Origin of the sequence: Brevibacillus daliensis (assembly GCF_021245735.1) — a bacterium.
Taxonomy (GTDB): Bacteria; Bacillota; Bacilli; order Brevibacillales; family Brevibacillaceae; genus Brevibacillus_B; species Brevibacillus_B daliensis.
The window spans coordinates 399,545-457,215 of sequence record NZ_JAJISB010000003.1; the positions used below are offsets into that span (position 1 = coordinate 399,545).

Below are 57,671 nucleotides of genomic sequence, written 5' to 3' on the forward strand. Positions count from 1 at the left end.
TGTCGGGGGCTGTGTTCGCGACTGGTTATTACATCGACCTGTCCACGATATTGATATTTGTACAAATGCACTTCCTGAGGATATCATGCGTATTTTTCCTGACCACATACCAACCGGATTGAAGCATGGTACGATTACGGTAAAAATGAATGGTGGATTTTTCGAAGTCACTACATTCCGAACAGATGGTATGTATGATGACCATCGAAGACCAACAGAGGTCTATTATGTGAAAAGTATCGTGGAGGATTTGGCACGACGTGATTTTACGATTAATGCCATGGCGATGACTCAGTCAAAAGAGGTAATCGACCCATTTTTTGGAGCTAATGACTTAAACGATCGTTTAATACGTGCAGTTGGTAATGCTTCTAGAAGGTTTGAAGAAGATGCCTTGCGATTGGTTCGAGGGGTAAGGTTTGCCGCGCAGCTTGGCTTTCGAATAGAAGAAGAGACACAAAAAGCTATGCAGGAGAAATCGGGCCTGCTGGCTTATATTGCTATGGAACGGATACGTGAAGAGTGTAACAAGATCATTGGTAGTAAACATCCTGAAAAAGCATTTGAAGCTAGTGAAGTTACTAATCTCTTTCAGGCTTTCCCGTTATTGGATCGGATTTTTGGACATTCATGGAACTTTCTGTGGAGACTTCAAAGCCTGCAAAATCTAGAGCAAAAATGGATGTTCTTGATGTACGGTGCTACTTTTACGGCCTCCGAAATTGAGGAATGCTGTCAGTTTCTCAAGATGTCCCGTAAGGAAAAAGAGAGTATAACGACATTAGGTAAATTAGTAGATCAGTATCAAGTAAAATGGGATCAACCTAAACAGCTTCCATGGAAACAGTTGTTAATGAATGTTGGATATGACCTTTGTCAGGATTTAGAACAGCTGATCCACGCAATTTGGTTTACAAAGCAACAGGAGATTCCTGATAAGAGTGTTACTGTTATTTATAATGAAATGTCAGTCCAAAATATCAAAGATTTAATGATCACTGGAGCTGATATCGTTTCATTACGAACCGAAAGACCCGGTAGCTGGGTACACGAAACCTTGCAACACTTGTTCCAGCAAGCCGTGCTCTATGATTTGAAAAATGAACGGAATATCCTGTTAGTAGAAGCTGAACGTTACTTGGAGCGTATCGATCAATCGAAATAAAAAAAACAATCATTACAGCTAGAAACCCAAAAGAGGGTTATTACGTACTAGGGGAGGAAGCTGATGAATATCAAGCAAGAAATACTGAGAGCATTTCGTTCGCATCCAGATGATTTTATCTCAGGGGAGTTTCTTAGCCAGAACTGCAATTGTACGCGTGCTGCGGTCTGGAAACATATAGAGGAGTTAAGACAGGATGGGTATGAATTCGAAGCGGTTCGAAAATCGGGTTATCGATTGATTTCGTCGCCCGATTACGTATCAGCAGAAGAAATTTTATCATTAATGAAGACGGAAGTGATTGGTCAAAATATCGTATCCTACGATTCTGTACCAACTACCCAAACGATTGCCCACGATGTAGCAGCTCAAGGCGCACCAGAGGGCACGATTATTATAGCGAATGAGCAGACGGGATCAAAAGGACGATTTGGCCGTGTATGGCATTCGCCGGCAAATACAGGGATTTGGATGAGTATGATTCTTCGACCCGTTATACAAATAGGCAGATCTCCGCAGATGACACTGGTAACGGCAGTAGCTATGGCTAAAACCATCCAGGAATATGATATTGATGTTAAAATCAAATGGCCAAATGATGTGTTTGTAAGCGGAAAAAAAGTTTGTGGTATTTTGACCGAATTAAACGCAGAGGCTGACGGAATCAATTACCTCGTGATAGGAATTGGAATTAATGTCAATACACAAGCGGATGACATTCCTGAGGAATTCAAAGATATAGCAACTTCACTTCGCATTGCAAAAGGTGAGCCAATCAGACGTGCAACTTTTATCCAATCTTTTTGCCTTCACTTTGAGCAAATGTATCTGGAATATATTCAGAATGGATTTGGAAGCATTAAAGAAGAATGGGAAGCGTTATCTATGTCATTAAATCGTCGAGTTACTGTTCGTACCCTGCAAAAAGTGGTAGAGGGTGAAGCGACAGGATTGAATGATGAAGGTGTTCTACTTGTCCGAGATGATGAAGGTGGAGTTCACAGAGTATATTCTGCTGATATTGAGTATAGCGAGAGTTAGAATCATCTGTTATACTTCAGCTGAAGGCCATATCCATTAGGACTGGCACTTCAAAAGAGGAATGAAACAAGTTAATAGTATCAAAAAAATCTGCTCCAAGCCTGTGAGGACCGAGACAGAAGGAACGAATCCGGTACGTATTTTATTAATGCTGGTTACTAATGCCTTCGCACGCGGTGCGAAGGTTTTTTTGCGTACATAATAACGGACCAGTACTGTTTTGGTAACAGGTAGGGGACATGGGGGATTCGAACATGCAAACCTGTAAGCCTGTAACAACATCTACTTTGAGACAAATGAAGACCAAAAAGGAACAAATTGCAATGCTTACTGCCTATGACTATCCATCTGCAAAGCTAGCGGAACAAGCAGGAGTGGATATGATTTTGGTGGGCGATTCTCTTGGTATGGTGGTCTTAGGTTATGATTCAACAGTATCCGTAACCATGGATGACATGGTTCACCATACGAAAGCGGTAACAAGAGCAGTAACAAGAGCGTTTGTTGTTGCTGATATGCCTTTTCTTACTTGTCATGGGTCGGTGGATCAAGCAATCATGCACGCTGGTAGACTCATTCAGGAAGGGAATGCAAAGGCAGTTAAAATGGAAGGTGGTCAAGAGATTGTCCCTATTGTAAAAAGATGTACACTGGCAGGAATTCCAGTCATGGGACATCTTGGGTTGACCCCTCAATCTGTTCATCAATTAGGCGGTTATAAGGTACAGGGTAAGGATATTGAATCGGCAAAACAACTGATTACAGATGCCAAAGCATTAGAAGAGGCTGGTGCATTTGCAATCGTTCTGGAATGTGTTCCACGAGAAGTGACTGCCAAGGTAACAGAAGCGTTGGAAATACCGGTTATTGGAATTGGTGCAGGCGCAGATTGTGATGGTCAGGTGTTAGTTTTTCATGACGTACTCTCCTATGCCTCCAATATTCAACCTAAATTTGCAAAAAGCTATGCAAATATTGGAGAAACAATTCAAACAGCCATTGAAAATTATGTAAATGAAGTAAAGGCTCAACATTTCCCTCGACCTGAACATACCTTTCATGCTTCTGAAGAAACAGTTACGCAGCTGTATGGAAAAGAGGGCCAAAAATGCTAACTATTCCAACTATTAAAGAGTTGCGTCACCATCTTCAAAAAGAGAAAGAGGCAGGAAAAACAATTGGTTTCGTACCGACAATGGGCTATCTCCATGACGGTCATATCAGCTTGGTGAATAAAGCAAAGGAAGAAACCGACGTAATTGTAATGAGTATTTTTGTAAATCCATTACAATTTGGACCTACTGAAGATTTAGATAAATATCCACGCGATATTGAAAGAGATAAAGAACTGGCTAGAAGTGCAGGTGTCACCTATTTGTTTACACCATCTGTACAAGAAATGTACCCGAAACCAATGCGAACCAAAGTGGTAGTAGAACAGATTACGGAAGTATTGTGTGGGTTATCACGTCCAGGTCACTTTGACGGTGTGTCTACGGTTGTAACCAAATTATTTAATATTGTTCAGCCAGACAAGGCTTTCTTTGGACAAAAGGATGCGCAACAAGTAGCAGTTATCGAGCAAATGGTTGAAGATATGCTCATGCCCGTAACGATCGTATCCTGCCCCATTTATCGTGAAGCAGATGGTCTTGCAATGAGTTCACGCAATGTATACCTTTCAGATGAAGAACGCTCGCAGGCCTTGGTTTTATCCCAAAGCTTATTTGTAGCAAAACAGATGATTGATGCAGGTGAACGTGATGCCAGTTGCATGATAAAAAAGGTACGTTCAATCATCGAAGAGGCACCCCTTGCAGTCATTGATTATGCAGAAATGAAAAAATACCCGGAGATGGCTGATGTAGATCAATTGGTATCGAACGAGAAATATGTAATCGCACTGGCAGTTAAGTTCGGGCAGACACGCTTAATCGATAATAGTTGGTTCCAGTTGTAGAATCCGGGGGCAAGTACATTTTCGTTTTGAAAATGGTTTAAATAATTCAGATGATAAACAGAGGTGTATTGCACATGTTTCGTACGATGATGACAGCCAAAATTCACCGTGCCACAGTAACGGAGGCTAACCTGAATTACGTTGGTAGTATCACAATTGATAAAGAGATCCTGGATGCGCTTGAGCTTCTTCCTAATGAGAAGGTTCATATTGTAAATAATAACAATGGAGCGAGATTGGAAACATACATTATTGAAGGTGAACCTGGAAGCGGAACTATTTGTCTGAATGGTGCAGCGGCTCGTCTGGTTCAGCCAGGTGATATTGTTATAATTATTGCCTATGCGATGATGACTGATGCGGATGCGAGAGATCATAAACCAAAAGTGGCTATCATGGATAAAGATAACCGGATTGCGCAGTTACTAACGGAAGAGGAACATGCTACAATTCTGTAAATGCTTGGTACGGAAGGCGTTGTTATTACTGATCTGTTGAATAGAGCCACTTCCCTTGTGAGACAATGAGTGTACTCACTTCCTACAAGGGGTGGCTTCTTATGTTTATAGATCAGTGGTTTATGGAGCTTCAGAAGAGATTAGAACGATTAGAACAGGAATGGCCAAAGGCAACTAAGGAAAAGAAGGAAGAATTGTACAGAGAAATTCTACAGCTTCGGTCATACAGTGATCAGATGATTGATCTATGGCTCAAGTATGAAGAGAAGCTAAATGAAGTATGCAGGTACGTTCAACATGAAAAGGCTTTTCCGAAAAAATACGAAAAAGTACTTGAGATGAATGATGATTCAATCGGTACATCCGGTATTGCACATCAGCAGGAACGTTTTAAAAGAGCAGAAGGATATTATCAATTACGTTTGTATGATCTTGCACAAAAGGAATTAGCCCCATTAGTTGAAGAGATGCCTAATTGGGAATTTGGAAGATTGTATTATGCCTACAGCTTATATTTTTGCAACCAGAAAGAATTAGCGATGAAGGAGTTTCGTTTGGTTAGCAAAACGGCAATCTCACCTCAAATCGTCTCAATAAGCTGTAATGCTCTTGGATGTATGCTAGGAGAAGAACAGAAATGGATTGAAGCAATTCCTGTCTACGAAAAAGCGATTGAAGTACGCCCAGGATACAGAGAAGCGATGTATAACCTTGCCATTGCTTTACTCGAAGAAGGGGAATATGAGGAATGTATTTATTGGTGTGAGAAGCTGTTGGACGATAAAGAAAAGGATTGGCAGACACAGGTGTTATATTTACGAGCAATCCGTCATTTTTATCAACTACAGCCAATTGAAGAGGCTAGTAAATTGCTTTCTATGTCGGAGCCGAGTAGTGATCTTGAACCAGACACACTAAGAGAACTGGCAATTTTATCCGAGGAGACAGGTCATTATCGACATGCAATCAGTTGTTACAGGTTTTTAGTTGATAAAAGACCGATGGATATAGCCTTTTGGCATGCTCTTGCGCGTAATACTTGGTTGCTCCATGGGGCAACAGCGGCAATTCCCATCATAAAAAAGGCAATTACACTTAGCCCTACAGACATCATCTGTCAATTAACCTATGCCTGGATGCAGCTTGATGTAGGAGAGCATCTTAACGCGAGAAAGGTATTCCAAAAGATTATGGAAATGGATAGGGAAGGGAATTATCCACTGGCGTTGATGGGTATGGTTTTTTCATTTGTGAGTGAAGGTGACTATCAGGAAGCAAAACGACTTGCTTTTTCGTTTACAGAACTCCAAAATGAGTATATGCAAATGATGGGACATTACCAGTTAAGCTGGGTCCATTTACGTGAAGGAAACCTGGAGCTTTCCAATTATCATTTAGGAAGTGGAAAGCGAATGGAAGCGAAATATAGCGACCATTCTACCGTAGATGGCTTGTCTTCTGGACTTAATCAGATGTCAGCAATGTTACGGAAATCAGATAACCATGAGCAAGTAAAGAAGCAAAATGCAGGATTTTTTCTCCCGTTGCCGAATAGGTAACAAGTAAAAATCCAGCAAGAGTGCGCGTGTCAATGAGGTGACGATTTTGAAGCAGTTTATCGTCGTAGACTTTGAAACCACTGGGAACCAGCCCCGACAAGGTGATTCCATTACCCAAATTGGGGCTGTAGTGGTGGAAGATGGTACGATAACCCAAAGTTACTCTACATTTGTGAAACCAGAAAAAGAAATACCATCTTTTATTACTCAACTTACAGGAATAACGAATGAGATGGTTGCAGATGCACCAACAATAGAGGAAGTGTTACCTAATCTGTTACCTCTACTGGACGGTCGAACTTTTGTAGCACATAATGCAATGTTTGATTTATCCTTTTTGCAAGAAGCCCTGCTTGGTCAGGGCTATTATCCATTTGATGGACCGGTACTAGATACCGTCGAACTAGCAAAAATGCTGTTACCGACACAAGAAGGGTATCGACTCATGGAGTTATCTTCAGATTTACAAATCACACACGATAACCCACATCAAGCGGACAGTGATGCAATGGCAACAGCAGAGTTGCTGTTACATCTTTTACGAATATTGGATGACTTGCCATTAATCACGATTCAGGGATTACAAATGACGATCACATCTTTTCGCTCCGATCTAGGTCGTTTATTGAATGAGTTAGAAGCAGAGAAGTTACTTTCTAGTTTTCCGTCACAGGAAGACGGGAGTTTAAAGCCAGCAGGAAGCGTTGAATCAGAAGATGAGAAATTTGATTTTTATCGACAGATAGCCATACGAAAACGTAGGTTATCTAAGGGGAAAAAACGAGAAAAAGAAGCGATATCATATGAGTATGAGCCATTTTTAGAGCAAATCTTGTCAGTTGATGGAGATGGCCTCGCTAAGCACCACACTTCGTATCAACGACGTGAAGCACAGGAAGCTATGATGCATGCGGTACATGAGGCATTTAGCGAAGAAAAGCATCTTCTGGTCGAAGCAGGCACTGGGACTGGAAAATCTCTAGGATATTTATTACCAGCAGTATTTTGGTCACGAATGCATAACCAGCAAGTTGTGGTAAGTACACATACCATTCATTTGCAGGAGCAATTATTTCATAAAGACATTCCGTTATTGCAAAAAACATTACCGTTCGATTTTAAAGTTGCCCAGTTAAAAGGAAGAGGCAACTATTTATGCCTTCGAAAATTCGAACAAAGCTTGGAAATGCAAGAGGGCATGTCTCATGAAATACAGATGGCAAAAGCTCAGCTCCTCGTCTGGCTGACTCAGACAGAAACAGGTGATGTAGAAGAATTAAGCTTATCACCAGGTGGACAGCAATTTTGGCATCAAGTGAAAAGTGATAGTCACTCATGTTTAAACCGCCAATGTCCGTGGTTTAGTCGTTGTTTCTATTTTCAGGCTAAACAACGAGCTCGTGAAGCTGATTTGTTAATTGTAAATCATGCTTTATTAGTAAACGATTTAGATAGAAAAGCAGGAGTAGTCCCGCCTTATGAAGTAGCGATTATCGATGAGGCACATCAACTGGATGATGTAGCAAGTCAGCACCTTGGAACACAAGTCTCAAGCGTTGATCTATTCTTTTTAATGGAACGATTGACGGTTGATCGGGAGCGTAATTCACTCTCTGCATTTTTAGAGGAGCTGTTGATCTGGAAACCACAGCTTAGAGATGAATTGGAAGAAAAACGAGAGCAATTAAGAGAAGCACATCAAGGTATGAAAGAGGCAAGTAATAATTGGTTGCAACTTTTTTATCATTGGGGTTTGAAAAGAAGTGAGGAAATCGGAGAGTCTCAGCGTGCCGTTCTTCGTTACAAACAAGGTAATTTTGTAGGGAAGAATAAAAAACTTCAGCAATCTATTGATAAGGTAATTGAATCCATATCTACTTTCGGAAAGACTATGCAAGACCTCCTACAATTGATGGCTCCCTTACAAGAACAAGAGGTGCCGTTTTCATTGGAACGGCTGCATTCAGATTTATTTGGGCTATTGGACGAGTTAAATCAATCATCTGCAGATCTATATTTTGTATTGCTTGATGAAGATGATAGCTATGTTAGCTGGTTGGAACTCGAAACGAAGACAACAAGAAAACAATTGTTCTTCTTCAAGTCTCCACTTTCTGTTGCAGAGACTTTGCATGAAAAATTATTTGCTGATAAACGAAGTGTGGTATTGACATCTGCTACCTTAACGATTAAAAATAATTTTGATTACTTCAAAGAAAGAGTGGGGTTAGCTGATATTCCAGAAGAAAGGATTACTACCTTATCCCTTCCTTCCCCGTTTGCTTATGATAAGCAGGGATTAATCTTAATTCCATCTGATTTTCCTACCGTCAGCAAAGAAACCGAGCATATTTTTACCCAGTCAGTGATTCAAGGTTGTATTGATGCTGTCAGAGCTACCCAAGGACGTACCATGATTCTGTTCACCTCCTATACCATGCTACGTGCCGTATATGATGGAATGAAGAGTTGTATGCAGAAGGACGAGTTTACCATTCTTGGACATGGTATTGACAGCAATAATAGGAGTAAGCTAGTACGACGTTTTCAAACTGGCGAAAAAACCGTTTTGCTGGGAACGAACAGCTTCTGGGAAGGGGTAGATATTCCCGGCAAAGCATTAAGCTGTTTAATCATTGTCAGACTTCCATTCCAACCACCAAATCAGCCACTTTTACAAGGTAGATCTGATAAAATGAAGGAAGAAAAGAAAAATCCATTCATGGGACTGGCATTACCGCATGCAGTTATCCGGTTTAAACAAGGAGTGGGAAGACTGATTCGCCAACAGGATGATAAAGGTGTCGTCGTGATTTTTGACAGTAGAATAGTAGAGTCCCGGTATGGACGTACTTTTATTAAGTCCTTACCTGATTACCAGGTAGAAACGGGTCCCTGGACTGATCTAAACAAAAAAATCAGCCTTTTTTTGGAAGAAAACTAGATTTTCTCACATTTCAAGTACAAAAAATACTTGCGATAGCCAAAGAGATTGATAAGATAATAATACCGAAATTGACAGCTTCCGTTTAATAGGAATGGCTTCGTTACGGAAACACAACGAAGATAGGAGTGCAAAGTATGGGGAAAGTACCTAAAATATCGGAAGCAGTTGTACGCCGTCTGCCCATTTATTTACGTTATTTAACAAATTTGCAGGATAATCAGGTGAAAACAATCTCTTCACAGCAAATGGGAAAAACAATGGATATTAATCCTGCTCAAATTCGTAAGGATCTTTCTGCATTTGGGGATTTTGGAAAAAAAGGAATCGGGTATGATGTTGAATATCTGATTGATAAAATTAGACATATATTAAAGCTAGATCAGGCTATTCATGTTGCTTTAGTTGGAGCCGGTAATTTGGGACAAGCGATCTCGAATTATAATGTGTATTTAAAGGATAACATGAAAATTATTGCTATTTTTGATGCAGATCCTAATAAGATAGGAAAAGACTTAGGTGGATTGATGATTGAATCAATTGATAAGATGGCGGAGGCTATTCAAGAGAGAAATATCCGAATGGCTATTATTACAACTCCGGCATCTGCGGCACAAGAAGTGGCAGATCGATTAATTCATGCTGGTATTGAGACCATCCTGAATTTTGCTCCAGCTACGATCCGAACTGATAAAGATGTAAAAATAGATCATGCTGACCTGACTTCTAGTCTGCAAAGCTTGGCATATTATCTTCAAGATAAAACAGCAGATTAACTTCAAGCTGTTTAAAAGATGAAGGGGGAAGAATTAGGTTGAAGAACATCATCACTAATGCAACAGTTATTACAGTAAATGAAACGAACGAAGTTATTCAAAACGGAGCTGTTGGATTTGACGGTAATATTATCACGTATGTAGGAGAGACTCCTCGTGATCTCTCCATGTACGATGTAGTAATTGATGGTACGAATAAGTACGTACTACCTGGATTAATTAATACGCATGGACATGTTGGTATGTCATTGTTACGTGGTTTTGCAGACGACCTGCCACTTCAACAATGGCTAGAAGACAAAATGTGGCCGTTAGAAGCCCAATTCGGGTCAGATCATGTGAAATGGGGAACTATCATTTCCCTGATTGAAATGATTCGCACGGGTACAACCACCTTTGTTGATATGTATGATTATATGGATCAAGTTGCCCAAGAAGTAGAGATAGCGGGGCTTCGCGGTGTACTTTGTCGTGGTGTAATTGGACTTTGTTCCGAAGAAGAGCGAGCTAGTAAACTTGCTCAGGCAACCGCTTTTGCTCGTGAATGGAATGGAAAAGCAAATGATCGGATTCGCACGATGATGGCACCACATGCGCCATATACCTGCCCACCAGAATATATTGAGCAAATCCTTGAAAAAGCAAAAGAACTGAACGTTCCGATGCACATCCATATGTCAGAGTCCAAATTCGAAGTGGAACAAAACGAACGCGATTATGGTGTTCGTCCAGTTGCCCATTTAGAAAACCTGGGTGTCTTTAATCATCCTACATTGGTTGCTCATGCTGTGCACCTAACAGATGAGGAAATTGATACGTTGGCGAAATACAATGTGAAAGTTGCTCATAATCCGATTTCCAACCTGAAACTAGGCAGCGGGGTAGCAAGAGTACCTGCTTTGTTAGAAAAGGGTGTTTGTGTTGGACTAGCTACGGATAGTTCAGCGAGCAACAATAACCTGAACTTGTTTGAAGAATTAAAGGTCACTGCGATTCTGCACAAAGGTGTCAATTATGACCCGATTGCAATACCTGCTGAAGAAGCACTTCGAATGGCTACTCGTTACGGTGCAGAAGCTGTTTTCCAGAAGGATGAGATTGGCTCATTGGAACTAGGTAAAAAAGCAGATATGATTATGCTTGATTCCGCTCAAGCACATTATCACCCTGCTCATGATCCAATTTCACACGTTGTTTATGCAGCTAACGGCTTTGATGTTACAGACACCATTGTCGATGGTAAGTTTTTGATGAGAAACCGTGAGCTATTAACAATTAACGAAGCAGAGGCAATTAAAGAAGTAAATCGTTTGTTCTCCGGCTTAAAACGATAATAATGAGAAAAGGCTCCTGTCTGTAGGGATAGACAGGAGAAGTAGTGTAGGGTGTAGGCCTGGAATAAAATGTTAGTCCATCCGTTGCATCTCTGTTTGCCGTAAATCAGTAAGTGGGGTATGGCGAACAGAGAGAGTAGCGGTATTGGGCAAGGCACGAAGCGGTGAGGCAAGACCTTCCCAGGAAGCATAGGATTCTTGCTTCAGCCATTCCAGAAAATCCGGGAGAGCTGTCCTGTCGGTTTGATTCACGCGCTCACCTCCTTGTGGTGTACTTGTAGTATGGCTCTTCATTGCTCCAGTATGATTAGTAAGTTTTCCTCGTAGTTCTAAAACCTTCTTCTATCTCATAAATTCTAGGAGATATAGGAGGGAGAATGGATTATGTATGTAAAACCTCGCTATCTTTGGCTGATAATACCTGCATTTGCTCTGTTATTCTTTTTGGGGAATTCTCTCGGCAAATCACTGGACAAGCAAGCTGTCACAATCTTTCCTTCGCAAGCCACTTTACTACCGAATGAATCAGTAAATAAGGCACGCCATGATTTGAAGAATTGGCTCTCACCAATACTTACTGATAAAAATAGTACTTCGTTTGGGGTTAAAATTCAGCAAGAATCATTCATTGGAAGCTTTAAGGAAGAGTACTTTCAACTGTCAGGGACTTTCCAAGGTAAGAAACTGTACATGAATCGAAACGAAAAGGGTTCATCACTCGTAATAGATAATGAGCCACAACCACTTTACCTGCTTCCCTATGCTTTATACACGCCATATGAGCATGCAAAATTACTTCGTGACCAACTGGATGTCTTGGTCCCTAATCGAATGATTTCGAGGGATGAAGAGGGCGTGGAAGGTTATCAGTTTACGTTACCACCTGAAAAACTGAAGGATCTGCTGGGAGTGTGGTTAGGTAACTCTTTTATCAAGGATATGAACCTAGATGAGCTGTCAGCAACCACGTCTATTCAGTATCAACTGTGGTATCATGATCAAGAGAAAAAGCTCATTCGTATGGTAGTGAAATTAAAGGTGAAGAGTAACCATGGTGTTAAAGAGGATCAATTAGTATTTAATTTTTGATTTGAAGAAGGAGAATCATTGTGTGGAAGCGCATCCTGATTATATCCGTCTGTGTAGTTGTTATCGTAGGCCTTGGGATTTATTTCCTGCTCGAAGGATTGCTTACTGAACGTAGAGCAATGGTAGCAGATTCCCAAAGCTATATTGTGCAAAAGACTACTATTACGCAGATTGATTACATTGATGAATATCGTGGAAAAGAAACATACGCAGTTGTGATCGGGAAAGATGATAAAGGTACGTCACTTATTTCCTGGTTTAATGATAAGAAAACAGTAACTGAAGAATTGCATAATGGGATTCCACATGAGGAAATTAATCAAAAAGCATTGAAAGAGTATCCAGGTGCTGTGGTTAAGCGCATTGTTCCAGGTTTGGAAGGGGAGCAGAAACTCTGGGAAGTTACACTTCTAGATAAAGATAAACGTTACAACTATGTTTATTACGACTTTACAACAGGGACTTTATTACGTGCATACACTCTAAATATACCCAAAGCGTAAAAACGACCCATTCCGTTATCGGAAGGGTTGTTTCTTTTGGTCTATGTTGAATACGGTCAAAGAATCTACTGGATATAGTTCCAACATATACATGCCGAGACTTGGTTCTAATGATGATATACTTGGAAATGCAAATGACTATGATTGATTCGGGATCAATGAAAAGGAGAGTGTTTGGCTGTGAAACTGCGTAAAGGACCAATGTTTCTCTCGTTACTAGTTGCGCTTGCTCTCCTATTTAGCGGATATTTTCTCTTCCAAAAAGTACAAATTGAGAAACCGTTGATGGAACAAGCGGAGCAGATGACATCTGCAAAACTAATCGACTTTTCTATGCAAAAGGATAAAGTCACATATAAATTCGAAGTTACAAACCCAGAACAATTTGTTATCGACTACCCTAAGCTAATTGATGCAATTAAAACCTATGCACCAGAAAAAGCTTTTGATATAATGCTTACCAATCAGGATGAATCATTGCAACCTATTTGGAACGAAGGTTTATTCGGGCTAATTGAAGCAATTGAAACGAAACAATATAGCAATATCCCTGAACTTTTGTCAGAATGGAAAGAAACATATAAATTGGACGAAGCGTTTGGCCGAATAGACGACAAGTATGTCTATATTTTTATGAAGCGGGGAGAGGACGAGTTTTATAAAGTCATTCCACGCAAACAGCCAATAAGTGAGGTGGTAAACCGTGGGTAAAGAAATTCTCTACGGTACTGTCCCAGCGGTTATCATTTTCCTGCTGTTTCTCGGGGTTAATGTAGGGCCATTCCTATTATTTGCTGCCATATTATTTACGGCTTACTTCCTGTTTATTAAACAGGGTGGTAACATGCAAATTGGTGCCGGGAAGTCCAAAAGTGGGAGTCATGCCGTTAAAAAGACAAATATTTCGTTTTCTGATATTGGTGGTCAAGAGCGTGCAAAAAAAGAATTACGTGAAGCATTAGACTTTTTGTTACACAAAGAAGCGATTGAGCAATATGGAATTCGACCATTAAAAGGGGTTCTCTTAACTGGTCCTCCAGGTACTGGGAAAACCTTGATGGCAAAAGCGGCAGCTAACTATACGAACTCTGCATTTGTTGCTGCATCTGGGGCACAATTTGTAGAGATGTATGTTGGGGTCGGAGCACAGCGTGTTCGTGAATTGTTTAAAGAAGTGAAACAATTAGCAGAAAAAAATGGACAAGACAGCGGAATTATTTTTATCGATGAGATAGATGTCATCGGTGGAAAACGTGATGGACAACAACAGCGTGAGTACGATCAGACTCTCAATCAGCTGTTGACAGAAATGGATGGTATGACAACAAGCGAAAAACCGAGAATATTGCTAGTAGCGGCAACAAACCGTAAAGATATGCTCGATTCTGCCTTGTTGCGCCCAGGTCGATTCGACCGTCATATTCAGGTGGACCTACCTGATAAACCTGCCCGTGCACAGATTTTAACTCTTCACACCGATAATAAACCACTAGGGCTGGATGTGAATCTGGATAAAGTGGCACAAGAAACGTTTGGTTTCTCTGGTGCTCAACTGGAGAGTGTCTGTAACGAGGCTGCCATCTATGCCATGCGTGATGAGTCTGAGCAAATTATGCAGCGTCATTTTTCTCTTGCCATTGATAAAGTGATGATGGGGGAAATGACTGATCGTGAAGCCTCCAAGGACGAAAAAGAACGTGTCGCCATTCACGAATTGGGGCATGCCATTGTAAGTGAACGGATGCGCCCAGGTTCCGTTTCGCAAGTTACCCTTACTCCTCGTGGACAAGCCTTAGGTTATGTCAGACAAAATCCGATGGACGACCAATACCTTTATACAAGAGAGTATATGGAAGGACAGATCATGGTATGCTTGGCTGGTGCTGTTTCCGAAGAGATTTATTATGGAGGTCGAAGCACAGGTTCGAAAAACGACTTCGAGCAAGCGTTGCATATGGCACAGGAAATCGTCCAAAGCGGTATGTCTAAACTGGGGATTATCAATATGAATTACGTAGACAAGGCGTCTGTTCATCAGGAAGTTCATGCGATTATTGAGCAGCTTTTGGAAAAAACGAGAGTGATGCTTCGTGAACATGATGCCGTTTATCGTTATAGTTTACAGGTATTGCTCGATAGCGAAGTGATTAGCGGAGATCAGTTCCGTGAAAAATTATCTGAGATGGATATGGTAGTAGCATAAGTAAATAGTAGTATCAGCGTAAAAAACTGACGGAATAAGCAACCGTCAGTTTTTTTATGTTGGAAAAGAGGAAAGTTAGACTGTAATGATTTTGACTTGTTTTAGAAAAATTATGAGGTTGAATCTATCATGCAAACATAATATAATCAAAATAAACCATAAACAACTATAAACAATCAATTATATACGTAATAACAATCAAATACAGTCATTTATAATGGAAGAAGGGCCTGAACACTATGCTAACTCCAGAGCGACATCAACTTATTTTATCTATGTTGAAAGAAAAAGAGGTGGTGACGGTTCATGAATTAGTGGAAGTTACTCAATCGTCAGAATCAACCATTCGAAGAGATTTGAGTGACTTAGAAGATCTCCGATATTTGAAGCGCGTTCATGGTGGTGCTTCTAGCTTGCATCGAAAGCTAGAGGAACCAACAATAGTTGAAAAGTTGAATAAGAATGAACAAGAAAAGATTTCCATTGCGAAATACGCAGCAACTTTGATCCAAGATAGGGACTCTGTCTATATCGACGCAGGAACAACCACCTATCATCTCATTTCGTTTATTACTGCAAAGGATATTGTTGTTGTAACAAATGGATTAAATGTTGCGCTCAATTCTAGAAAACATGGTTTCAAAACGTTCGTAATAGGTGGAGAATTGAAGGCTGATACGATGGCGATGATTGGACGAGGAGCTGCCGTAGGAATAGGACAATATAGATTCGACAAATGCTTTCTCGGTATGAATGGTGTTCATCTTGATAACGGTTATACAACTCCGGACCCGGATGAAGCGTATGTGAAACAATTAGCCATCTCTTATTCAGATGAAAAATTCATAATATGTGACTCCGAGAAGTATGGAGAGATCGCTTTTGCTAAAGTGGCAGATTTACATGAGGCAGAATGGATCACTGACTCTGGTTTAGAGGAAAACGAGCTGGAGAAAATCAACAAGATTACAAGATGTAAAGTGGTGAAATCATGATATATACAGTAAGTCTTAACCCTGCTATTGATTATCATATCTGGTTACCAAGCTTACGTCCTGGAGAAATAACCGGTGCGACAAAAGATCTGAAAATATCAGGAGGCAAAGGAATAAACGTTTCCAAGGTACTAAAAAATTTAGGGGAATCTACGACGGCATGTGGGTTTATTGGTGGCTTCACAGGTGAGTTTATCCAAAAAGAGATGAATGATCTTCACATTCCTACCTCTTTTATTGAGGTGGAGGGAGCAACCAGAATCAATGTAAAGCTGAAAGCAGAAGAGGAAACTGATATCAGCGGAGTATCGCCAATTATTAGTGAAAAGGCTTTTATGCAATTGCTAAAACAAATGAAGGGATTGACTCATACAGATCAATTAATTTTAGCAGGTAGTGTGCCGAAGGGCCTACCTGAGGATACCTACGAGATCATCATGGATGAGGTCAAAGCAAAAGGTTTAAAAGTTGCACTTGATACGAGTGGCATAGCCTTAAAACAAGGAATAAGAAAAAAGCCATTCTTAATTAAACCGAATCACCATGAATTGGGAGAGCTTTTCGAGGTAACAATCAACACACCTGAAGAAGCCATTCATTATGCGAAGCAAATAGTGGAGCAGGGTGTTACTAATGTTATTGTATCACTTGCGGGTAATGGAGCTGTCCTGGTGAATCAAGAAGCTGCTTATATTGCTACGTTCCCCAAAAGTAAGCCTGTTAACTCAATAGGTGCAGGTGACTCGGTGGTTGCAGGCTTTATGCATGCAGTAAACAAGAATTTGGAACAAATGGAAGCATTCCGCTTTGCTGTTGCTTGCGGGACGGCTACAGCGCTATCTGAAGGACTTTGTACTCCCGACTCCATTAAAGAAATTATTCCTACCATTCAAGTGTCTAACATATAAATACGGAAGAGATCTCATATTCGCATCTTAGATATGCTTCGAATAGATACGGTTATTATGTAACGTGTGGCAACTACGTTGATGAGCTAGTGAATCAATTAGATACAGCAGGTTGCTTGAATAATAAAGAAGGTATGATAGAAGCGATTTTAGCACGTAAATCGCTTTCCAAATGAAACAGGCTGCCAAGCAAATGCTTAGTAGCCTGTTTTTTGTGTATATAAGTGAAATTATTGTAGCCCGCATCAACGAGATGAATATGATGAGAAGAGTGGCAGGTATGTTTCTAGAAGGGAGGCGAACGAATGAAAAAACAGAATCGCAAAAAAAAGTACAAAACAAAAAAGGAAATCCTTCGCCAACTTGATAAGATTGATGCAGCATTACTTCATGCTGAGCGTGAAGATCAATCAGAGTCGCATCTGCAAGAATTTTTTTCATTAGGTCTGCTCACAGAGTATGAAAATGTTACCTCTGGTATAAGTGAAAAAAAAAGAAGGACAAACGCGAAGGACAACTTACTAGAGAATTTATAGCTTCATGTATACTTTCTTTATAAAAAGGCGACATAACTCGGATAAATGTCGCTCTTTTCTTTTTACAAGGGTGGATATGAGCGAGGATCTCTCTTCATTAGATGGTAACCAGCATGCAGGAATCATCGATACCACTTCTTCAATCAAAAGTGACGGGATTGTAGAAATTAGCTCCGTTGCCTCTAGGAAAGCCTTCTGATTAGGAACGAGAGAGGCAAGCATCTCATGTGTGGAGCTCTTCATAATTTTAATCGGCAAGCGTCCGAGAGTAGCGGAAGTCCAGTTGGGGGAACCTAGGATTTCAGCTTGATCAATAATCCAGTAGGAAGGTGATTCCATATGTTCCTGAAGTAAGATATTCTTTTTCGTGCGATCCATATTGTACATCCAATAATCAAACATGATTAATCGTGGAATTGATTCAGAATTGAGTAATGTCGGCGGAAAAGGAGTATTCATAAGGTTACGGGTATGTGGAATATATCGTGAAGCGAATTGGTAGGGCATATATGGATGTGTGTGTAGGTTTTCGTTTTGCAGATAGAAGCTTTCGGGTAAGCTTATAATCCTGGAAGGGGGGACTGGTAATTCTAAAAACCTTGCAAAACAATAGCCGACCCATTCATTTGCAACAGTTTTTTCAAATCCTGGTTTATTTGTTTTTATAACATAATAGTCCCCGTCTTCTAAGGTGACAAGATGTGCCTCTGATTTACCTTCCAGTTGTTTATGATACACCAAGGAACTCATTCACTTTTCGCCCTCCTGTCTACAATGTCCCGTAGCAGATTGACGTACTCATTGGCACATAGCGAAATATCAAAATGGGTTGCAACTTGGTTCACGCATGCATCTGACATCACGTCGCGGCTCTCACCAGCATCAATGACTCGATACAATTGCTTAATAGCTCCTCGTACGTGTTCCTCTCGATATAATCGTCCGGTAATGCCATGTAAGATAATCTCAGGAATTGAAGCGATAGCAGGGGCAACAACAGGAACCCCACAAGCCATTGATTCAATAAAGGTGTTTCCAAATGATTCTCCTCGTGTGGTTGCCAGTGTACATCCGCCAGATTCCTTGATTTTTGCATATACCATTGGCATTTCTTGATACGGAATCACAGGAAACCACTGGATGATGGAAGTCAGGTTTTTTTCATGCCAGTAGGTAGCAAATTGCTCCTTCTGCACACTTTTATTACCACCAATAATCCAAAACTGAATGTCATCCCTCTCTTGTTGCACTAATTTTGCGATTTTACAAAGCATGAGCCAGTTTTTTCTTTTATCAAGTCGTCCGATCCAACCCACGATTTTTTTGTTCTCCGAATTGACTGGTGGAATCCAGTGTTCTTGTAAGGTAAGGGAGAGGGGGCGGAAAAAATGACGATTTACCCCATTATATATCACTTTGCATGGTACTCCCTTGAACAGAATGGAGACGACACGCCGTTGGTATTCTGAAGGGACAATCAGTAGCTCAGGTTTGTAATTTACGATAGGAGCGAGTTGGGGAGCCAGTTTTACTATTTCAGGTGTTCTTGCTTCTACAATAACTGGTCCTTGATAATCAGCCTCTTTTAACCAGTAATACGCATCCTGGGTATCAACAATGATAATGGCATCATAGTTGTTAGAACGAATGATTTTGCAGATCTCCTTACTATCTTTCGTCAAAAAGACGGTAGCGACGTCTTTCATCATGTGCATACCACCATGATCGGTAGTATATAAAAAATGGGTCTCGATTCCATTCTGTTTAAAGTATATGGCCCGGTTACGCCAACCGGCATTTACCCCACCAACGGTTAACAAGCGCCAGATCACTAATACCTTCATCGCATCATTCACCTACCGGAATAACATAGCTTTGCGAATGTCATTGTAGGTATTTCGGGATCTGGACTGAGATACACGTTTTTTTCTATATCTAGGACTTTGATTTGAGGTAGTTGAACGGCTGCTATATTGGCGTTGATTGTTGTATGAACGCTTAGTGGGGGGGGATGATTGTCGTTTTTTGTTATCCTGAACTCTGGAACGAGAAGAAGTGCGTTTATAATTCTTGGTATGTCTAGATCGCTCAGAATAACGATGAGATGAGGTATAATCATAACTTTCTACGTAGGTGAGCATCTGTTGTTTTTCTTTCTCCTCTTTATATACTTTACGTACTAATCCCTCTAATTTCTTGTGATATTCCCGATAGTTATTCATAGATAAAAGGGGGATCGTAGCTTCGCTAGCAAGTCGATCTCCATGAACGATTGGATTTTCTGATACTTTTCCAATTATATCTCGGGCCAACTGATCCATATCTATATAGTGAACCCATTCCTTAAATAACTCAGGAGCCATTTCCTGAACGTGTGTAAGAAATATTTTTTTATACTTGTTACCCAGACTGGTGAGCAATTTGCGAGGATAGGGGTATGTGCGGTCTCTCCAAACCGTTCGACCCACATCAATTACCTTAAGGTCACCAGAAGGCAACAGATAGATCTGGCGCTTGTGATGATCGATGCGTTCATAGCCAATCTCCTTGAATGTAATCAGCATCTGAATGAGTTTATACGATAATTCTTTTGTGAGAGGTTGTGCTTGTAAGTATTCACGAAGATCAATGCCTCTCACCCTTTCCATAACGAGATAATTACGGCCATAATCATATAGACGTGGTAGCAGATTTGTCTTCTGTCCTAGCTTCATGGCATAACGTTCACGTTCACAATCATCCGGATCACCATATACTTTTACGCATGTATGTTCATCTAGCAAAAAGACAGCTCCTTGTCTGCCTTTTCCTAACATGGGGAGCGGAGAGTAATTCTTTACTTCAACGTCTTGATTTTCGATCGGGAATACCCTGATCTGGGAAATAAGTTTCTTAATTTGACTTCGATCCATATGTCTACCTCCTAACGCGGACTGGTTGGATCTTCTTCCATACAATAATTAATGCACATAAATCAACTTCCGTTCATAAATTGGTCTGTTGCGTAACCTAATGTAGTTTTATCAGCTTTTTTTATACTCGAAAGACGTATAATCTATACAAGTTATCTCTCGTATGTTAGGCTATTGATTATTAATGGAATAATAGCCTACATAAAATTAAAGGTCGTGTCAGGAGGTCCTGGTTTCCCATGAAACTTGCAAAAAGAGTTACTGTTCTATCTCCATCTTCTACCTTAGCTATTACAGCGAAAGCGAATGAAATGAAGCGGCAAGGGATTGACGTTGTTAGTTTTGGAGCAGGTGAACCCGATTTTAATACTCCGCTACATATTATTGAAGCAGCGGAAAAGGCAATGCGCGAAGGAAAAACGAAATACACAGCAACAGCAGGGATTCCTGAGTTGCTCCAGGCCATTTGCGATAAGTATGAGAAGGAATACGGTGTAACTTACAATACCAAGCAAGCAATTGTAACGAACGGTGGAAAACATGCGTTGTACAATCTTTTTATGGCACTCTTAGATCCAGGTGATGAGGTAATCGTCCCTATCCCTTATTGGGTTAGTTATCCGGAAATGGTAAAGGTAGCAGATGGTGTACCTGTATACATCGAAGGAAAAGAAGATAATCAGTTTAAAATTACTGCTGAACAAGTAAAAGAAGCCATAACACCTCGGACACGTGCCTTAATTATTAATTCACCGAGCAACCCTACTGGAAGTATTTATTCTAGGAAAGAACTGGAAGAAATCGTCGATGTATGCCTCAGTAACAATGTCCTGATGGTATCTGACGAGATCTATGAGAAGCTGATTTATGATGGCCATGAGCATGTTACTGTTGCTTCCCTCAGTAAAGAAGCATATGAAAACACGATCATTGTAAATGGTATGTCCAAGCCTTATTCGATGACTGGATGGAGAATGGGTTATGCGCTCGGAAATGAAAAATTGATCCGTGCCATGGTAGACTTGTCCAGCCACAGTACGTCGAATCCAACTTCATTCTCTCAATATGGTGCACTGGCAGCATTGACAGGCCCACAAGAACCATTGGAAATGATGAAGACCGAGTTCGTTAAGCGTCGTGATCGTGTGGTAGAATTGCTAAACGATATTGAAGGTATTACCTGCTTGAAACCAGAGGGAGCTTTTTATGTATTCCCGAACGTTAAACAAGCAATAGAAAAGCAAGGATATGCAAATGTGGATGAATGGAGTAAAGCATTATTAGAGCAGCAGAAAGTAGCTTTAATTCCAGGAAGCGGTTTTGGTGCTTCAGAAAACATCCGCATCTCTTATGCGACTTCTATGGAGCAATTGGAAAAAGGAATTGCTCGTATTAAACAATTTGTTGAAGGAACGAACTAATAAGCTATAGGTAAAGCAGCCCTCTTTATGTGCTTAAAACCGTTACGGTGATGGCAATAAAGAGAGTCTGCTTTTTTATTTCTCAGCATGTCCTTTACATAATGGCAAAGCAGAAAATAAACAAGCGTTGAAATTACCAGAATGGCAATAGTATAATTGTAGAGGTTATCTGTGACAGATAAATGGAGGTAGTATTATATGTCATTAATTACAATTGGGCAAGTCGGACAGCATGTTGGACAAGAAGTTAAGATCGGCTGCTGGTTGTTTAACAAACGTAGCAGCGGGAAAATCCAATTCCTACAATTAAGAGATGGTTCTGGTTTTATTCAAGGTGTAGTTGTTAAAGCTGAAGTAAGTGAAGAGACCTGGAACCAAGCTAAAGAGCTAACACAGGAAAGTTCCTTGTACATAACAGGGATTGTACGCGCAGATGATCGTGCTCCAAGTGGCTATGAATTAACAGTTACAGGAGTAGAAACAATCCAAATTGCACAAGATTATCCAATTTCTCTAAAAGAGCACGGTGTAGAATTCCTGATGGACCATCGGCACCTTTGGTTGCGTTCTCCTCGTCAGCGTGCTGTTATGGCAGTTCGCTCTGAGATTATCCGTGCGGTTTATGAGTTTTTCCAAGAAAATGGCTTCTACAAAGTAGATCCGCCAATTCTAACACCAACTTCTGCGGAAGGAACAACGAATCTGTTCCACACCAAGTATTTTGATGAAGACGCGTATCTATCTCAAAGTGGCCAGCTTTACATGGAAGCGACTGCAATGGCAATGGGACGCGTATTCTCGTTTGGACCAACGTTCCGTGCAGAGAAGTCTAAAACTCGTCGTCACTTGATCGAGTTCTGGATGATTGAGCCTGAGATGGCTTTCGTCGATCATGAAGAAAACCTTCGTATTCAAGAAAAATTCGTTAGCCATATTGTTCAATCCGTTCTAAAAAATTGCAAATTAGAATTGAAAACACTAGAACGTGATACGGGCAAATTGGACCAGGTTGTAGGAGAGTTCCCTCGCATTACTTATGATGATGCGATTAAACTTCTACAGGAAAAAGGTAGTGAAATCAAGTGGGGTGACGATTTTGGTGCTCCAGATGAAACGATGATTGCTGAGCATTACAACAAGCCGGTCTTCATTACTCATTATCCTACTGAGATTAAGGCCTTCTATATGAAGCCAGATCCAAATCGCTCTGATGTTGTTCTGTGTGCCGATCTGATTGCACCTGAAGGTTATGGTGAAATTATCGGTGGTAGTCAACGTATCGATGATCCTGAGCTGTTGGAACAACGTTTTAAGGATCATCAACTATCTGAGGAAACTTATAAATGGTATCTGGATTTGCGCCATTACGGTACAGTTCCTCACTCAGGTTTTGGTCTTGGTTTGGAAAGAACAGTTGCTTGGATTTGTGGTTTAGAACACGTACGCGAAACAATTCCGTTCCCACGTTTGTTAAACCGCCTGTATCCGTAAGCAGTCGAATAATGAAGTAGCATTACTTTTTTTGTAGAATCCCCTCATAGCATACAGTGAATAAGAGTTCAAAGAATCTTGAACCTTCACTGTATATTGAAGGGGATTTCTTGATTTTTTGACGTATAAATATTCATAATGGTTCTTGCTTTTATGCATGAAAAACAATGCTTAAGATGAACCCTGATACAAAATGACTTCGTGAATGTTGAGAATTGTAACAAAAAATTGACGAATTTGAAAACCCTTACAAATTGTTAGTAGAAATGATTGATAAGCATAATACTTTGTGATACGATTCACATGCAAAGATACATAACATAAAAATGCGCAGGGGGATTATCAAAAATGAAAAAAATGATGTCAATTTTGATGGTTTCAATTTTATCTATGTCAATGTTAGCAGCGTGTGGAGCAAAACCTGAAGAAGCGAAGCCAGCTGAAACGAAGCCAGCTGAAACCACAACTGGGAGCACAACTACTGAGGTTGCAGCAGGAGGGATTGCTAAAATCGGATTAGGTACTATCACAAGCATTGGAAAATCCAAAGATGCAGAAGGCGACAAAGGTCCATTAGGTCAAGTTGATACAATTATTATTGCGGCTGCATTTGATAAAGATGGTAAGGTAATTAAAGTAGATATTGATAATGCTCAAACAAAAGTGGAGTTCGATAAAAATCTTCAACTTGCTACAGATGTAAACGGCGAGTTCAAAACAAAACAAGAACTTGGCGATGAGTATGGAATGAAGAAAGCATCTACAATAGGTAAAGAGTGGTATGAGCAAGCAAACGCTCTAGGTCAGTGGATGCAAGGTAAAACGATCGATGAGATCAAAGCAATGAAAACAACAAAACGTGATGATGCTCATCAAGCAGTACCAGACGAAGCTGACCTTACTTCTTCTGTAACGATCACAGTTGAAAGCTATATCGCAGCTGTTGAGAAAGCATACAACAATGCAATTGAGGTTCAAACTGCGGGCGGTGAAAAGCTTGGCGTAGGTCAATCCATCTCCGTTAAAAAATCTAAAGGTATGGAAGGCGACAAAACTCCAACCGCTCAAGTAGACACTACAATCGTTGTTGGAGCGTTTAATAAAGACGGAAAAGTTGTAGCGAGCATCATCGATACTGCTCAAACAAAAGTTGACTTCGATAAAGAAGGTAAAGTAACAACCGACAAAAATGCAGAGATCAAAACAAAAAATGAACTTGGCTCCGAATATGGAATGATAAAAGCATCCTCCATAGGAAAAGAATGGAATGAACAAGCTAAAGCATTAGCCGACTGGATGGTTGGTAAAAATGTAGGCGAAATTAAAGGTATGAAAACAGTAGATGCAGAAGGACATCCTGGTATCCCAGCTGAAACAGATCTTACTTCTACTGTAACGATTTCTGCACAAGGATTCATTAGCGGTATGGACGAAGCATTCACCAAAGCAAAATAAATTCAGCATAACAAGCTTTAGTATAAACCTTAAACTCCCCCATGCAGAAATGGGGGAGTTTTGTCTAACTAGGAGTAATATTTGACGGACTCCCCAAAACTTGCAAGGAATGAGGAGAATGCATGCTCAAAAGATATAAAGGAAGCCTAACGTTTCTAATAATCATAATGCTGCTTGCGGGCTGCACTATGAAAGAGAGATCAGTAGACTACAGTGAGTATCAAAAGTATAATGATTCTTTTTTTGAGAGCTTCGATACAGTGACACAAGTGGTTGCATATACGAAGAGTGAAGAAGAGTTCAAGAAGTACTTTAATCAGATTAAGGCTCGTTTTCAGGAGCTTCATCGCTTGTATGATATCTTTAACAACTATGAAGGCGTAAACAATATCAAGACGATTAATGATCAAGCTGGAATCAGACCAGTGAAAGTCGATCAGGAGATTATTGATCTCCTTCAATTTTCTAATAAATGGTATGTAGAAGCAGGAGAAGAGACCAATATCGCTATGGGAAGTGTGCTAGAGATATGGCAGACATATCGTGATGAGGCGTTGTCCAATCCGGCAGTGGCAAAGCTACCCCCAATGGAAGAGCTTAAGGCAGCAGCTCAGCATATGGACATGGACAAGGTAATAATAGACACAGCGAACTCTACCGTATTTTTAGAAGATCCCGAAATGAGCCTCAATGTGGGTTCCGTGGCGAAGGGATTCGCTACGGAATTGGTTGCAAACGAGATGAAAGAAGCGGGGTTGGAATCAGCCATTATAAGTGCAGGAGGTAATGTCCGTACGATTGGTTATCCTTATGATAGCGTTAGAAATCGTTGGGGAATTGGTATTCAGAATCCAGATCGTCTTGTTGTGACTGATGAAGAAAACTTGTTAGATACAGCTTTTATCCAGGAGGCTTCTGTTGTAAGCAGTGGTGATTATCAACGCTATTACGAGGTAGATAATAAGCGAATTCATCATCTCATTGATCCAAAGACTTTGATGCCGGGAGACTATTATCGGGCAGTAACTATCGTGACAGCAGATTCTGGACTGGCAGATTTCTTGTCTACAGTTGTTTTTCTCACTCCATATGAAGAAAGCAGAGCTTTCGTGGATCGATTAGAGGGTGTGGAAGCATTGTGGGTAATGCAGGATGGAACTGTAAAGGCAACACAAGGCATGGAAACTATCTTGAAGAGTAAAGGAGCTTCCGGTAAATAGAATGGCTTACCCTTCTACATATACATGAGAAACCTATGTTATTACTAGGATTTTGTGTAGGGCGTCTTATACCAATCGCAATTAGAAAAATTTTTTCCTAGGTGAAAAAGAGGCAGATTGGTATAATAGGAGAGAGGTGAGAGAACGACATGGATCGACAAATTAGACAAATATTAAAAGAAGGCTCTACTTCCGTCTCCAATCTTCTGTTAAAAAATTATAAAAGGATGTCACTGACGGATGAAGAGATGATGTTTATCATCCACCTCTTGTCATTTCAGCAGGAAGGGAATCGTTTCCCTACACTATCTGAACTGGAAGACCGCTGTTCAATGTCCAGTTTGCATCTGATAAAGCTTTTGCAGAAGCTAGTTAATGATCAGTGGATAACAATCGATGAGAACATTGACCATATATCCGGTTTTCGCTCCGAGAGTTACAATCTTTCCATGCTATACGATCGATTATTCGATTCTCTGAAGAAAGATTTTCTGATTCAAAAAGAAGCAGTTACCAATAGTAGTCAAGATGAAGCTTCTACTACATCCTCTACCACTAGTGTAGATGCGGTACAAAATGATTTTATGTATTTTTCTTATCAAGAAGAGACCAAACAGAATGCTAGTATGTACACATATTTTGAACAAACTTTTGGACGTCCACTTTCTCCGATTGAAGTGGAGACGATGCAGATTTGGTCAGAAGAAGATGGTTACACGGATGATTTGATTATGGCAGCCTTGCGTGAGGCTGAATCAGTTGGGAAATTATACATTCGTTATATAGATCGGATCTTGTTGGAGTGGCAACGAAACCAGGTGACTAATGTGGAACAAGCCAAAGCATACAGTCAGCGTTTCCGCAGACAGTATGCTGTAAAAGAGAGCAGTCGATAATTCAAACAAAAAAGCTAGCTTTTGTTCTTTGGACAAAAAGTTAGCTTTTTCTTTTTCATCAGAGGTAACATGCACAATTACGCCTATCATGCTCATACGATGTAATGTCGAGTAAAGGAGGTATGCATAAATGGAGAAAAAGAGCATAGCAGAAGTCGGATTTCAACCAACACCCATTTTTTCAGCGATGTTTGGTGTGAAAGAGGGAACGGGTCAAAGTGATTATCTCATCATTCCAGAGCATCTTATGATTGAGTCAATGATAGATCCTGAGAAATTTCAAATGGATAAGGAAGTAATACTTTCAGAGTGGCGAATTGTCATGGATCGAATAAAGAATTGGGATAGCGAGCGCAATTCACTTCTTGAGAAAATAGCTCATTCAGTTGAGATCATTACGAATCTGGAGCAATACCAGCAGGAAATACTTACACAGCTTAAAGAAGCCCAACTAAAAAACGAAGAACTGGAGCAAAAATTCGACCGAGTAGTCTCCCACATTGATAAAGAGTGCGATTTTTTGCATCGCGTCGTCATCAGCATTAAAAAAGAGTGGGAAGCAAAACGCTGATGAGGATTGCCATCATCAGTCCAGGCCCATTTTCTGTGCCTCCTATCAGAGGAAGCTCTGTGGAACATGATATTGAAGAGGTAAGTAAACAGCTAGCCAAAAAACATAAGGTAATCATTTTTACCCGCATCTGTAAAGAATATTCCCGTTCCGAGAAAAAGGGACGGGTATCTTATATTCGTCTCAAATATCAAGGTCAAAATGATTATATAAAAAAAGTTTGTCTTCTATTGCCCAAACAAAAACCAGACCTGATTTTGATCGAAAATCGCCCTTCCTTTTTCGCACCAGTTAAAAAGTCTGTAAAAAATACCCCGATTGTCGTAAATATGCACTCTCATGTATTCGCTTCATCACGGAATATTTCGAAGAAACACATGCAGAGGGTCGTTCGTCAATCGGCTGGATTTATAACAAACAGTAGCTTTTTACGTCGTCATTATGTGAAAAAACATCAAATACCCGAAAAAAAAGTGCATGCTATCCACTTAGGTGTAGATGCAAGTGATTATGAACGAACTGACAAAATGAAAGAGCGTGTCCATGCAGTGAAGATGGAGTGGGGCATTAAAGCAGACGATCGTATCATGATGTATGCTGGTAGACTTATGAAAGAAAAAGGCGTACACCTATTAATTAAGGCTTTTTTACAAATCCTCCAAAATGATACAACAGCAAAGCTGCTTATTTTAGGGGGAAGAGGGTATGGAACAGGTGCGAAAAAGAGTAGTCCTTATATCCGTAAACTGAAAAAACTGGCTAAACCTGCAGGTGACAGAATTCAATTTATGGGCTTCATTCCTTCTCCCGAGATGCCTGTCTGGTATCAACTAGCGGATGTCATTGCGACACCATCTTTGTGGAACGAGCCTTTTTGTCGAGTCAATCTTGAAGGGATGGCTGCAGGTAAACCAGTTCTTACTACAACACGTGGGGGAATAGGAGAGGTTGTCCAGCATGAAAATGGCGGATATGTCATTCCACCAAAATCCTGGATAAAACGAGTGCCTCTTGTTTGGGAAGAGTTATTTCGTAATCCTGAAACGTATAGGTCTATGTCCGATAAAGCGTGGGAAAGAGCAAAAGAATTATCATGGAAAAAAACCGGTCAGCAGTATGAAAAGGTATTTGAAGAGGCAATCGGAAAGAAAGGAAGCGCCTAGATTTTCAATAAGCAGGTATTCACCCAGTCCTTTACCTATAAATCACATACCTTATTATTATCACGAACTCAGGGGTGAAAGATAATGAAGGGGTTAGTACTTTGCGCTGGTAGAGGTACACGACTTTATCCGTTTTCCTTTTCACAACCCAAATCTCTCCTGCCAGTTGCAAACATGCCCGTCCTTTCTTCCTGTATTACAAAGTTGACTGATATAGGAATCAAGGAAATAGGGATTGTCATCAATCCTGGACAGTCGCAAATACGAGAGCAAATTGGAGACGGGAGTATATTTGGAGCGTCCATTACCTACGTAACACAGCAACAGCCTTTAGGAATCGCTCATGCCATTCAGTTATCGGAGTCATTTATCGATGGGGATTCATTTGCCCTCTTTCTTGGGGATAACCTCCTCCAGGATTCGCTACAAGAACTCCATCGTGCTTTTTTGGCATCTAATTCCACCGCCGCAATATTACTACATGAAGTAAATAATCCACAAGATTACGGGATAGCTGAAATTCAGGGAACTAAAATCATTTCGTTGGAAGAGAAACCGTTATATTCGAAAAGTAATTTGGCGGTTATGGGTGCTTATTTTTTTACCTCAGCCATCTTTGAGGCAATCACGAATCTAAAACCCTCTAAGCGAGGCGAGTATGAGATTACAGATGCCATACAGCTTTTGATTAAGTCTGGGCAAAACGTAAATTATGTACTCTCGGAGTTGGCCACCTCAGATGTAGGTACTGCCGAACGTTGGTTAGAAGCAAACAGATGGATGTTGAAGGAGAAGGCAGGTAAAGAAATTATTAGTGGGGAGGACTGTATCATTACGGACTGCGAATTGATCCCTCCTGTTATTATCGGGAATAATTGTCGTTTGTCTGGTAGTTCAATCGGACCGTTTGTCTCTATCCATGATGGTGTCACAATCAGTAATTGTTTACGGATTGAAAATAGTATTCTTTTACAGGATTCACGTGTCGAGGATATTTCTTTGGAAATAACGAACAGTATTTTTGGGCGTTCCTCTATTTTGTCAGGCCCAACAGGGAATAAAGTTGCCGTATTCGTATTAAGTGATAAATCAACGGTCCAGTTTCCTCAGGGGAAGCGAGCGGAATCATGATTCAGTCTGAACTACTTCCACTTATCACAGTGGTTATACCAACTTATAATCGTGCGCATATGATTACAAAGGCAATAAAAAGCGTAGTGAAACAGACCTGTAAAGAATGGCGCATTCTTATTTTAGATGATGCTTCAACAGACCACACAAATGAGATCATTCAGCCTTTTCTCCAGGATTCAAACATACAGTATATCCAGTTGGAGGAGAATCGAGGCATCTCACATGTCATGAACGTAGCATTATCCCATGTGAAGACATCATATATGCTTCAACTTGACTCAGATGATTGGTTATCTTCTAAGACACTCCACCATCTATACAGACAAATTAAGCAGGATGTTCATAAATCGGAAGAACGAAGACCAGCGTTATATTATGGGAACATGAAGTTGTGCAAGCTCAGAAACAATACCGTACAAAAAAGTCGAATGGTTTTGCATCGTCAGTTTACAGATAAATATGATTTTTTACGGATGACCGGGTATATGATCGCTCCACGTTGCTATCGTGTAGCAGCTTTAAAGGAGGTGGGGGGATGGGATATATCGGATCAGTATAAGGGGCGAATCATGGAAGACAGGCGCATGATCCTCCGTCTAATTGAGAGATATCCCATTACTCACATCCCTAAGCACCTTTATCATCGAACAAAACATAAAGCTCAATTAACGGACCCCACCTCCATAAAAAGTAGAAACGATTTACGTCGATCAACATACAAGTATTATCTAAAAAGGTGGGGCAATGAGTATAAAGCTGTGTTCGGTAAAAAAGGAAAATTCATCGTCATAAAACAGTTAATCGAACAAAAACAAAAACGAAAGAGAGGGCGACCATAATGTCTCAGAAAGCGCTTGTAATAGGATGCGCAGGCTTTATTGGTTCGCATCTGTCAGAAAAATTACTATTGGAGCATGTCAGAAATCATGAATAAGAAGCCGATCCTTTCATTTATGGAGAAACAGCCCGGTGATGTAATGCGAACTTGTGCAGATATTTCGTTAGCTCGTTCAAGATTAGGTTATCAGCCCAAGGTGAGTCTTACAGATGGGTTACTTATACAAATGAATGATCTTCACGCTCTTTATAGAAGGGATGGGCAGCATGTATCCTATCCTTCTTTATAGACGAATCTATCTGCCGCGTAGTGAAACCTTTATCTACGCGCAACTGATCAAACATGAACAAATAAAACCATTCGTTCTAACACGTAATAAGCCTATAAATACAGATCTGTTTCCATATGAACATCTACTTGTAAGGAAGAAATGGACCAATCTACCACGTATCATACAAAAAAGGAAAATGAAATTACTTCATGCAAGGTTTGGTCCTGCGGGCTTGGAATTATTGCCGATAGCAAAAAAAACTGGACTTCCATTACTAACTTCTTTTCACGGTTCTGATGTTTCAAAACGTCCTAAAGTTAATCATATGTATCGAAAAAAATTAAAAAAACTGTTCAAGGAAGGTACTGCATTTACGGTTGTAAGCTCGCACATGCGACGAAAATTGATGAAGCTTGGCTGTCCACGAAATAAAATAACCATCATTCGTTCAGGTGTAGATGTAACCAGATTTCCTTTCACATCCATTCCACAGGTTGATGAAGGGAAATTTCGGCTTTTAAGCGTAGGTCGTTTAGTCGAAAAAAAAGGAATGCAGACCATTATTAAAGCTTTTGTTAGAGTAGTTAAACAGTTCCCCACTGCCACTTTAACCATAATCGGGGAAGGGGAACAGCTAAATAAGTTAGAACAGCTTATTGCCCGTTATCATGTAGCGGAACACATACGGCTAGTAGGAGCAAAAAGTCAGGAAGAAGTAGCGGCGGAACTACGGGCAAGCCATATCTTTGTCAATGCCAGCCAAACAGCAAAGAATGGGGATCAAGAGGGGATACCAAATGTACTTATGGAAGCGCTGGCAATAGGAAGGCCCGTTATTGCGACCAGACATGCAGGTACACCAGAGTTAATCAAGCATGGACAAAACGGGTTATTGGTACCTGAAAAATCGGTTTCCGAGCTTACCAAACAGATCATGAGGATGTTGAGTGAACAAGATAAGTGGAACACATTCGCCCTCAATGGTCGAAAAATTGTTGAAGCAAGGCATAATATTACCATTCAACGGAAGCGACTAGAACTTCTGTATTTACAGTTAATTGAGAAGAATTCCTCAAAGGAGGTGAAAGTGTGAAAGTAGCAGTAATTGGTACTGGATATGTTGGACTTACAACTGCGGTAGCTCTTGCCTTGAGTGATCATCTAGTAGTGGGAATTGATCTAAATGAAGAGAAGATTGAGGCGCTTCATCAAGGAAAGACTCCCATCTATGAGCCTGGTCTAGATGAGGCACTTATCCATGTTCAATCAAAAAAAATGATTACCTTTACGACTGATTTTGATAAAGCGGTTCAAGCAAGTGAGATTATTTTTATTTGTGTAGGAACACCATCTGATATAGAAGGAAAAGCAGATCTGGGGCAGCTTTATCAAGTGATTAGACAGCTACGAAGAGCATTACAGGAAAATAAGACAAGACGCGTGATCGTTGTGAAAAGTACAGTGCCCCCAGGAACATGCGATCAAGTAGCAAAGCAGCTAGCGGATATGTCACATCTTACAGTCGCATCTAACCCGGAATTTTTACGAGAGGGCAAAGCCCTTCTTGATTCCATGTCTCCCTCCCGAATTGTGCTGGGGACTGAATCGGAAGAGGCTTTTACGCGTTTAGTAGAACTATATGAAAAGATTCCTGCAATTCGGTTAAAAACTACACCCATACAGGCTGAATTGATAAAGTATGCCTCCAATGCCTTTTTGTCTATGCGAATCTCGTTTATGAATGAACTGGCGAGGTTGTGTGACAAGATAGGTGCTGATATAACAGCGGTTGCGGTGGGAATGGGCCTTGACTCGAGGATAGGTCCAGAGTTTTTGCAGGCAGGATTGGGATACGGAGGCTCTTGTTTCCCAAAAGATACGCTAGCCTTGCTTGCCGTTGCTAGGGAAAATAATCAGCCAATGGATATTTTATATCAGGTGACGCAAGTTAATGAGACACAACCTCTCTGGTTTTTACACAAGATCGAGCAACAATTGAATGGTTGTAAAGATAAGACGATAGCCATATTAGGATTAGCATTTAAGCCAGAAACAGATGATATAAGAGAAGCCCCCTCAATCAAGATCATCCAGCAGCTACTTGATCGTGGCGCGAAGGTAAAAGCGTACGATACCATTGCAATGACTAATATGAAAGTAATCTTTTCAGAAGATCAAATCACATATGAATCAGATGCCTACGAAGCTGTAAAGCAAGCAGATGCGCTCATTTTATGTACGGAGTGGGATGAGTTTAAGCAGTTAGATTTTGAACGTGTGTATCGGTATATGAAGAACCCGCTTGTTTGTGATGGCAGAAATGCATTACCGAGGGAACGGTTACATGCTATCGGGTTCAAGTATCTAGCGATTGGACTTACATCCTAAAAAATCGTTTCAAACTTTGAATGACACTTAAAAACTCGCTTTTTTAAGAGGCGGGATTTTTGGTGTGTCAATATATTTGCTCAAAGAAGTGAATAGAATCTGCGAATGTGTATTTTTTGTTTGATAGGAGTGATAGGTAGTGATTTGTGTTGTACTTTGTCGGTAACAGGCAATTGTCACCGCTACCGATGTGGTGTACGATGGATAACATAACCAGTATGGTACAAGGGCAAAATAAGAATGAAACGGGAACGCTTCAGATCTTCAACAACTGGTTGGAGAAAACCGTAAAAAGTACAAAATACATTAATAAGGAGTGTAGCCTGTGAACAAGACAAAAACACTGCCGACAAGAAGTGAAATTCCTGAGGAGTTTAAATGGCAATTAGAGGATATCTACCCAACTAACGAAGCTTGGGAAGAGGATGTAAAGCTAGCCAAATCCTTGATCGGAAAAATGCAGTCAAAAAAAGGAACGTTGTCTGGATCTGGAAAACAATTGTTGGAAGTTCTTCAGCTTTCTGAAGATATGATGATGAAAATTGAGAGAATATATGTCTACGCTCACATGAGACGTGATGAAGACAATGCAAACTCTACATATCAGGCACTTTCTGATCGATCAGAGACCCTTAACGTTCAGGCTTCTAGCGCGATGTCATTCGTTCAGCCGGAACTACTGGAAATCCCTTCTGATCGCTTGGAAGAACTCATGGGTGAAGAGCCAGGGCTGGAACACTATCGTAAACATATTGAGGAGATTGTTCGATATAAGCCATATACGCTTTCCACGGAAGAAGAGGCATTGCTGGCTGAAATGCGTGAAATTGCAGGAGCTCCATCCAATATCTTCACCATGCTAAACAATGCAGATATTAAATTTCCAATGATCAAAGACGAGAACGGTGAAGAAGTAGAGCTGACCAAGGGTCGTTATGTGATGTTTATGGAAAGTCCAAACCGTGAAGTCCGTGAAGCAGCCTTCCGTGCTCTCTACGATACCTATAAAAAGCATAAAAACACGATCGCTGCTACCCTCATTTCCAGCGTAAAACGTGATGTGCTGTATGCACGAGTACGCAAATATCCGTCTGCTCTACAAGCGTCCCTGTTTAGTGATAATGTAGATCAGTCTGTCTATGATAATCTGATTTCTACGATCCATAAGTTCTTACCAGAAATGCACAGATACCTCGATATTCGTAAAAGAATGCTGGGACTGGATGAATTACACATGTATGATTTATATGTGCCACTGGTTAAAGAAGTAAAAATGGAGATTCCTTACGAAGAGGCAGTTAAAACCGTGGAGGAATCCTTACAACCACTTGGTGATGATTATGCAAAAATCTTGAATCAAGGCTTTACCTCTCGATGGGTAGATGTGTATGAGAATCAGGGAAAAACGAGTGGAGCTTATTCTTGGGGAACACATTCCGCACATCCGTTTGTTCTGATGAACTATCAAAACACATTAGATCATATGTTTACTCTGGCTCATGAGATGGGGCATGCGCTTCACAGCTACTATTCTCATAAGCATCAGCCATACGTATACGCTCAGTATCAGATTTTTGTCGCAGAGGTAGCATCTACACTGAATGAATCACTATTAACAAACCATCTACTTGAAAAAACTACAGAAAAAGAAAAACGCATGTACCTGATCAATCATTATTTAGATCAGTTCCGTGGCACTATTATCCGTCAAACCATGTTTGCTGAGTTCGAAAAAATGATTCACGCAAAAGTGGAAGAAGGAGAAGCACTAACGGTAGATTCTTTATCTGCCATGTACCGCGAGCTTAATATGAAATATCATGGTGAGCACATGGTGATGGATGAAGAAGTAGATTTTGAATGGATGCGTATCCCTCATTTCTATACCAACTTCTATGTATACAAATACGCAACAGGTTTCTCTGCAGCTATTTCGCTTTCTAGACAGATTTTGGAAGAGGGACAACCGGCTGTAGATCGTTATCTTGAATTCTTAAAAAGTGGCGGTTCTGATTATCCAATTGAATTGCTTAAAAAAGCTGGTGTTGATATGGGCAAACCTGCACCAATTGAAGAAGCATTAACAGTCTTTAAGCAGTTGCTAGACGAACTGGAAGAGTTGGCTTTCTCATAAAATGATGAGTTAGATTGTCGATAAAAAGTAGATCTCTTACAGCAAAAAATCGCCTTAATAAGGCTTTTTTTTGCTGTGTAAAGTAAAATCTATGGAAAAGAATAATAGGTGGACACTGGAATTTCTGATACAATGAGTGTAAGCAAAAAGGGCCAAATAGAGAAAGAGAGTTGCTTCTTTTTGTCTCTAGAGAGTGTAACAGGAGGATTGAACCATGGCTGAACAAGGAACAATAAAAATCACTCATGTGAATGTTGTCACAGAAGAAACGATTCTTCACGACAGCACAGTCATAATTAAAGATGGAAAGATTGCTTATATCGGAGAAGATAACCATCAACAGACTGATACTGTTTATGATGGGAAGGGCAACACATTAGTGCCTGGATTTATTGATCTTCATGTACATGGTGGAGCAGGGTTTGATTTTATGGATAGCAATCAAGAAGCAGTGGACGAGATTTGTAGTTTTCATGCATCTCACGGAACTACGGGAATCCTTGCTACCACAATGACAGCACCTGTTGATCACACCGTTGACATTCTTACATTTTACTCACAGCTTACTGAGAACAAGGGCGCCAAGATAATTGGTGTACATATGGAAGGTCCATTTATAAATCAGAAGCTTAAGGGTGCCCAAAACGGAGATTTTATCGAATCCCCAACCCTCGTTAACATGAAACGTGTGTTTGACATGGCACGTCCGGGTCTCGTTAAACTAATGACATTAGCGCCTGAATTGGTGACGGAAGATGAAGTATTTGAGTTGTTACGTGAACAAAAAGTAGTCGCTTCCATTGGACACTCGGAAGTCGGACATGATGGAGCATGCTCTTGCTTGAAAAAAGGTGTTAATCATGCAACTCACTTAGGAAATGCAATGAAAGGCTTACATCATCGTGACGTTGGTGTGATTGGGCTCGCTATGCAAAATCCTGAGCTGACCTTTGATTTTATTTGTGATGGAATTCATTTGTCACCTAATTTTGTACGCATTCTAGCCAAAACATGCGAATTACGCCAGATGATGCTGATTACGGATGCAATGCGTGCTGCCGGTCTTGCTGACGGTTTATATGATTTGGGTGGACAAGACGTTACAGTAATTGGGGATGAAGCACGACTCTCTGATGGAACGTTGGCTGGAAGTGTACTTACCTTAGATAAAGCATTAGCTAACTTTATGAAATTCACAGATCTCCCATTAGAAAAAGCAATCTATCTCTTAACGATGAACCAGGCGAAAAAATTAGGTATTGAGGAGAGCAAAGGAAGCATTACACAAGGAAAAGATGCTGATCTCGTTCTTTTATCAGATACCTTTGAAGTATTATCGACCTGGGTTGATGGAAAAAACGTTTATGAGAAGGTGGCGAACTAGAAATGGAAGTTAAAGTATTTGATGATTACCATTCGTTAAGCCGATATGCGGCAAATCTTTTCCTACAACAAGTGAGACAGAAGCCAGAGAGTGTGCTCGGACTGGCAACCGGAGGAACGCCAGAGGGATTTTACAGACAACTTGTACAAATGAGCAACGAAGAATCAATTTCGTATAAAGCGATACGTACGTTTAATCTGGATGAATATTATCCGATTAATCATAATCATCCCCAAAGCTATTGGACATTCATGAAAAATCATCTGTTTTCACATGTGAGTATCAACGAGAATAACATTTTTATTCCAAATGGAGAAACCTCTGATGTGGAGAGAGAATGTGAAAGATATGAACAATTGTTGAAGGAGAAAGGCGGAATTGATCTTCAAATACTAGGTATTGGTGAAAATGGTCATATTGGATTTAATGAACCAGGTGCTTCCTTCGCTTCTCGTACACGGGTCGTGGAGTTAACTCCCAATACCATTCAGGCGAATTCTCGCTTCTTCACTAGTGCTCAAGATGTTCCACGCCATGCTATTACGATGGGGATTGCAAGTATCCTTGAAAGTAAAAAAATCATCGTGCTAGCATCAGGGAAAAAGAAAGCCAAGGTCGTTTCTGAAGCAATAAATGGGAAAGTAACTGAGGAGGTACCAGCATCAGTCTTACAACACCATCCTAATGTACTTTTCTTAGTAGATCAGGAAGCTGCCGTAAATCTATAGTAATGATGGGAAAAGGACTACCTTCGGGTGGTCCTTTTTTGTCTTGTCAGATAAATTCTTAATTTTTATTCAGAAATTATTAAACATCCCTTAATTGAATGATGCCTTACAGGGTGCGATAATTACTCTCGGACAGAACGAAATTGTTAGAAATAATACCAAATAATTATTTGGATAGAGGGTAGGGATTTCATTTTGAGGAAACCAAGTTATGTAATCTTCTGTGTCGCATTATTACTGGTAGGGGGATGTGCTAGTCCAGCAACGGAGACTGATACATCGGCACCTGTTGAGCAGGCATCCAAATGGGTGGAAGCGTATAAAGTTGCTTCTGAGACGAAGCCTATCCAGTTTGCCTATGCTGGAGTGGTAGAACCAACACGTGAAATAGAACTGTCTTTCGGAAGTCCAGGCGAAATTGCTCAGCTCGCTCTCAAAAAAGGGGATAAAGTGAAGAAGGGACAGCTTTTGGCATCACTTGATGGAAAAGCACAGCAGATTGCTGTTCAGGTAGCTGCTGAACAGGCCAACATGGCTGCCATCATGAAAAATGAAGCAGGAAAAGGTTCCAGCGCTGAAGCAATTGGTCAGCAGAACCTACGACTAACAAGTGAACAGCAAAATCTGGCTGAAGCTAAAAAGGCATTGGCACAAGGGGAGGCTCTATTCCAAGGGGGAGCCATTTCCAAAAGTGAACGAGATAATTTTGCTGTACGGGTTCAGCAGATTGAAAATTCGGTCAAACAACAACAACTCGCTCTACAGGAACTTCAAAAAGGTCCAAGTGCCAATCAAGTGGCTCAAGCACAATCTTCTCTTGCACAAGCACAAGGACAGGTTTCGCAAGCAAGAGAAAGCATCCAGCTAGGGAAGATAGTGGCTCCTTTTGATGGAACCGTGGTAGAAATTTACGAAGAAACGGGAAAACTGGTTCAACCGGGACAGCAGATTATGAAGGTAGTTGATTTAAGTAATGTTACGGTAGCGTTATCGATAGATCAAAGTGAGATAGGAATGTTTTCAGTAGGTAAGAATCTATCAGTTCAATCTGGAACAGGAGAAAGTGTAACAGGGACCATCACTTTCATTTCCCCAGTAGTAGATCAGAAGACAGGCAAGTTCCGTGTTGAAGTTACTGTTCCAAACAAGGAAGGATTCTGGCGAGGTGGTATGATGGCAACGATTGAACTACCAGTAGCTGTTAATGGAGTTATGATTCCACTAGAGTGCGTGGGTATGTCCAATGAATCCCATTATGTTATGAAGGTTGTAAATGGAAAGGTAGAAAAAGCGAAGGTCCAGACAGGAAAAGTTATGAACGGTCACATCGAGATTCTCTCTGGAATAACCAACGGAGACCTCCTCGTTAATAGTGGAATTACATCACTAATGGATGGTGAACGGGTTTCAGTGAAAGGAGAATCGTAATGGGCAAGCTATTAGAATTTTTCTTTAAAAGAAAATTGATCGTCTATCTACTTACCGCAATGATCATAATTGGCGGAGTTGCTTCATTAATGCAACTACAGGTATATCTTGTTCCGAAATCAAACCTTCCATGGATTATGGCAAATATCTCTGGTGGATCACTTCCCCCTGAAGAAATGGAAAAAAAGGTAACAAATAAGATAGAGCAAGAGTTAGAAGGATTGGACATAATTGACTCATTTACGTCAAGTACTTCGAGTGGATCAACCTCTATTACTGTAATCGCAAAAGAAGGAAAAGGCGAGGAAGCGAAACAAAAAGTAGAGAGTATCGTGAATCAAAAGCGGAGTGAATTCCCTAAAGCTGTAGAAAATGTTTTGATTTATCAAGCAAATCTTGGGGATGACCTACTTATGGAGTTAGCCCTTACTGGCTCTGATCCAGAAGGGTTGTACCAGCTTGCCAAGAATTCAATTAAACCCCGTCTGGAGAAAATGAAAGGCGTGAAGGAGGTTACTGTATCAGAAAGTAGCTTTCAAGACAAAATTGTCATTCAATTTGATAAGAAAAGTTTGCAGGCATATGAACTTAGTCCAAATCAATTGCTGGTCCAATTACAAAATCGAAATACTACACAATCGATTGGGACAATGAAAAATGCTGGTACCAAAACGGTTATCGAGATTGATCAATCTCTAAAACATGTTGCCGAATATGACAACATGCTCATTCAAACACCAAAAGGCGTAGTTCCCCTATCTCAACTGGCAACCATTCAAGATAGAAGAGGACTTGCGAGTACAGAGAATGTCTCAATTACTAAGGGAGAGACCTTTATTGGGATCAGTATAAAACGTTCTCCAACAAGTGAGATTATTCCTACTCAACAGCTTGTGGAGGAAGAAATCAATAAGATTAATACGGAAGCGGGTGGATTGTATAAAATACATACAGCGTTTGAATCCGCATCCTTTATCGAACACTCTATTACGAATCTCAGTAGAGAGGTAATCATCGGTGGATCATTAGCCATACTTGTTCTATACGTATTTCTTCGCAATTGGCGTGTCACTACAGTCATTGCGACCACACTACCTCTCTCTATTTTGTTAACATTTATAGCTCTCTTGTTATTTGGCTACAATCTTGATATGGTCACATTAATCGGCTTGAGTCTCTCAGTAGGGCTCATTGTTGACGCAGCAATCGTTGTATTAGAGAGCATTTATCATCAAAAGGAGAATGGAAAGGAACTACGTGAAGCAATCATACAGGGAACGAAGGAGGTCTTAGCCCCAGTACTTGCTTCTCAGCTAACGATGGTTATCGTTTTCTTACCGATGCTGATAGCTAATTTTGATGAAGTTATCACACCTATTTTTTCTGCAATTGCCTTTATCGTCACAGCCGCCATTCTATCTTCAACTTTAGTTGCCTTCTTCTTTGTGCCGATATTCGCTGAGAGTATGTTAAAAAGAGATAAAGGGATCCCGGTGTCCGTAGAAGCTAAAAGGGGAGTACTAATAAGAACCTTTGATCGTTTACTTTCATTTTGCATGCGACGTCGTCTTCTTACGCTCATCTGCTCGTTTTTACTGTTTGTCAGCGTCTTTATATTAGGTCCTTTCGTGAAAACGAACCTTTCTATTGATGTGACGGAAAACTTCATTTTCGGTGAAATCATTCTACCTGAAGGAACCTCCATTGAAGAAGCAAAAAAAGTAGTTGCAGATACTGAAAAACGACTTGGAACGTTTAAGGAAATAACAAATGTTTATGTGTCGGGAGATTTGCAGCAACTTCAATTGCAAGTAAGTATAGTACCTCAGGCAGAACGAGAATTGGATAAGGAACAAATGAGTATCAAAATTCAGGAACAGGTACAGCAGATAAAGGGAATCGAACGCTTCTCCTATGGGAATAGGAGCAGTGGCGGAGTAACGAAAGTCTCGGTAGATATTCGAGGGGAAGATTTAGAGATCGCTAAACAATTAAGTACCCAAGTCGCTTCATTCTTAACGAATGTGGAAGGAATATCGAACGTCAGAGATGATTTTAGCATAGGTGATGAGAAACTTACTTTGTTACCACGAAAAGATGCGATGGAGCGTTTGGGGATAACAGACCAAGCATTATCCCAAGAGCTGTCAGGATATCTTAATGAACAGAAGGTTGCCGAGATCACTACATCAGGAGAAGAAGCAGATGTTTTTGCTGGCTTTCCCAAAGAAGAGATGAAGCACCCTGAACAACTAAAACATGTAATGATTCAGTCTGAAAGTGGAGGAAAAGTGCCACTAACAGAGATAGCTGACTGGCAATTTGGGAAAACTCCGCAACAATTGGTACATCAGGATGGAGAAAGGGTTATTACCGTTTCAGCAGACTTATTAGGTTCTGACCCAGGAAAGGCTGCGACCCAGCTACAAGCAGAAATTAATAAGATGAGTATTCCAACCGGGTTTGAAGTAGATTTATCGGGGAGTCTGAAACAGCAGGAAGAGACAATGAGTAAAGCGCTACTGGTGTTCGCTGGTGCTATTTTGTTCATTTACTTCATCATGATTCTACAATTCGGTCGGTTATCGCATCCTTTTATCATCTTACTAACCTTACCGATGGCAGCTGTAGGGGTTGTAGTAGGTTTAGTTCTCACACAACGTGCCATGACAGCTATGTCTATTATTGGTGTAATCATGTTAATTGGAATCGTGGTATCCAACGCCATTCTGTTAATTGACCGAATTAATCTACTTCGCTCACGAGGAATGGAGCTTTCTGAGGCTATCATAAAAGGAACACACGAACGCGTAAGGCCTGTTATCATGACCAAAATTACAGCTATTCTGGGGATGCTTCCGATGGCGATAGGTGGAAGCTTTGAAGCACCTCTCGCTACAGTAGTTATCTCAGGATTAATTTTTCATACGATCGTCACACTGGTGCTTGTGCCTGTTCTATATTCATATTTTGAAGGAATTAGAACGTGGTTCGATTTACGAAAAAAGCGTAGAAAGGAAAAAAAGAAGTTCGCGTATAACGAAACCATACCTCCAACTGATTAAAGTGTTTTCACCAGGAAAAAGGAAGGATAGCAGTTGTTGCTATCCTTTTTTTGTATGATAAGATTAATGAAAGATGCATTTATCTGTCAATTCGGAAATTCATTATCTTGATTATTTAAGGGGGGAATCAGTTGAATCAGGCATTATACCATTCGGGTCCAAAAGGTTTAGTAGGATTACATTATGGTGAACGTCCAAAAAAAGCACCTGAAAGCGGAGAAGTACGTGTTCGTCTCAAAGCTTCTGGTGTGAATCGCCGTGATTTATTGATGATTAACTGGAGAAATGAAGAAAATACTCCTCTTACCATTGGGTGTGATGGAGCGGGCATTATTGATGAGATCGGTGAGGGTGTAACAAACTGGAATGTTGGTGATGAGGTCATCATCTATACTGGACTAAACTGGCAAAGCATAAGCGATGCGCCACCTGAAGACTTTGCTTTATTAGGTTCCGACTCAGATGGAACACATGCAACTTTTATCACGTTACCTGCAACAAGCATTGCCAAAAAACCGGAATATCTCACCTGGGAAGAAGCAGGAGTAATATCGGTTGCAGCTCTTACTGCATACCGTGCGTTATTTACAAAAGGAGATGCAACTTCAGCTAACACCATTCTCATTCCTGGTATTGGAAGCGGAGTAGCTACCTATTTACTTCAGTTTGCAAAAGCAACTGGTTGCCGAACGATCGTTACCTCCCGAAGCAGTGAAAAACGCAAACGTGCACTAGAGCTAGGTGCAGACCTTGCGATAGATACTGCTGAGGAATGGAATGAAGCACTTCAGGGAGAGAAAGTGGATATCGTAATTGATAGTATTGGTCCGGCAACCTTCCAAAAATCTTTATATCAATTAAAAAAGGGCGGTAAACTTATTACCTTTGGTGCAACAACCGGTGATGATGTAGAGTTTAATCTGCGTGCATTTTTCTATAGTCAATGCCGAATCATCGGTACGACATTAGGTAGCTATGAGGAATTTCTTGAAATGCTATCGTTTATGAAAAAACATCAGATTCATCCTGTCATTGATCAGATTTATCCATTAGAAAAAGGAAAGGAAGCTTTGGAAAGATTATCTGCTTCCGAACAATTTGGTAAGATCGTGTTGTCTAGATCATAGCAACATTTGTTATTTGTGCGCTTTTTTTAGGGAAAAATGGAATCAATCCAAAGCAAAATGACAAAATAGATTCTAACTCTCCTCGTACGAGCGTATGCATGTACTAAACGGCCGGAAAGGGAGAGAAAAGATGAATGTAATGGTTATCAGTTTGCGCAAACTGATTTATGGTTTTGCTGTTCTTATGGGGCTTGTTCTAGCAGTAGTTTTGGTGGTTTGGCAGGACCCTCTCCATGTGGCTACCTTGTTCCAGTTTGATAAACAAAGTCTGGAAACAACAGCTAAAGCAGGTGCTGATCCATTCACTTCTGTAAAACCTGAACTGGCTATGGATGTTAAGGTAGAGAAGGGTCAAGTTGATGTTACATTAATTACGAATAACTTTACCTTTGTTCCTGAGCAAAAAACGCAATCAGAGGACACATCCATTGAGAACAAGCACGGAACGGGGCATGCTCATTTGTATTTAAATGGGGAGCTTCTTCAAAAAATCTATAGCCCCTCATTTTCAATGAAAAACCTGCCAATCGGGGAGCATGAACTAAAAGTAGAGTTGGTCTACCCGAATCACTCTTCGTACCAGATTCAAGCGGTGAAAATCTTGCAGATCAAGTAAGGAAGCTTGAGGAAGCTCTCATGATAAGTGAGGGCTTTTTCTTTTTACGTTAAAGGCAGGAAATCATCTACGTAAAGGGAAGTTATATAAAGAAATTCGAATAATCAGCTATTGTTTAGAAATTCAGTGTAGGAGAGAGATAAAGATGAAATATGACAGTGTCTTTCACCATTTTATCGAACAAGCAGAAACACCATTTACGGGATGGGATTTTTCATATGTACATGGTACTGGACGAATTGGAACAGAGGCTTTGCCTTGGTCGTATGCCAGTAAAGCTATTCCTTTATTGGCGCAGGCAGATAGCATGCTCGACATGGGGACAGGCGGTGGTGAATTTATCTCAAAAATGGTCCCATTACCCCCACTCGCATGTGCGACAGAGGCTTACGAGCCCAATGTTCCCATTGCCAAAGATAAATTAGACCCTCTTGGAATAAAAGTGTTTGCCATACAAAATGACAGTGAGCTTCCGTTTACTGAAAAGCAATTTTCTTTAATTCTAAATCGGCATGAATCATTTGATGCAAACGAAGTGAGACGAATTCTGAAAGATGGGGGAATCTTTTTTACCCAGCAGGTAGGTGGACAGGATTGCCAGGAGTTAAATAGAATGCTTGGAATCACCTCAGACGAGTATTCTGAATGGAATGTAACCAATGCAGTGAAGCAACTGGAAGAGGCTGGTCTATCCATCCAAGAAAAAGGTGCGTTTACTCCTTACCAACGCTTCTATGATATTGGTGCATTAATCTATTATGTAAAAACAATTCCTTGGCAATTTCCTGCGTTTACGTGCGAACAATATTTAGATGAATTATATTTACTTCATTTGCAGATTCAGGAAAAGGGCTATATAGAGGTGAAATCGGATCGTTTTTATGTACGAGCTGTTGCACCGTTGGTTTCCGTATAAGAGAAATTTCTATTGAAATCTACTAGTTGAAGTCTATACATGATGATAAAGTAAGAAAAGCAAAAAGCAGGCTTGCTTAAGGCCTGCTTTTTCCTTAATTTATCTGATGTTCTTCGTGTATTATTTAGTAGCTCTTGCAGCCTCATAAGCAGCAATTTTATCTTCTTGTTGCAAAGTAATACCGATATCGTCCAATCCGTTCAAAAGGCAATAACGGCGATATTCATCTACTTCGAAGGAATAGGAGAGACCTTGGTTATCCTCTACAACTTGGCGTTCTAAATCTACAGTAAGTTGGTAACCAGGCGTAGATTCAGTACGTTTGAACAATTCATCAACTTGTTCTTCCGATAAGCGAATAGGCAAGATGCCATTTTTAAAGCAGTTATTATAAAAGATATCAGCAAAAGATGGAGCAATGATGCAACGGAAGCCAAAATCAAGCAGCGCCCACGGAGCATGCTCACGGGAAGAACCACAGCCAAAGTTATTACGTGCGAGCAAAATACTTGCGTCTTCGTATTGTGGCTGGTGAAGAATGAAAGAGTCAATTTTATCTCCCTCAATCGTAAAGCGCCATTCATAAAAGAGGAACTGACCAAATCCAGTGCGTTCAATACGCTTTAAAAACTGTTTAGGGATAATTGCATCTGTATCGATATTGGCACGATCCAAAGGAGCGGCCACACCTGTAAGTGTAACGAACGGTTCCATGGTGGATACCTCCTGTTTTATAGTTGGAAAAAGTTAAGTCTACATATCATTACATACTAACTGGTTCTTTTAACCATTCACGCACATCAACGAATTTGCCAGCTACCGCAGCTGCAACAGCCATTTCAGGGCTTACAAGGTGAGTACGTCCATCACGACCTTGACGACCTTCGAAGTTACGGTTGGAAGTAGAGGCACAACGCTCACCAGGTGAAAGAATATCAGGGTTCATAGCAAGACACATAGAGCAGCCTGATTCGCGCCATTCAAAACCAGCTTCTGTAAAGATATGATGCAAGCCTTCTGCCTCTGCACGTTCTTTAACGGCTTGGGAACCAGGTACGACCATTGCATGAACAATAGGGGAGACTTTTCTACCTTTTGCTACTGCTGCAGCTTTACGTAAGTCTTCAATACGACCGTTGGTACAGGAACCGATAAACACACGATCGATCGTAATGTCAGTCATTGGCGTTCCTGCAGTAAGACCCATATAAGCTAGAGCGTTACGAACTGAAGTTTGATCTGTAGCATTTGCATAGGAATCAGGATTTGGAACAAGGCTGTTGATACCCGTACCCATTCCTGGGCTCGTACCCCATGTTACTTGTGGTTCAATTTCAGTTGCTTCGATTTCAACATATGTGTCATATGTAGCGCCTTCATCGCTTTGAAGCTCTTTCCATGTTGCTACTGCTTGATCAAATGCTTCTCCTTGAGGCACGTGACGACGACCTTGCAGATAGGTAAAAGTAGTTTCATCAGGAGCGATTAGTCCAGCGCGGGCACCTGCTTCAATGGACATGTTGCAAACAGTCATGCGCTCTTCCATGGAAAGATTGCGAATTGCTTCACCTGTGTATTCAAGAACGTAGCCGGTAGCAAAATCAGTACCGAATTTTGCGATAATAGCTAGAATTAAGTCTTTTGCTGATACTCCGAGTGGAAGGGGACCATTTACGCGTACTTCCATCGTCTTTGGTTTAGATTGTTGCAGACATTGTGTAGCCAGAACATGTTCTACTTCACTTGTACCAATACCAAAGGCAAGAGCACCAAATGCACCGTGAGTAGATGTATGGCTGTCACCGCAAACAATCGTTTTACCTGGATGAGTAAGACCTAGTTCAGGACCAATAACGTGAACGATACCTTGATCAGGGCTGTTCAGGTCAGCAAGTGGTACGTCGAAGTCTTTACAGTTTGTTGTTAGTGTCTCCATTTGCGTGCGTGAGATTGGATCTGTGATGTTGAATCGATCTGCTGTTGGAACATTATGATCCATTGTTGCAAAAGTCAAATCTGGGCGACGAACTTTTCTGCCTGCAAGACGCAGTCCTTCAAAGGCTTGTGGAGATGTTACTTCATGGACCAGATGTAAATCGATATACAATAGGCTTGGCTTGCCTGCTTCTTCATAAATGACGTGGTGATCCCAAATTTTTTCAAATAGTGTGCGAGGCTTCATGTTACGCCCTCCTTTTCTCAAGTACGCTGCTCTTACTTCTATTTGTATCATGGCAATTAAAATAGTTCAAAGATATAATGATTATAGAAATAATAGAAAAATCCTATAGGGTAAGGGATGACAGAAGATGGAATTACGACAGGTTCGCTATGTATTAATGGTAGCTCAAGAAAAAAGCTTCTCTCGCGCGGCAGAAAAGCTTCACCTAGCGCAGCCTTCACTCAGTCAGCAAATCGGAAAACTGGAAAAGGAATGGGGGATTGCCCTATTTCATCGATTACCACAACGCATTGAATTAACAGACGCAGGAGAAAGGTTTGTTCATCTAGCTACTTCTCTCATTAATCAGGCTGATGCTTTGGAAAGAGAAATGCTTCAATTTGCGGGAGGGGAAGCAGGCAGGGTCATTGTTGGTAGCCTTCCCATAACAGGAGCATATGTCATACCCCAAGTCATTTCTGAATTTACCAAGCGCTTTCCAAAGGTAGAAGTGGTACTAATTGAAGAAACATCGAGCAAGCTGGAACAAATGCTCGTCCATGGAAAGCTGGATCTTAGTCTACTAACCATGCCAATACAGCATCCATCACTACAAGTAACCCCTGTAGTACAAGAAGAAATCTATCTTTCATTACCGCCAGATCATGCTCTGAGCAAAGAACAAGTGATTAATCTTTCCGCCCTTGAACATGAACCTTTCATCTTATTAAAGGAAGGACAAGGGTTTCGTACCATTGCACTAGGTCTTTGCGAACAAGCTGGCTTTACACCCCGGGTAGTATTTGAAAGTACCAACATTCAAACCATCCAATCCATGGTTGCCTCAGGGATGGGTGTCTCTTTTGCGCCTCATATGATTACGACGACGAGCTGGACTGGATTAAGGCCCGCATACGTACATATGTCAACTAAACCGACTCGTACTCTGGTTGTCGCAGCGCATAAAGATAAGCATCTGTCAGCTCCCATGCGTGCATTACGACATGAATTGGAAAAGGTGGGGGCACTATACTCCAAGGATCTGATTTAGAGACAGAAGATAGTGGTTGTGATACACTAACTACAAACATATGGTAAGAATAGAAGGGAAGATCAATAGATGAGAGATATTAAAACAGAAGCAGAATTCAATGAGGTAATTCAATCCTCTAAACCAGTTGTTGTTAAGTTTTATACAACTTGGTGTCCAGATTGCTTCCGCATCGACCCATTCATGCCAGAATTGGAAGAGGCGTATAAAGAGAAACTGGATATGGTACAAATTAATCGTGACGATCTTCCAGAACTGTCCGAGCAACTGGAAATCATGGGAATCCCAAGTTTTGTTGCGTTTAAAAACAATAAAGAATTAGTCAGATTCGTAAGTAAGCTGGCGAAGAGTAGAGAAGAGATTGAACAATTCCTAGATCGGGCTGTGCAAGTAGGAGAAGCGCTATAATCTTTTGATTCATGGAAAAGTAAAAGGGGGAGACAGCGTGTCTAATCAGCTTTGCCTAGCTCATAGAGGGTGGTCGGGAAAAGCGCCTGAAAATACGCTTTCCGCTATTAATTTAGCTCTCAATCATCCTGAAGTTGATGGAGTAGAGTTTGATGTGCAGTTAACGAAAGATCATATTCCTGTCGTCATCCATGATTACACGCTGGAACGAACCACAAACGGGAGAGGTCTGGTACGGGATCATACCTTTGCTGAGTTAAGAGCTCTTGATGCAGGCAGCTGGTATCATGACAGCTTTCTCGGAGAAAAAATTCCATCGCTAGAAGAGGTTCTGATTGCTAATCAGAATCACAAACAGCTAAATATAGAATTAAAACAAATGAATAGTTCCCCAGATCGTGTTCTGGAGGAAAAAGTTCTTCGGCTCGTTGAACAGTACGACATGGAAGAACATGTCGTTGTTACTTCGTTCCAGCATCAGATGATCTATCACGTAAAACGCATGGCGCCTCAGATCAAGGCGGGGCCATTAATATACGGGATGCCAATGATGCTTAAAGAACAAGCAGAACACCTGGGGGCCGATTTATTATCCCTTTGCTATCCTTATTTAACTCCGGAGCTTGTCAAACATATCGGAGAATGGGGATACTCCATTATTGCATGGACAGTAGATGAGCCAGATCATATGAGGATGCTTGCTCATCTTGGACCTTCAGTACAAATCTGTACCAATCATCCTGATCGTTGGTTAGAAGTGAAAGGAAGTACAATATGATTCAAATGAAAAAAAAAGGAGAGTGGCTTACTTGCACAGTTGGTGAGCAAGAAGCTGCTCTTTCTTTTGGAGATTTACTGAGAAAAAAGTGGGCGATGCCCAAGAAAACAGTACATTTGCTTTTTCAACATAAAGAAATACTGGTAGACGGTCTCCCTGTTACCCAGGTTCAAAAACCTAAGGTTGGTCAAACAGTAGCCATGCGATTATGTCCACCTGAAGAATGGGGAGTAGAGCCAATCTATGCAAAGCTTGAGGTCATGTATGAGGATGATCATGTACTGGTGGTGAACAAGCCTGCTGGCATACTATTACATCCTACGGAAACAGAGAATAAGAACAGTCAAATACAGACACTAGATCACTTTGTGGCTGCTCACTTTGCCTCGCAACAATTATACTCTCGCATCCGACACGTTCATCGATTAGACCGAGATACCTCAGGGCTTGTTTTATATGCAAAACATGCGTTCGCCGCCGCACGATTAGCAAATGAATTGGAGAAACGTGAAATATCGCGTACGTATCTTGCTTATGTGGAAGGGCTCATCCCAGAGGAAAAGGGGAAAATTGATGCCCCGATTGGTAAGGATCGGCACCATGCCAGTCGTAGGAGAGTTGCCCCACATGGAGATAAGGCTGTAACCTATTTCGAAGTTGTAACTCGTTTTAAAGAGGCAACTAAAATCCGTTGTCGATTGGATACGGGCAGAACTCATCAAATACGTGTCCATCTTTCTCATCTGGGTTATCCGTTGATTGGAGATCAATTATATGGAGCAAGAAAGCTTTCATTGTTACCGGACAGACAAGCACTCCATGCTACATCACTAACATTTGTACATCCTTTTAGTGGAGAACGTATCCAGGTAAATGCTCCGTTACCAGAAGAGTTGTCTGCACTGGAAAAGCGCTTGTACAACAAATAAAGAAAGACATAAATAACATATAGATTGCTGTTGGGAGAAAAGAAGGAGAAGCAGATCATACATGAAAGCGGAAAAATTTTTTACACACCCGTTAGGAATTGTGGTGGCAGCTACTGCTACCACTTTTTTATGGGGTAGTTCCTTACCTTTTATTAAAAAAAGCTATGAAGAATTATCAATTGGACCTCAAGATTTCTTTGCACAAATTCTGTTTGCGGGCTATCGGTTTGTACTAGCTGCACTTGGCATATTACTTGTGATGCTACTTGTTCGTAAGAGTATTTCATATCAGGAAGGATCATGGAAACGACTAGTTAAGGTTGGTGCTTTTCAAACCTTCTTCCAGTATCTGTTCTTTTATATTGGACTTAGCACGAGCTCTGGTATACAGGGCTCGATTATTGCAGGGACAACCTCATTCTTTCAAATTATATTAGCGCATCTTATGTTTAAGAATGATGGTATTAGCACGAGAAAGATCGTTGGGTTAAGCATAGGTTTCCTAGGTGTGGTCCTGGTAAACATGCCAAATGGTCAGGTAACGCTTAATTTTGGCCTAAGTGAAATACTATTACTTGCTGCCATGTTTTGTGGTGGGCTGGGAAACATCCTATCGAAACAGGAATCAGCTTATTTGGATATCTTATATTTGACTGCCTATCAAATGTTGATCGGTGGTATTGGATTAGTGGCAATTGGTGTGAGCCAGGTTGGATTTACTCCTTTCCAATTTGATGTAAGCAGTTCATTGATGCTGATCTATCTTGCCTTCATTTCAGGTGCAGGATTTGTCATGTGGAACAATATCATGAAGTACAACAAGGTGGGGAATGTCTCTATGTATCTCTTCCTGATACCGGTATTTGGGGTGCTATTATCAGCAATTATCTTGAATGAGTCGCTTCATCTTGTAATCTTTGGAGCATTAGCTTTAGTTACAGCGGGGATTGTTATTGTAAACCGAGAAAAGCCAGTAGCGTCACAATCTATCGAGATTAAAACCGAATAATATAGATAAAACATCGAATAAATCAGCGTGCATTCACCCAGTATCTCATCTGTTCATATGGTACAGAAAAGAGAGGAGGCGGTGTGATGCACGCTGATTTTGCATTTATCCACGGTGTTTATGTATTTTTTATTCTTGCTATCATTTTGCTAATGATATTTCGCAAAGACACCAGCCTGATTAGCATACTGGGTGTAGGAATACTTGGATTAATTGCCACGGGATCTGTTGTATCTGCTGTAGGTGGCATATTCGGGAGCTTCATGTATGCAATAACAGAGCTGTTGCCGACTATATTAATCATTTGCATTATTGTAGCGATGAGTCAGGTTCTTCAAACATCAGGTGTGAATGAAACCATGATGAAGCCCATGACTTATTTGTTAAAGAGCCCAAGCCTTGCATTCTGGATTATAGGAATAACGATGATGCTTATTTCGTGGTTTTTCTGGCCATCACCTGCCGTTGCCCTAATTGGCGCTGTCTTACTTCCAGTCGCCATTAAAGCGGGCCTTTCAGCTATTGGGGTGGCAATAGCCATGAACCTATTCGGTCATGGGATTGCCTTATCGAGTGATTTCATTATCCAAGGTGCTCCAACGCTAACTGCTGGGGCTGCTGGAATACCCGTTACAGATGTCATTTCTGCTAGTGTACCCCTTGTTATTGTTATGGGTGTGGTTACAACTGTACTAGCCTATTATTTCCTGCGAAGAGATATGAAGGCAGGCAAAATAATCGAGGAACCATTACTTGATATGAATGAAACGAAGGTAGAGAAGAGTAGGTATTTAATGTCAACACAATGGCGTTTCATTTATGCAGTCATGATCCCCATATTATTCTCACTGGATGTCGTCGCCATGTGGATGTTCGATCTGAAAGGTGGAGACGCAACAGCAATAGTAGGGGGAACAGCTTTACTGATTCTTCTAATGGTAACGATTACAACACATACGAAACAAGGTTTAGAGAAAACAACAGAGTATTTAATTCAAGGATTTCAATTTGGGTTTAGAGTGTTTGGTCCTGTAATCCCAATTGCAGCGTTCTTTTACATGGGGGATTCGGGATTTTTAAAAGTATTTGGAGAAGTTCTCCCAGTTGGTTCCCAAGGAATCGTGAATGATCTCGGCTATGTGCTCGCCCATAATATCCCAATAACGGAAGGCGTAGCAGCAATAACAGTAGCGATCGTGGGGGTAATAACCGGTTTAGATGGCTCCGGTTTTTCGGGAATAACATTAGCAGGTTCAGTTGCCCAACTATTTGCGGTTAGCCTACAAGATGGAATAGCAACGTTAACAGCATTAGGTCAAATCGCAGCAATTTGGGTAGGGGGAGGAACACTGGTCCCATGGGCATTAATACCGGCAGCTGCTATTTGTGGAGTAAGTCCTTTTGAGCTAGCAAGACGAAATCTTATTCCCGTTACGATAGGATTACTTGTTACCACAGTCGTGGCGATATTTTTACTATAAGAGAAGGAAGAAGCCCAGAAGACGCCCATCATGCAGCGTTATCTGGGCTTTTTGTTTATATCAGAATGAATAAATGACTGATACACCTGTTCAAAACCAGTAAACCATTCAATTACGTTATCTGTTGTTATCTTGCCACTGAGGTGAGCCTCCGTTCAGAATTACAAAATAACAATCAATTAGTTTACATAATATTATTATAGTCTCCTTTATCATACACAATTTCCACATTTACTCCATACGTCTCCTTTATATGATTAGTAAGATAATTATCAGAAAGGCGGGAGAGAACAATGAAAGATCTAAGACAAGCTCGCTTAGAGTTGTGTGAAATGCTGAATAAATGTGAGACTTGCGAACTTCCTCTTCAGCATCGCCGTCCAGGACAAAAAAAGCGAAACACTAAATATTGTGCTACTAAATGTAATCACTACATTGCTCTACAAGAAATGCAAGCTGAAGTAGAGGCACTGCAATTACAAAGAAGAGGATTATTGGGAATTAACCGTTCGGGCAGTAACGAACAAGGTAATGAAGAGCAGGAATGGACAAGATATTCCTCCTAAATTGCTCATTGGTCGTGATATCTCCAATTCTTAAGAGATTGCGACGTTCCTAATCCATAAGTGAATGAAAGATTTTATCGACAAAACTACCGAAAAACGTAATATAATGTTTCAACAATAGTTGAAAAGATTAATAATCAATTAATAGAAAATTTGGCTTTGCCAAACCTTTGGCGCAGGCAAAGCCTGGTTGCACTTATGCAGATGAGAAATTTGATAAATTCTTATCTATCAACGAAAAGCCTTAGGTTCCCCCCTTAAGGATATTTCTGTAAAAGCTGGGAAGGAGATATATGTTCTGTCTACAATCTGAACATGTACCTCCTTTCTACTACATAATAGAAGTGCCTAACAAGTACACTTCTGTAATTAATTCACATCCTAACATTTGTCGATAATGTCTATTTTTGTAGAAAATGTGCAAATGATTTTTCTTGTGCAAAGGCTCTATTCACTTTATTCTAGAAATAGGAAAAATATCCAATCTCGCAACAGAAGCAAAAGGAGGTATTCATGGTGTCATTGGAATTACGTACGATGGTAGAGGAATTACAAGAAGATAAAGAGCGGTATACAGGTTATCTAGTCAAGAGTGAAAAATCATTGGATAAACTCATTCGAATAAATGAATTAGAACATAGTGAATCTATCATTAAATTGATTCATGATACCAAACAAGAAATGGAAGCGTTACAAAAATTAGTTACCTACATTGAATTTAAAATAAAGCTGCTGCAAGTTAAAGAGTATGCTTCTTAATTGGGGCACGAATACTCTAACGAGGAAAAGCCACAAGTACCATTCCGGTAGCTGTGGCTTTTTAGATTTATGGTTTTCTTAATGAGAGTTACAAACTGTTTATACATGTAACCTTCTGCTACAATAGGGGAAACTGATTTTCTCATATTGATTATATGGAGGTATTTGCTCATGTCATTGAATCAGGAGCAAAAAGAACAACATCAAGAACCTCAACCGAAGCTGAATAAAGAAGCAAAAATGGTTATTGGCAGTTTTGTAGGAATTGTCCTAATTGGCATCATTTTTATTGGATGGTTTATGTTCTTTAGGTAGATAGAAATTGAGGAACAGAAAGGTAGGAATCTATCTTGAAAGAGAAGCACATTCAACCAGGAGATATCGTTTTGATTTTACACCGCACTGGGGAATACATAAGTGAAGTAATGGATATAAATCCTTCTAAAGTATTGGTGAAGACACTGGCAGTCGTTACTCATCCTGTTCAAGGAGATTTACATAATCGATTCAAGGTGGATGTGGAATTATTTCATGAAAGAAAGGCGCTTGCTTATCAAGAGAAGGTGAATGTCCCTCCAGCTGTGGTACGCCAATTTGAAGGGGAAGTTCCAACTTATAACGATTCTCTAAAAAGCGCCTTGGAAAAGGAAATAAATAAATTGATTGAGAGAAATGACACCTATGGTAAGCGGGCACTACAAAATCTCGAAGCATTGCAAGCAGAGTATTTTCGTTCCTGACAAAACGGTAGTCATGACCGTTTTGTTGGACCGCAATCGGTCACATCCAATTTTATGAAAAACGTCTCGACGTTTTTCATAGAAAAAACCTCCTCATCATAAAAGGAAGAAAATAGGGGAAACCTAGAAAAGATCGTTTTTCTTCTACTTTTTTGATTCAGGAGGGTAAGATATGGCTGCTAGTCTAGGCGCACATGAAATTCTAGGATTACATGAGGTATTAACTTGCATGATAAACGATTGCAACACTCTGCAATTGTATAAAGGACATTGTAAAGACCCACAACTAACGCAAATGCTTGATAACCAACTCCAATTTGGAATTCAATCTTATAATTCTCTGGTCTCCATCTTGCAACAAACTGGTAAACAGCAAGCTATTCCGTATCGGACTGTTAAGTCAACCGCATCCACACAACCTACATATGGCTTGAGCCAGCCAGAGCCGATGACGATTTCCATGTTAGTAAATGAATTAGATGATCGAGATATTTCATCAGCTATGCTTGGGCTACATAAAGCAGGTGCACATGGAAAAATGATGGCTGCGCTAGAATGTGCCGACCCAATCTTACGACGAGCTTTACAGCAGGCTTCAATAAATAGCTCAGAACAAGCTTATGAGGTCTGGTACTATATGAATCAGCGAGGGTATTATCAGGTTCCAACTATGAAAGAAGTAACCACACAAACCATGATTCACACCTACCAGCCAGTAACAACCCCTCCTTCCACAGGAGGAACGGTGATGGGTAATGGAAATCAAATCGTGTCCCAAAATGGGGTTTCAACTGGTACGACAGTACATTCGAATCAAGCAGTTGGTTCCATAATGTCACCAAATGAAATTCCTACTCAATCAACTGGATATTATCCAGGGACGACAACAGCTGGATCACAAGGTGGTTTTCCTTCTTCTTTGGGAGGTACTCTACCAACACAAAATGCTTCTAGCATTTTTAGTAATCATGATACCCAGACAACCGGGCATCTCCCACATCAAGAGTAAGAGTTGAATTCTATAAATACTACCAGACCAAAAGTGTAGAGTGATATGAAACAGTTACATGCTTTTGCGTCTGGTAGATATATAATCGTAGTTCTTTTACGTAAAGGAGAGTATTACATCATGTCGGAACCAATGACCAACATGGTTGGATTTGTCTTGGTAGCTATCTTGCTATTTGGGATGATGATTTTTTATATCAAAAAGTGGAAATAGTTCACCTGTAGGCATTCGCCTGCATATTCTGAAAAATATGGAATATGCAGGTTTTTTTACTGCATAAAACTGGATAAACATCGAGATGCTACAATATGCAGGAGGGTGACGAGTAATGTCAAATCAAGTGCGTAATGTTTTTGGAGCAGTATATACGGCGAGAGGATACGTCAGTTTTTATGATTCGTTATTACAAAACGTAGAACAACTCTATTTGATAAAAAGTCCAATCGGTTCCATTTCATCTACGGTTCTGACTATTCTTCGTGATGAATTACGTAGCCAGGAAAAGGTATTGCAGGTAGTTCATTCACCTTGGAACTATACAGAGTGTGATGCGCTCATTTTACCTGAAGAGAAAGTGGCTATCATGGATGCCAGAATTTATGAGGCGGCGGTAAAACCAATAGATAACCTTGTTCCGATAATTGTGGACGTGTTACCTGAAGAGTCTAGTGAGCAACAAGCTGCTGTTTTGCGAGAAGTTGATGAGGAACTGGAAAAAGCATACGCATGCTACGGAAAAGCCTTGGTAATCCATGATGATTGGGAACGTATTTACATTAGCAATATGGATTTTAATAAGGCTAATCAGGTTGCTGAACATATTTGTGAGACAATATTTGCAAGCAATCTACAAAAAGAGGCAAAGGTGATGGAGTGTTACTTTGGTGCTGCTACTCCAGATGGTAACGTAGACCATATATTGAGTCTGACAGAAGATGTAAAGCGTTATTATATCAAAGGTAGACCTGGATCGGGTAAATCGACCATGCTAAAAAAGATTGCACAAAGTGCTCAGCAGAATGGATATGATACAGAAATCTATCATTGTGCTCTTGATCCAAATAGTCTGGATATGGTTCTGGTACGGGAGACTGGCGTAGCATTTTTTGACAGTACCGCACCTCATGAATATGATCCTGTTCGTCCTTCAGATGAAATCATTGATATGTACGAAATAGCCATTCAAACAGGAACAGATGAAAAGTATGCTGAGCAACTGGAAACAATCATAGAAAAGTATACCGTTGAGGTTAAACAGGCTAGAGGACATCTGGTGCGGGCAAAAGAATTGAGAAATACAATTGTACGAAAAGAATTGACTACATTGGAACAGAGTATCGTCATTCATGGTACCAGAGAGTTACTACAAAAAATCACAGGTTAACTTAGTAAAAAAGTAACTTCGTGCAACATCAGAGTTGAAAGAACATGGTTTTTAGGTAGAAACCTAGTTAGAGAAAGCAGATTGTTTAAAGAACTGTGTAAGAATTAAACGGAATAGCAAAACATGCGTATCCCTGAAATTGAGGGGTACGCATGTTTTCTTATCATTTGCGATTATGATTTGCATTCAGCAGAATTTAGGTTACGGCATGATTATCAGATTCGTCGTTACAGGGCGTTCTTTCCCGCTAGAAGGTTGGTTCATGACCTTTCCGTTGTAGTAAAAGGCACTGGAACCACCACCATCCAGATTATAGGCATCGCGTACCTTGAATTCTAACAATTTTCGTTGAGCCTCTTCTAATGTAACGCCATTACTCCAATCTTTGTTACGTCCATCAATAACAATGAATAATAAATCTCCGTTTTCAAAATTACCGATTAACGTACGAGGTTCTCTTTTATTAGCCCAAGCACTAGGGATTGGTTTCTTTTTCCCGCCTTCTAGTAGAACGGGTAGGAAACTAGCGCCTTGCATGATGCCTTTCTTTTTAACATCAGCAGCAGAAGTAACTCGTCCACGCGTTAAATGACCATTTTTGTCAAATCCAACAAAACTCAGGTTTGGATTATCGGAAAATGTTTTTACTTGACCGTCAACAACCGTTACACCAAGAGGGGAGAGCTTTCCTTTCCCGGTGTTAAACCCACCCGCGTTAATCGCGAGAATGGCTCCTTTTCTTCTGGCTGACTGACTGGTTGTCTCTC

Annotated in this window: 57 protein-coding genes (2 of these 57 running past the window's edge); 50 read left to right on the top strand and 7 right to left on the bottom strand. The window is 40.5% G+C overall.

Annotated elements, in window-relative coordinates:
• The 10 genes from LM917_RS05015 to LM917_RS05060 form a co-directional block, all read left to right on the top strand.
• Positions 1–1,165: the 3' portion of a CCA tRNA nucleotidyltransferase gene (locus tag LM917_RS05015; protein ID WP_232696378.1), read on the top strand. The gene continues 62 nt to the left of window position 1, outside the view; 1,165 of the gene's 1,227 nt are visible here — the last part of the coding sequence; its start codon lies off the left edge, out of view; it ends in the stop codon at positions 1,163–1,165.
• A gap of 63 nt (positions 1,166–1,228) precedes the next feature.
• Positions 1,229–2,206, top strand: coding sequence for a biotin--[acetyl-CoA-carboxylase] ligase (locus tag LM917_RS05020; protein ID WP_232696379.1), 978 nt, complete (start codon positions 1,229–1,231; stop codon positions 2,204–2,206).
• A 61-nt stretch (positions 2,207–2,267) separates the two neighbouring features.
• A complete protein-coding gene (locus tag LM917_RS05025; protein ID WP_232696380.1) occupies positions 2,268–2,408 on the top strand; it encodes a hypothetical protein in 141 nt (46 codons plus the stop codon).
• Positions 2,409–2,460: 52 nt separating this feature from the next.
• Complete coding sequence (gene panB, locus LM917_RS05030) at positions 2,461–3,321, top strand: 3-methyl-2-oxobutanoate hydroxymethyltransferase (RefSeq protein WP_232696381.1); 861 nt, start codon at positions 2,461–2,463, stop codon at positions 3,319–3,321.
• Positions 3,315–4,166 (top strand): pantoate--beta-alanine ligase, encoded by an 852-nt coding sequence (panC, locus tag LM917_RS05035; RefSeq protein ID WP_232696382.1) that lies wholly within the window; start codon positions 3,315–3,317, stop codon positions 4,164–4,166. Before panB ends, panC begins: the two co-directional genes overlap by 7 nt.
• 74 nt (positions 4,167–4,240) lie before the next feature.
• On the top strand, positions 4,241–4,624 hold the full coding sequence (gene panD, locus LM917_RS05040; protein WP_232696383.1) for an aspartate 1-decarboxylase: 384 nt from the start codon (positions 4,241–4,243) through the stop codon (positions 4,622–4,624).
• Positions 4,625–4,725: 101 nt separating this feature from the next.
• The gene (locus tag LM917_RS05045) at positions 4,726–6,183 is read left to right on the top strand and encodes a tetratricopeptide repeat protein (RefSeq protein WP_232696384.1); all 1,458 of its coding nucleotides are present in this window, start codon (positions 4,726–4,728) and stop codon (positions 6,181–6,183) included.
• Positions 6,184–6,229: 46 nt separating this feature from the next.
• Positions 6,230–9,127, top strand: a complete 2,898-nt coding sequence (gene dinG, locus LM917_RS05050) for an ATP-dependent DNA helicase DinG (protein ID WP_232696385.1) — start codon at positions 6,230–6,232, stop codon at positions 9,125–9,127.
• 137 nt (positions 9,128–9,264) lie between these two features.
• On the top strand, positions 9,265–9,903 hold the full coding sequence (locus LM917_RS05055) for a redox-sensing transcriptional repressor Rex (protein ID WP_232696386.1): 639 nt from the start codon (positions 9,265–9,267) through the stop codon (positions 9,901–9,903).
• Between the two features lie 38 nt (positions 9,904–9,941).
• The gene (locus LM917_RS05060; protein WP_232696387.1) at positions 9,942–11,237 is read left to right on the top strand and encodes an amidohydrolase; all 1,296 of its coding nucleotides are present in this window, start codon (positions 9,942–9,944) and stop codon (positions 11,235–11,237) included.
• 72 nt (positions 11,238–11,309) lie between these two features.
• Here LM917_RS05060 and LM917_RS05065 read toward each other — a convergent pair whose 3' ends face one another.
• Positions 11,310–11,489, bottom strand: coding sequence for a hypothetical protein (locus LM917_RS05065; RefSeq protein WP_232696388.1), 180 nt, complete (start codon positions 11,487–11,489; stop codon positions 11,310–11,312).
• A gap of 132 nt (positions 11,490–11,621) precedes the next feature.
• Between LM917_RS05065 and LM917_RS05070 the strand changes: the two genes are divergently transcribed.
• The 7 genes from LM917_RS05070 to LM917_RS05100 all read left to right on the top strand — a co-directional run bounded on the left by LM917_RS05070 (position 11,622) and on the right by LM917_RS05100 (position 17,471).
• Entirely contained in the window at positions 11,622–12,326 is a 705-nt protein-coding gene (locus LM917_RS05070; RefSeq protein WP_232696389.1) for a hypothetical protein, read from the top strand.
• Positions 12,327–12,346: 20 nt separating this feature from the next.
• Positions 12,347–12,829, top strand: a complete 483-nt coding sequence (locus LM917_RS05075) for a cell wall elongation regulator TseB-like domain-containing protein (protein ID WP_232696390.1) — start codon at positions 12,347–12,349, stop codon at positions 12,827–12,829.
• A 180-nt stretch (positions 12,830–13,009) separates the two neighbouring features.
• A complete protein-coding gene (locus LM917_RS05080) occupies positions 13,010–13,540 on the top strand; it encodes a hypothetical protein (RefSeq protein ID WP_232696391.1) in 531 nt (176 codons plus the stop codon).
• Positions 13,533–15,032 carry an AAA family ATPase gene (locus LM917_RS05085; protein ID WP_232696392.1) on the top strand — a complete coding sequence of 500 codons (1,500 nt, stop codon included), beginning with the start codon at positions 13,533–13,535 and terminating at the stop codon, positions 15,030–15,032. Before LM917_RS05080 ends, LM917_RS05085 begins: the two co-directional genes overlap by 8 nt.
• A gap of 239 nt (positions 15,033–15,271) precedes the next feature.
• Positions 15,272–16,027, top strand: coding sequence for a DeoR/GlpR family DNA-binding transcription regulator (locus LM917_RS05090; RefSeq protein WP_232696393.1), 756 nt, complete (start codon positions 15,272–15,274; stop codon positions 16,025–16,027).
• Entirely contained in the window at positions 16,024–16,935 is a 912-nt protein-coding gene (gene pfkB / locus LM917_RS05095; RefSeq protein WP_232696394.1) for a 1-phosphofructokinase, read from the top strand. The genes LM917_RS05090 and pfkB overlap by 4 nt, the downstream gene beginning before the upstream one ends.
• A 305-nt stretch (positions 16,936–17,240) precedes the next feature.
• Positions 17,241–17,471, top strand: coding sequence for a hypothetical protein (locus LM917_RS05100; RefSeq protein ID WP_232696395.1), 231 nt, complete (start codon positions 17,241–17,243; stop codon positions 17,469–17,471).
• Here the strand turns inward: LM917_RS05100 and LM917_RS05105 are convergent.
• Genes LM917_RS05105 through LM917_RS05115 form a run of 3 tightly spaced genes read right to left on the bottom strand, consistent with a single transcriptional unit; the run spans position 17,466 to position 20,383 of the window.
• Positions 17,466–18,221: a HipA family kinase gene (locus tag LM917_RS05105; RefSeq protein ID WP_232696396.1), complete on the bottom strand. Its 756-nt coding sequence runs from the start codon at positions 18,219–18,221 to the stop codon at positions 17,466–17,468. The genes LM917_RS05100 and LM917_RS05105 overlap by 6 nt on opposite strands.
• Complete coding sequence (locus LM917_RS05110; RefSeq protein ID WP_232696397.1) at positions 18,218–19,315, bottom strand: glycosyltransferase family 4 protein; 1,098 nt, start codon at positions 19,313–19,315, stop codon at positions 18,218–18,220. The genes LM917_RS05105 and LM917_RS05110 overlap by 4 nt, the downstream gene beginning before the upstream one ends.
• Before the next feature lie 12 nt (positions 19,316–19,327).
• Positions 19,328–20,383, bottom strand: a complete 1,056-nt coding sequence (locus LM917_RS05115) for a hypothetical protein (protein ID WP_232696398.1) — start codon at positions 20,381–20,383, stop codon at positions 19,328–19,330.
• A gap of 239 nt (positions 20,384–20,622) precedes the next feature.
• Between LM917_RS05115 and LM917_RS05120 the strand changes: the two genes are divergently transcribed.
• The 20 genes from LM917_RS05120 (at position 20,623) to LM917_RS05215 (ending at position 44,629) form a co-directional block, all read left to right on the top strand.
• Positions 20,623–21,804 carry a pyridoxal phosphate-dependent aminotransferase gene (locus LM917_RS05120; RefSeq protein ID WP_232696399.1) on the top strand — a complete coding sequence of 394 codons (1,182 nt, stop codon included), beginning with the start codon at positions 20,623–20,625 and terminating at the stop codon, positions 21,802–21,804.
• 198 nt (positions 21,805–22,002) lie between these two features.
• Positions 22,003–23,295 carry an asparagine--tRNA ligase gene (gene asnS / locus LM917_RS05125; RefSeq protein WP_232696400.1) on the top strand — a complete coding sequence of 431 codons (1,293 nt, stop codon included), beginning with the start codon at positions 22,003–22,005 and terminating at the stop codon, positions 23,293–23,295.
• Positions 23,296–23,643: 348 nt separating this feature from the next.
• On the top strand, positions 23,644–24,750 hold the full coding sequence (locus LM917_RS05130; protein ID WP_232696401.1) for a hypothetical protein: 1,107 nt from the start codon (positions 23,644–23,646) through the stop codon (positions 24,748–24,750).
• Between the two features lie 188 nt (positions 24,751–24,938).
• Positions 24,939–25,970 carry an FAD:protein FMN transferase gene (locus tag LM917_RS05135; RefSeq protein ID WP_232696402.1) on the top strand — a complete coding sequence of 344 codons (1,032 nt, stop codon included), beginning with the start codon at positions 24,939–24,941 and terminating at the stop codon, positions 25,968–25,970.
• Between the two features lie 149 nt (positions 25,971–26,119).
• Entirely contained in the window at positions 26,120–26,866 is a 747-nt protein-coding gene (locus LM917_RS05140; protein WP_232696403.1) for a DnaD domain-containing protein, read from the top strand.
• 130 nt (positions 26,867–26,996) lie between these two features.
• Positions 26,997–27,437, top strand: coding sequence for a hypothetical protein (locus LM917_RS05145; RefSeq protein ID WP_232696404.1), 441 nt, complete (start codon positions 26,997–26,999; stop codon positions 27,435–27,437).
• Positions 27,437–28,600, top strand: a complete 1,164-nt coding sequence (locus tag LM917_RS05150) for a glycosyltransferase family 4 protein (RefSeq protein WP_232696405.1) — start codon at positions 27,437–27,439, stop codon at positions 28,598–28,600. Before LM917_RS05145 ends, LM917_RS05150 begins: the two co-directional genes overlap by 1 nt.
• A gap of 84 nt (positions 28,601–28,684) precedes the next feature.
• Complete coding sequence (locus LM917_RS05155) at positions 28,685–29,731, top strand: sugar phosphate nucleotidyltransferase (RefSeq protein WP_232696406.1); 1,047 nt, start codon at positions 28,685–28,687, stop codon at positions 29,729–29,731.
• A complete protein-coding gene (locus LM917_RS05160; protein WP_232696407.1) occupies positions 29,728–30,573 on the top strand; it encodes a glycosyltransferase family 2 protein in 846 nt (281 codons plus the stop codon). The genes LM917_RS05155 and LM917_RS05160 overlap by 4 nt, the downstream gene beginning before the upstream one ends.
• An 87-nt stretch (positions 30,574–30,660) precedes the next feature.
• Entirely contained in the window at positions 30,661–30,861 is a 201-nt protein-coding gene (locus LM917_RS05165; protein ID WP_232696408.1) for a hypothetical protein, read from the top strand.
• Positions 30,839–31,936: a glycosyltransferase gene (locus LM917_RS05170; protein WP_232696409.1), complete on the top strand. Its 1,098-nt coding sequence runs from the start codon at positions 30,839–30,841 to the stop codon at positions 31,934–31,936. Before LM917_RS05165 ends, LM917_RS05170 begins: the two co-directional genes overlap by 23 nt.
• Positions 31,933–33,231, top strand: coding sequence for a UDP-glucose dehydrogenase family protein (locus LM917_RS05175; protein WP_232696410.1), 1,299 nt, complete (start codon positions 31,933–31,935; stop codon positions 33,229–33,231). The genes LM917_RS05170 and LM917_RS05175 overlap by 4 nt, the downstream gene beginning before the upstream one ends.
• A 325-nt stretch (positions 33,232–33,556) precedes the next feature.
• The gene (pepF, locus tag LM917_RS05180) at positions 33,557–35,365 is read left to right on the top strand and encodes an oligoendopeptidase F (protein ID WP_232696411.1); all 1,809 of its coding nucleotides are present in this window, start codon (positions 33,557–33,559) and stop codon (positions 35,363–35,365) included.
• Positions 35,366–35,579: 214 nt separating this feature from the next.
• Positions 35,580–36,749, top strand: a complete 1,170-nt coding sequence (nagA, locus tag LM917_RS05185) for an N-acetylglucosamine-6-phosphate deacetylase (RefSeq protein ID WP_232696412.1) — start codon at positions 35,580–35,582, stop codon at positions 36,747–36,749.
• A 2-nt stretch (positions 36,750–36,751) separates the two neighbouring features.
• Positions 36,752–37,477 (top strand): glucosamine-6-phosphate deaminase, encoded by a 726-nt coding sequence (nagB, locus tag LM917_RS05190; protein ID WP_232696413.1) that lies wholly within the window; start codon positions 36,752–36,754, stop codon positions 37,475–37,477.
• A 195-nt stretch (positions 37,478–37,672) separates the two neighbouring features.
• Complete coding sequence (locus LM917_RS05195) at positions 37,673–38,905, top strand: efflux RND transporter periplasmic adaptor subunit (protein WP_232696414.1); 1,233 nt, start codon at positions 37,673–37,675, stop codon at positions 38,903–38,905.
• Positions 38,905–41,970 carry an efflux RND transporter permease subunit gene (locus tag LM917_RS05200; RefSeq protein WP_232696415.1) on the top strand — a complete coding sequence of 1,022 codons (3,066 nt, stop codon included), beginning with the start codon at positions 38,905–38,907 and terminating at the stop codon, positions 41,968–41,970. The genes LM917_RS05195 and LM917_RS05200 overlap by 1 nt, the downstream gene beginning before the upstream one ends.
• A 131-nt stretch (positions 41,971–42,101) precedes the next feature.
• Positions 42,102–43,097, top strand: a complete 996-nt coding sequence (locus LM917_RS05205) for a zinc-binding dehydrogenase (protein ID WP_232696416.1) — start codon at positions 42,102–42,104, stop codon at positions 43,095–43,097.
• Between the two features lie 130 nt (positions 43,098–43,227).
• A complete protein-coding gene (locus LM917_RS05210; protein WP_232696417.1) occupies positions 43,228–43,713 on the top strand; it encodes a hypothetical protein in 486 nt (161 codons plus the stop codon).
• A gap of 145 nt (positions 43,714–43,858) precedes the next feature.
• Positions 43,859–44,629: a class I SAM-dependent methyltransferase gene (locus LM917_RS05215; protein WP_232696418.1), complete on the top strand. Its 771-nt coding sequence runs from the start codon at positions 43,859–43,861 to the stop codon at positions 44,627–44,629.
• Positions 44,630–44,749: 120 nt separating this feature from the next.
• Here LM917_RS05215 and leuD read toward each other — a convergent pair whose 3' ends face one another.
• Together leuD and leuC are read right to left on the bottom strand one after the other, a co-directional pair.
• On the bottom strand, positions 44,750–45,343 hold the full coding sequence (gene leuD / locus LM917_RS05220; protein WP_232696419.1) for a 3-isopropylmalate dehydratase small subunit: 594 nt from the start codon (positions 45,341–45,343) through the stop codon (positions 44,750–44,752).
• A 49-nt stretch (positions 45,344–45,392) separates the two neighbouring features.
• Positions 45,393–46,811, bottom strand: coding sequence for a 3-isopropylmalate dehydratase large subunit (gene leuC, locus LM917_RS05225; RefSeq protein WP_232696420.1), 1,419 nt, complete (start codon positions 46,809–46,811; stop codon positions 45,393–45,395).
• 127 nt (positions 46,812–46,938) lie between these two features.
• On the opposite strand from leuC, the gene LM917_RS05230 reads away from it, so the two are divergent.
• From LM917_RS05230 to LM917_RS05290, 13 genes are all read left to right on the top strand, one after another.
• Positions 46,939–47,841: a LysR family transcriptional regulator gene (locus LM917_RS05230; protein ID WP_232696421.1), complete on the top strand. Its 903-nt coding sequence runs from the start codon at positions 46,939–46,941 to the stop codon at positions 47,839–47,841.
• Positions 47,842–47,910: 69 nt separating this feature from the next.
• Positions 47,911–48,249 (top strand): thioredoxin family protein, encoded by a 339-nt coding sequence (locus tag LM917_RS05235; protein ID WP_232696422.1) that lies wholly within the window; start codon positions 47,911–47,913, stop codon positions 48,247–48,249.
• Positions 48,250–48,286: 37 nt separating this feature from the next.
• Positions 48,287–49,027 carry a glycerophosphodiester phosphodiesterase gene (locus LM917_RS05240; protein ID WP_232696423.1) on the top strand — a complete coding sequence of 247 codons (741 nt, stop codon included), beginning with the start codon at positions 48,287–48,289 and terminating at the stop codon, positions 49,025–49,027.
• Positions 49,024–49,956, top strand: a complete 933-nt coding sequence (locus LM917_RS05245) for an RluA family pseudouridine synthase (RefSeq protein ID WP_232696424.1) — start codon at positions 49,024–49,026, stop codon at positions 49,954–49,956. Before LM917_RS05240 ends, LM917_RS05245 begins: the two co-directional genes overlap by 4 nt.
• 61 nt (positions 49,957–50,017) lie before the next feature.
• Entirely contained in the window at positions 50,018–50,965 is a 948-nt protein-coding gene (locus tag LM917_RS05250; RefSeq protein WP_232696425.1) for a DMT family transporter, read from the top strand.
• Between the two features lie 86 nt (positions 50,966–51,051).
• Positions 51,052–52,446 carry a hypothetical protein gene (locus LM917_RS05255; RefSeq protein WP_232696426.1) on the top strand — a complete coding sequence of 465 codons (1,395 nt, stop codon included), beginning with the start codon at positions 51,052–51,054 and terminating at the stop codon, positions 52,444–52,446.
• Positions 52,447–52,739: 293 nt separating this feature from the next.
• Positions 52,740–53,012 carry a hypothetical protein gene (locus tag LM917_RS05260; protein WP_232696427.1) on the top strand — a complete coding sequence of 91 codons (273 nt, stop codon included), beginning with the start codon at positions 52,740–52,742 and terminating at the stop codon, positions 53,010–53,012.
• Between the two features lie 513 nt (positions 53,013–53,525).
• The gene (locus LM917_RS05265; RefSeq protein WP_232696428.1) at positions 53,526–53,771 is read left to right on the top strand and encodes a hypothetical protein; all 246 of its coding nucleotides are present in this window, start codon (positions 53,526–53,528) and stop codon (positions 53,769–53,771) included.
• Between the two features lie 171 nt (positions 53,772–53,942).
• A complete protein-coding gene (locus LM917_RS05270) occupies positions 53,943–54,086 on the top strand; it encodes a hypothetical protein (RefSeq protein ID WP_232696429.1) in 144 nt (47 codons plus the stop codon).
• Between the two features lie 35 nt (positions 54,087–54,121).
• Positions 54,122–54,511: a kinase-associated lipoprotein KapB gene (kapB, locus tag LM917_RS05275; RefSeq protein ID WP_232696430.1), complete on the top strand. Its 390-nt coding sequence runs from the start codon at positions 54,122–54,124 to the stop codon at positions 54,509–54,511.
• Between the two features lie 172 nt (positions 54,512–54,683).
• On the top strand, positions 54,684–55,520 hold the full coding sequence (locus LM917_RS05280; RefSeq protein ID WP_232696431.1) for a spore coat protein: 837 nt from the start codon (positions 54,684–54,686) through the stop codon (positions 55,518–55,520).
• A gap of 45 nt (positions 55,521–55,565) precedes the next feature.
• Positions 55,566–55,733, top strand: a complete 168-nt coding sequence (locus tag LM917_RS05285; protein WP_232696432.1) for a hypothetical protein — start codon at positions 55,566–55,568, stop codon at positions 55,731–55,733.
• 115 nt (positions 55,734–55,848) lie between these two features.
• Complete coding sequence (locus tag LM917_RS05290; RefSeq protein WP_232696433.1) at positions 55,849–56,904, top strand: hypothetical protein; 1,056 nt, start codon at positions 55,849–55,851, stop codon at positions 56,902–56,904.
• Between the two features lie 201 nt (positions 56,905–57,105).
• Here the strand turns inward: LM917_RS05290 and LM917_RS05295 are convergent, their stop codons facing one another.
• Positions 57,106–57,671: the 3' portion of a phosphodiester glycosidase family protein gene (locus tag LM917_RS05295; RefSeq protein ID WP_232696434.1), read on the bottom strand. It continues 478 nt past the right edge of the window; the window shows 566 of its 1,044 coding nt (coding positions 479–1,044); the start codon falls outside the window, past its right edge; it ends in the stop codon at positions 57,106–57,108.

Excerpts from the sequence above, each read along its gene's own strand:
- LM917_RS05020 (WP_232696379.1), top strand. The coding sequence starts at position 1,229 with ATGAATATCAAGCAAGAAATACTGAGAGCATTTCGTTCGCATCCAGAT.
- LM917_RS05025 (WP_232696380.1), top strand. The coding sequence starts at position 2,268 with ATGAAACAAGTTAATAGTATCAAAAAAATCTGCTCCAAGCCTGTGAGG.
- panB (WP_232696381.1), top strand. The coding sequence starts at position 2,461 with ATGCAAACCTGTAAGCCTGTAACAACATCTACTTTGAGACAAATGAAG.
- panC (WP_232696382.1), top strand. The coding sequence starts at position 3,315 with ATGCTAACTATTCCAACTATTAAAGAGTTGCGTCACCATCTTCAAAAA.
- panD (WP_232696383.1), top strand. The coding sequence starts at position 4,241 with ATGTTTCGTACGATGATGACAGCCAAAATTCACCGTGCCACAGTAACG.
- LM917_RS05045 (WP_232696384.1), top strand. The coding sequence starts at position 4,726 with ATGTTTATAGATCAGTGGTTTATGGAGCTTCAGAAGAGATTAGAACGA.
- LM917_RS05055 (WP_232696386.1), top strand. The coding sequence starts at position 9,265 with ATGGGGAAAGTACCTAAAATATCGGAAGCAGTTGTACGCCGTCTGCCC.
- LM917_RS05070 (WP_232696389.1), top strand. The coding sequence starts at position 11,622 with ATGTATGTAAAACCTCGCTATCTTTGGCTGATAATACCTGCATTTGCT.
- LM917_RS05090 (WP_232696393.1), top strand. The coding sequence starts at position 15,272 with ATGCTAACTCCAGAGCGACATCAACTTATTTTATCTATGTTGAAAGAA.
- pfkB (WP_232696394.1), top strand. The coding sequence starts at position 16,024 with ATGATATATACAGTAAGTCTTAACCCTGCTATTGATTATCATATCTGG.
- LM917_RS05100 (WP_232696395.1), top strand. The coding sequence starts at position 17,241 with ATGAAAAAACAGAATCGCAAAAAAAAGTACAAAACAAAAAAGGAAATC.
- LM917_RS05105 (WP_232696396.1), bottom strand. The coding sequence starts at position 18,221 with ATGAGTTCCTTGGTGTATCATAAACAACTGGAAGGTAAATCAGAGGCA.
- LM917_RS05110 (WP_232696397.1), bottom strand. The coding sequence starts at position 19,315 with ATGAAGGTATTAGTGATCTGGCGCTTGTTAACCGTTGGTGGGGTAAAT.
- LM917_RS05115 (WP_232696398.1), bottom strand. The coding sequence starts at position 20,383 with ATGGATCGAAGTCAAATTAAGAAACTTATTTCCCAGATCAGGGTATTC.
- LM917_RS05120 (WP_232696399.1), top strand. The coding sequence starts at position 20,623 with ATGAAACTTGCAAAAAGAGTTACTGTTCTATCTCCATCTTCTACCTTA.
- asnS (WP_232696400.1), top strand. The coding sequence starts at position 22,003 with ATGTCATTAATTACAATTGGGCAAGTCGGACAGCATGTTGGACAAGAA.
- LM917_RS05130 (WP_232696401.1), top strand. The coding sequence starts at position 23,644 with ATGAAAAAAATGATGTCAATTTTGATGGTTTCAATTTTATCTATGTCA.
- LM917_RS05135 (WP_232696402.1), top strand. The coding sequence starts at position 24,939 with ATGAAAGAGAGATCAGTAGACTACAGTGAGTATCAAAAGTATAATGAT.
- LM917_RS05140 (WP_232696403.1), top strand. The coding sequence starts at position 26,120 with ATGGATCGACAAATTAGACAAATATTAAAAGAAGGCTCTACTTCCGTC.
- LM917_RS05145 (WP_232696404.1), top strand. The coding sequence starts at position 26,997 with ATGGAGAAAAAGAGCATAGCAGAAGTCGGATTTCAACCAACACCCATT.
- LM917_RS05150 (WP_232696405.1), top strand. The coding sequence starts at position 27,437 with ATGAGGATTGCCATCATCAGTCCAGGCCCATTTTCTGTGCCTCCTATC.
- LM917_RS05155 (WP_232696406.1), top strand. The coding sequence starts at position 28,685 with ATGAAGGGGTTAGTACTTTGCGCTGGTAGAGGTACACGACTTTATCCG.
- LM917_RS05160 (WP_232696407.1), top strand. The coding sequence starts at position 29,728 with ATGATTCAGTCTGAACTACTTCCACTTATCACAGTGGTTATACCAACT.
- LM917_RS05165 (WP_232696408.1), top strand. The coding sequence starts at position 30,661 with ATGAATAAGAAGCCGATCCTTTCATTTATGGAGAAACAGCCCGGTGAT.
- LM917_RS05170 (WP_232696409.1), top strand. The coding sequence starts at position 30,839 with ATGTATCCTATCCTTCTTTATAGACGAATCTATCTGCCGCGTAGTGAA.
- nagA (WP_232696412.1), top strand. The coding sequence starts at position 35,580 with ATGGCTGAACAAGGAACAATAAAAATCACTCATGTGAATGTTGTCACA.
- nagB (WP_232696413.1), top strand. The coding sequence starts at position 36,752 with ATGGAAGTTAAAGTATTTGATGATTACCATTCGTTAAGCCGATATGCG.
- LM917_RS05200 (WP_232696415.1), top strand. The coding sequence starts at position 38,905 with ATGGGCAAGCTATTAGAATTTTTCTTTAAAAGAAAATTGATCGTCTAT.
- LM917_RS05210 (WP_232696417.1), top strand. The coding sequence starts at position 43,228 with ATGAATGTAATGGTTATCAGTTTGCGCAAACTGATTTATGGTTTTGCT.
- LM917_RS05215 (WP_232696418.1), top strand. The coding sequence starts at position 43,859 with ATGAAATATGACAGTGTCTTTCACCATTTTATCGAACAAGCAGAAACA.
- leuD (WP_232696419.1), bottom strand. The coding sequence starts at position 45,343 with ATGGAACCGTTCGTTACACTTACAGGTGTGGCCGCTCCTTTGGATCGT.
- leuC (WP_232696420.1), bottom strand. The coding sequence starts at position 46,811 with ATGAAGCCTCGCACACTATTTGAAAAAATTTGGGATCACCACGTCATT.
- LM917_RS05230 (WP_232696421.1), top strand. The coding sequence starts at position 46,939 with ATGGAATTACGACAGGTTCGCTATGTATTAATGGTAGCTCAAGAAAAA.
- LM917_RS05235 (WP_232696422.1), top strand. The coding sequence starts at position 47,911 with ATGAGAGATATTAAAACAGAAGCAGAATTCAATGAGGTAATTCAATCC.
- LM917_RS05245 (WP_232696424.1), top strand. The coding sequence starts at position 49,024 with ATGATTCAAATGAAAAAAAAAGGAGAGTGGCTTACTTGCACAGTTGGT.
- LM917_RS05250 (WP_232696425.1), top strand. The coding sequence starts at position 50,018 with ATGAAAGCGGAAAAATTTTTTACACACCCGTTAGGAATTGTGGTGGCA.
- LM917_RS05255 (WP_232696426.1), top strand. The coding sequence starts at position 51,052 with ATGCACGCTGATTTTGCATTTATCCACGGTGTTTATGTATTTTTTATT.
- LM917_RS05260 (WP_232696427.1), top strand. The coding sequence starts at position 52,740 with ATGAAAGATCTAAGACAAGCTCGCTTAGAGTTGTGTGAAATGCTGAAT.
- LM917_RS05265 (WP_232696428.1), top strand. The coding sequence starts at position 53,526 with ATGGTGTCATTGGAATTACGTACGATGGTAGAGGAATTACAAGAAGAT.
- LM917_RS05270 (WP_232696429.1), top strand. The coding sequence starts at position 53,943 with ATGTCATTGAATCAGGAGCAAAAAGAACAACATCAAGAACCTCAACCG.
- LM917_RS05280 (WP_232696431.1), top strand. The coding sequence starts at position 54,684 with ATGGCTGCTAGTCTAGGCGCACATGAAATTCTAGGATTACATGAGGTA.
- LM917_RS05285 (WP_232696432.1), top strand. The coding sequence starts at position 55,566 with ATGAAACAGTTACATGCTTTTGCGTCTGGTAGATATATAATCGTAGTT.
- LM917_RS05290 (WP_232696433.1), top strand. The coding sequence starts at position 55,849 with ATGTCAAATCAAGTGCGTAATGTTTTTGGAGCAGTATATACGGCGAGA.